We start from the raw sequence: 57,378 nt of genomic DNA on the forward strand, positions 1-57,378 counted from the left end.
CCCCGCACCGGCCCGGGCCCCCCCCCGCCCACGGGCGCACACCCGCTCCAGCGCCCCACCAACCCGCCGACCGTGCCCCACTGCCACAGCCGGACGGAGCGACGGCCGCGCGGCGTAGCGGCCGGAGCTGCTCAGGCCGCTGCCCCGAACCAGGTCCTCAGCGATTCGTACAGGCCGTCGTCCGTGGTGCCCTGCCAGGCGACATGGCAGTCGGGCCGGAGCAGCAGTGCCGTGTCGAGCTCCGGGACGGTCACGGTGTCGACGAGCGACGCCCAGTCGCCCGCGTCGAGCCGGCCCGTGGGGTCCAGGAGGAGCGGGCGGCCCGTGCGGGTCCAGGCACGCAGGCCCGGCAGGTCGGGCGCCCATCGGCCGACGAGCGGTCCGGTCGCCGGCCCCATGTCGTAGGCGATGTCCCCGCCGGACATCAGACTCGCGATGTGCTGCCGTGTCGCGGGCTGGAGGAGCAGCTCGCCGAAGAGTTCACGCAGGGCCGTCACATCGCTTCCCGGGCGGGTCAGCAGCGACTGCGCCTGGGTGTGCATGGCGACCCGCCGCGCCACCGGGGCGCGCTCCGACTCGTAGGTGTCCAGCAGACCTCGCGGCGCATGGCCGCGCAGCTCCGCGGCCAGCTTCCAGCCGAGGTTCACCGCGTCCTGCAGGCCGAGGTTGAGCCCCGGGCCGCCGATCGCCCCGTGCACGTGCGCGGCGTCACCGACCAGGAGGACGCGGCCCGCGCGGTATCGCGAGGCGATCCGGGTGTTGCCGCCGAGCAGCCGCCTCATCAGGTGTGGTCCCGGTCCGGTGGGCGGGCGGAGCGGGACGTCCGCGCCGAGGACCCGGGAGGCGCTGGCCCGAAGCTCCTCGAGGGAGGCTTCGCCCTCGGCCGGCCGGTCCCACTCCGTCGTCGTGATCAGCGGAGTGCCGTCCGGAAACGGCGCCCAGGCGATCAGGCCGTGTTCCGTGCGCAGGTGCCGGAACGGCGGTATGACGCCGAAACCGGGGACTTCCAGGCCGCCGTCGGCACCGACCAGCTCCGCGGGCACGCCCACGTGCCCGCTGAACGACACCGATGCGTCGTCGGTCACGCCGGGGAACTCGATGCCGGTGAGCTTGCGGACCGTACTGCGCCCGCCGTCGGCGCCGACCAGGAACGCCGCCTCCAGCGCCGCCCGCCCGCGCAGCTCGACCCTCACCGAGTCGTCGCCCTGCGTCAGACCGATGACCTCGTGGCCGCGGCGGACCTCGACGCCCAGTTCGGCCGCGCGCTCGGCGAGCACGTGCTCGACCCTGCGCTGCGGCACCATCAGGATGTACAGCGGGTTGTCCGGAAGGTCGGTCAGGTCGAGCGGGAACGCCCCGAACACGAAACGGGGCGCCGGCTCGGGTGTGGCGCCGGGCGCCGTCAGGCGCTCGTACAGTCCGCGCCGGTCGAGCATCCGGACCACCTGGCCGACCAGGCCGTTCGCGCGCTGCTCGCCGGACGGTTCGGTGAGGCGCTCCAGGACGAGGGGGCGCACGCCGGCCAGGGCGAGTTCGCAGGCGAGCATCAGGCCGTTGGGTCCGGCGCCCGCGATGATGACGTCGATCATGAGCAGACTCCTCTTCCGGGCAGGGGACATCGGCCCGACCGCCCGCCGGGCTGTGACGTCCGCGGTGGATCGCTAGGGAGTGGGCAGGCCCTGCGCGAGGAGGGCGAGGGCGTCGTTCAGCAGGCGGTCCGCCGGTACCGGCGGATCGGTGCGGAGGTGGTGTGCCATGGCGGCGTTGGTCGCGGCCATGACCGCGGACGCGACGAGGTGGGGGTACAGGTCCTGTTGCAGGTCGGTGCCGGTGCGGTCCGCGACGGCCGCGGCGATCTCGGCCTCGGCGACGGCTCCGGCCCGCAGCATCTCGCCCTGCAGGGCCGGTTCGGCGAGCATCATGCGCAGACTGGCGGTCCACTTCGGCGCGTCAGCGACAGGGTGCGCCGCGGCCGCGGCGTCCGGTCCGAACTGCGCCGGCACCGCGCGGGTGAGCGCGTCCCACAGCGGCTCCGCCGGGCGCTCGCGCAGCGCTTCGGCGATGCGCAGGCAGCGGTCGAGGTGGCGGGCGACGATCGCCTCGGCCTTGCTGGAGAAGTAGTTGTTGAACGTGCGCGGCGAGACACCGGCGGCTTCGGCGATGTCCTCGACTCTCACGTTGTCGAGCCCGCGCTCGACGGCCAGCCGCAGGGCCGCCCAGCTGAGCGCGGCGCGCGTCTCGGCCTTCTTCCGTTCTCGCAGCCCCATGGAACGACCGTACCTAATAGTGCGCGCCACGCAAAGATGCGGGGCGCGCAATATTTTCCGCTCAGCCCGTGACCTTCGCGCGGGCCGCCGCGATCCGGGCCGGGTCCCAGCCCCGGCGCGGGACGGAGTCGAGGAGGAGCCGGGTGTAGGCGTGTTCGGGTGCGCTGAGGACCTGGGCGGTCGGGCCCGACTCCACGATTCGGCCGTGTCGCAGCACCACGATCTCCTCCGTGATGTGCCGTACGACCCCGAGGTCGTGGGTCACGAAGAGGAAGCCGACGCCGGCCTCGCGCCGGATGCGGGCGAGGAGTTCGAGGATCTGGGCCTGGATGGAGACGTCGAGCGCGGCGACCGCCTCGTCCAGGACGAGGACCCGCGGCTGCGCGGCCAGGGCGCGGGCGATGGCGACGCGCTGGCGCTGGCCGCCGGAGAGGCGGCGGGGCAGTGCGGCGGCCTCGCGCGGGCCGAGGCCCACCTGGTCGAGGAGTTCGGCGACCCGGGCCCGGCGGGCGGCCGGGTCGAGGCGGAAGTGCAGCCGCAGGACCTCGTCGACGCACTCGCCGACGGTGATCCGGGGGTCGAGGGAGAGATACGGGTCCTGGAAGACCATCTGGATCTCGCGCGCCCTGGCGAGCCGTTCGGCCCGGCCGCGCGGGCGCGCGGAGCGGTCCCGGCCGTCGAGGGTGACCGTGCCGGCGTCGGCGCGTTCGAGGCCGACGAGCATCCGGACGGTGGTGGTCTTGCCGCTGCCGGACTCGCCCACGATGCCGAGGGAGGAGCCGGGCGCGAGGGAGAACGACACGTCGTCGACGGCGGCGTGGTCGCCGTACGTCTTGCGCAGTCCGCGCACGACGAGGCCGGTACGGGCGGTCACAGCGAGATCCCTTCGTCGGCGCGGTGACAGGCGGCGAGCCCGTCGCCGTGGGCCACCAGGGCGGGCACCTCGTCGGTGCAGCGCGCCACGGCGTGGGCGCAGCGGGCGGCGAAGGCGCAGCCGGGCGGGGCTTCGGCGACGGAGACCGGGCGGCCCTCGATGGGGCGGGGCGCGGGCGCGCCGGGGTCGATGCGCGGGGTGCAGGAGAGCAGTCCGGCCGTGTAGGGGTGGCGCGGCCGGTCGAACAGCTCGGTGGTGGTGCGGGTCTCGACGATGCGGCCGGCGTACATCACGTACACCCGGTCGCAGATGGCGGCGGCGAGTTCCAGGTCGTGGGTGACGAAGAGGAGGCCGGTGCCGCGTTCGGCCTGGAGGCGGGTGAGGATCGCGATGATCTCGGCCTGGGTGGTGACGTCGAGCGCGGTGGTGGGTTCGTCGGCGACGATCAGGTCCGGGTCGCCGGCGAGGGCGGCGGCGATGACGACGCGCTGGAGCATGCCGCCGGAGAACTCGTGCGGGTAGCGGCGCAGGGCGCCGCGCGGGTCGCGGATGCCGACGGCGTCGAGGAGTTCGGCGGCGCGGGCGGTGGCCCTGGCGGCGGGGGTGCCGGCGGCGCGCAGGCCCTCGGTGACGAAGTCGCCGACGCGGCGCAGCGGGTTGACGGAGGCACGCGGGTCCTGGAAGACCATGGCGGCCTTGCGGACGCGCAGATCGGCGAGGGCTGCGCGGTCCAGGGTGAGGACGTCCTGGCCGGCGACCCTGACCTGGCCGGTGGTGCGGGCCCTGGCGGGGAGGAGGCCGAGGACGGTGCGGCAGGCGACGGACTTGCCGGAGCCGGACTCGCCGACGAGGCCGACGGTCTCGCCGGGGGCGACGGTGAGGGTGACGCCGTCGAGGAGGGGCCGGGCGGCCTGTCCTTCGGGGAGCCGGAGGGTGAGCCGGTCGATCTCCAGGACGTTGGCGCGGTCGGCGGCGCCGGTGCTGTGGTGGGTCATGGTGCTTCCGGTCATGGTGGTCACCGCTCCCGCTTCGCGATCCGGTCGGCGATGCCCTCGCCGACGATGCCGAACGCGACGACCGCGAGGACGATGCAGAAGGAGGGCGCGAGCGCGGGCAGCAGGGCGCCCTGCTGGAGCGCCGACTGGCCGTCGTTGATCATGGCGCCCCAGTCGGCGGTGGGCGGCTGGACGCCGAAGCCGAGGAAGGAGAGCGCGGCCAGGTCCATCAGGGCGTAGCCGAAGTTCATCGCGGACTGCGCGAACACGGTGGGCGTGATGTTGGGCAGCAGGTGGCGCAGGCAGATGGTCCAGCCGGACCAGCCCTGCACGCGGTACGACTCGATGTACGGCCGGGCCTTCTCCTGCTGGGCGATGCCGCGGACCAGGCGTCCGACGTACGGGGTGTAGGCCACGGCCATGGCGATGACGGGCGCGGTCATGCCGGAGCCGAGCACCGCGACCAACAGGATCGCGAGGAGCAGCCCGGGGATGGCGAAGACGAGGTCCATGGAGCGGGAGAGCAGCGCGTCCGCCCAGCCGCCGCGCCAGCCGGCGAGCACGCCGAGCGCGGTGCCGAGCACGGTGGAGACGACCACGACGAGCAGCGGGCCGAGGAGTCCGGTGCGGGCGCCGTGCAGCAGCCGGGACAGGATGTCGCGGCCGGACTGGTCGGTGCCGAGCAGGTGGTCGCCGCTGGTGCCGACGAGGCTGGACGTCAGGTCCAGGGCCTCGGGGTCGTACGGGGCGAGCAGCGGGGCCAGCGCGGCGACGAGGACGAGGGCGACGAGGACGAGGACCGCGGCGGTGAACATGGGGCCCTGGCCGAGGGCTCGTAGCCGGCGCAGGCCGGGGCGGCGGCTCAGCGGGGCCGCGTCGGCGCCGCCGGGGCCTGCTGCCCCGGGGTGTGCGGTGAGGGTCATCAGGTGCCTTCCCCGTGGAGGGTGAGCCGGGGGTCGATGAGAGGGGCGAGCAGGTCGACGGCGAGGTTGACGAGGACGAAGGCCGCGACGCTGAGCAGGGTGACGGCCTGCACGACGGCGAAGTCCTGGGAGCTGACGGACTGGACGAGCAGCGAGCCCATCCCGGGCACGTCGAAGGCGGTCTCGACGACCGAGGTGGTGACGAGGAGGCCGGCGAGCATGGTGCCGCCGACGGTGACGACGGGGCCGAGGCTGTTGCGCAGCACGTGCCGGCGGATCACGGCGCGGCCGGCGACGCCGCGGGCGCGGGCCACGTCGACGTGTTCGCGGCCGAGTTCGTCGAGCATCGCGGAGCGGGTGACGCGGGCGAGGAGTCCGGCGAAGGTGGTGGCGAGGGCGAACGCGGGCAGCGTGAGGTGGTAGAGCCGGTCGCCGAACCCGTCGGGGGTGCCGCCGGGGCCGGGGAACCAGCCGAGCTGTACGGAGAAGAGCGAGACGAGCGCGATGGCGCTGACGAACGACGGGGTGGCGGTGGCGACTCCGGTGCCGATGAGCACGATCCGGTCGACGAGGCCGGGGCGCAGCGCGGCGAGCACGCCGGCGGCGACGCCGCCGGCCGCGACGAGCACCGCCGAGTAGCCGACGAGCAGGAACGTGCCGCCGAGCCGGGAGCCGAGCAGCGTGGAGACGTCCTGGTGGTACTGGGCGGAGCGGCCGAGGTCGCCGTGCAGGACGCCGCCGAGCCACTTCGCGTACTGCACGAGCAGCGGGTCGTCGAGGTGGTACTCGGCGCGCAGCGCGGCCACCGTCTGCGGGGTCGCGGGGCGGCCGTGCAGCAGGAAGGTGACGGGGTCGCCGGGCGCGAGGTGGACGGAGGCGAAGACGACGAAGGAGGTGACGAGCAGGACGCCGAGGAGTCCGGCGAACCGGCCGAGGCCGTAACGGAGCACGGGGTGGCGCAGTATCGGGCTGCGGGGCATCGGGTTGCGGAGTGGGTTGCGCTTCATCACGCGGCGCCGATCGTCGCGGCCCAGGGGTAGTAGAGCTGGGCGATGCCGGTGGGGGCGCCGGTGACGCGGCTGCCGAGGAAGACGGAGAACGGGGCCTCGTAGACGGGGATGACGGGCAGCTCGCGCATCGCGATCGCCTGGAGTTCGGCGGTGAGGTCGGTGCGGGCGCCCGGGTCGACGGCGGCGTTGGCGCGGTCGAAGGCGTCGTCGTAGACGGGGTCGGACCAGTTGCCGTAGTTCCCGAAGTCGCCGGTGCGCAGGTACTGGTAGAACTCCAGCGGGTCGGGCGTGTTGTCGTACCCGTTGGTGATGACCAGGTCGAGTCCCCTGCGGGCGTTCTTGTCGACGAAGATGCTGCTGTACGCGTCGGGGGCGACGGCCTTGAGCTGGACGTCGAGGCCGATCTGGCGGCCGGCCGCCTGGACGGCGTTGGCGACGACGCTGATCTCGGGGGCGAGGCTGCTGGTCACCAGGGTGACCTTCTTGCCGGTGGCGCCGGCGTCCTGGACGAGCTGCTTGGCCTTGGCCACGTCGTACACGGGCTCGGGCAGTTCCTTGAAGACCTCGTCGGTCTTCTCCGGGACGAGTGCCCAGGCGCCGCGCGCGGCGGGGGCCTTGGCCGGGATGCCGATGCCGCCGGCGGCGGCCTTGATGATGTTCTTGCGGTCGAGCGCCATGGACAGCGCCTGGCGGACCTTGAGGTCGCCGAGGGTGCCCTGGAAGTTCAGGACGGCGAGGTTGGCGGCGCCCGTGTTGGGGCCGAACCAGAGCTTGCCCTTGGGGGTGGCGCGCAGCCGGTCCAGGGAGGTCGAGGGGACCATGTAGCCGCCGTCGGCGGTGCCGGAGAGGAAGGTGTTGGTGCGGGCGGCGGAGTCCTCGACGAAGGCGAAGCGGACGGTGTCGGTCTTCGGCGTGAGCTTCTTGTCCCAGTAGCCGGGGAACTTCTTGAGGGTGATGGACTCGCCCTGCTGCCACTTGTCGAGGGCGTAGGGGCCGGAGCAGTTGACCTTGCCGCCCGGGACGCCGTACTCCTTGCCGGTCCTGGTGAGGAAGGCGGCGCTCTCGATGGTGCCGGGCGAGGCGGCCATGAGCTCGTTGAGCAGGACGTCCGGCTTGGTCAGCTTGAGGGTGACCCGGAGGGGGCCGGTCTTCTCGACGGTCTTGACGTTCTTGAAGGCGGAGCCCCAGGGGGAGCCGGTGGCCGGGTCCATCTGGCGCTTGAGGGAGGCGACGACGTCGTCGGCGGTCATGACCGTGCCGTCGTGGAACCTCACGCCCGAGCGCAGGTCGTACACCCAGGTCAGCGGGTCGGGGTTCGCCCACTTCACGGCCAGTCCGGGCTCGATCTTCAGGTCGGGGGTGACCCGGAGGAGCTGCTCGCAGACGTTGGCGAGGACGGTGTTGGGCGGGTAGTCGTACGCCTGGGCGTAGTCGAGGGTGTACGGCTCCGCGTAGAGCGACCAGGTGAGCGAGGGCAGCGGGCCCTTGGCCGCGGGCGAGAGCGGGGTGACGGTGTAGCCGCCGGCCGCGCCCGCCGGCTTGGTGGCGCCGGAGCAGGCGGTGGTGGTGACGGCGAGCGCGGCGAGGAGCAGACCGAGTCTGGGCATGCGCAAGGAGACCCACCCCTTTACGGGTGTCGTGACGGGCACTGGGGATGGTGGAGCCAGGTGGGGGAATGGAGCGAGTATTGATGCGGGAACGTTCCCGCACAAGACTCTGCGGCGACTTTGCGGGAACGGTTTTGCAGAGGTCAGGGAGGTGGCAGCATCACCGCATGACCACACGTGAAGGGCAGGCGGGACCGCCCGCTCCGCGGGTACGGCTCGTCGACGTGGCCCGGGAGGCGGGTCTGTCGAAGACCACCGTCTCGGCGGCGCTCAACGGCACCGGCCGGCTCTCCCCCGCCGTACGGGAGAAGGCCGTCGAGACCGCGCGCCGGATGGGCTACCGGCCCAACGCCACCGCGCGCCAGCTGCGCGCCGGACGGGCCCGGCTGATCGGCTACGTCGTCGGCGAGTTCGCCGGCGAGCCCTGGGCTTATCTGGACTCGCCGTACTTCGCGCGGCTCACCAGCGCGACGGCGTCGGCGGCGCTCCGGCACGGGTACGCCCTGGTGATGCTGCCGGCGGGAACGCTGCAGCGGGAGTGGGCGGACCTGCCCCTGGAGGCGGTGATCGTCGCCGATCCGGTCGAGGACGACCCTCTCGTGGAGGACTTCCTCGCCGCGCGCATCCCGGTCTTCAGTGACGCCTCGGTCGCGGACCGGCCGGGCGCCCACTGGGTCGACCTGGACGCCGACGCCGCCGTCCGGGAGTCACTGGACCATCTGCGCGAGCGCGGCGCCCGGCGGCCCGCGCTCGTCCTGCCGGACAGCACGACCCGCTTCCACCGCCAGATGCTCGCCGCCTACCGCGCGTGGTGCGCGCGGCACGGGGCCGAGGAGCTGGTGACCCTCGTCCCCGAGCCCGGCAACGGTCCGGTGGTCCGGGCCGTCGAGCGGGCGCTGGCAGGCGAGCCGCGGCCCGACGGCCTGTTCGTGGTCGCGGAGGCCAGCCCGCCGCTGGTCATGGACGCGGCCCGGCGGGCCGGCCTGGCCGTGCCCGGCGAGCTGCGGGTGGTGTGCGTCAGCGAGGACGAGTCGGCCGCGCACGCCGATCCGCCGGTGAGCACGCTGAGCCTGCGCCCGGCGGACGTCGCCGAGGAGGGGATAACGCTGCTCGTGGCGGCCCTGGAGGGCGGGGGCAGCACGCCCCCCGGCGTGCTGCTCACCGCCCGGCTCCAGGTGCGGGCCTCGTCCTGACCCGGCCATGAAGCCCTGACACGCGCACACCGGAGCTCAGGCCCCGTGGACCCGGGTGCCGCCGACGAAGGTCTGTTCCACGCGGGCCTCGGCGATCTCCTCCCGCGGCGCGGTCAGGATGTCGCGGTCGAGGACGACGAGGTCGGCGAGGTGGCCGGGGCGCAGGCTGCCCGCGTCGTCGTGGCCGTTCACGTGCGCGGAGCCGGCCGTGTAGGCGGCGAGGGCGGTGGGCAGGTCGAGGCGCTGCTCGGCGAGGAAGACCCGGCCGTCGGTGGCGCCGGGCTCGGCGCGGTTGACCGCGACGTGGATGCCGGCGAGCGGGTCGGGGCTGCTGACCGGCCAGTCGCTGCCGGCGACCAGGGTGGCGCCGGCGCGTACGAGGTCGCCGAACGGGTACTGCCAGGCGGCGCGTTCGGGGCCGAGGAAGGGGATGGTCAGCTCGTCCATCTGCGGTTCGTGCGCGGCCCACAGCGGCTGGATGTTGGCGAGCGCGCCGAGCCGGGCGAAGCGCGCGAGGTCGTCGGGGTGCACGACCTGGAGGTGCGCCAGGTGGTGGCGGTTTCCGCGGCGTCCGTTGGCGGCGATCGCCGCCTCGATCGCGTCCAGGGCCTCGCGCACGGCGCGGTCGCCGAGCGCGTGGAAGTGCACCTGGAAGTCGAGGGCGTCCAGCGCGGTGACATGGTCGCGCAGCGCCACCGGGTCGACGAAGCTGAGACCGGTGTTGGCGGTGGCGCAGCCGCAGCCGTCGAGGTAGGGGCTGGTCATGGCGGCGGTGAAGTTCTCGGCGATGCCGTCCTGCATGATCTTCACGGAGCCGGCCCGGAACCGTCCGAGGCTCAGCTCCTTGCGCAGGGCGACCAGTTCGGGGATCTGCTCGGCACCGCGCGCCCGGTCCCACCACAGCGCGCCGGTGACCCGGGCGGTGAGGGTGCCGTCCGCGGCGGCCGCCATGTAGGCGTCGGAGGGGTCGGGCTTGCCGCTGAACTCGCCGAGGAGGGCGTCCTGCCAGCCGGTGACGCCGAGCGAGTGCAGCAGGGCCTGGGCGCGCAGCAGTCCGGCGACGCGGTCGGCCCGGGTGCCGGCCGGGACGTGCCGGGAGACCAGGGCGGCCGCGCCCTCCTGGAGGACGCCCGTGGGGTTGCCGTCGGCGTCGCGCTCGATCCGGCCGTCGGCCGGGTCGGGGGTGTCGGCGGTGATCCCGGCGATCTCCAGGGCGCGGGAGTTGACCCAGGAGCCGTGGTGGTCGCGGTTGACGAGGCAGACGGGACGGTCGGCGACGAGCTCGTCGAGCAACTGCCGGGTGGGCAGGCCGCCTTCGAAGCTCTCCATGGACCAGCCGCCGCCGGTGATCCACTCGTGGTCGGGGTGGGCGGCGGCGAAGCCGGCGATGATCCGGCGGTAGTCGTCGACGCCGGTGGTGCCGCTGAGGTCGCACTCGGCCAGCTCCACGCCGCCGTACACGGCGTGGATGTGCGAGTCCTGGAAGCCGGGGATCAGCAACCTGCCGGCGAGGTCGACGACTTCGGTCGACGGGCCGATGAGTTCGCGCACCTCGTCGTGGCCGACGGCGGTGATCCGCTCGCCGGTGACGGCGAGGGAGGTGGCCCGGGTGCGGGCGGGGTCGCCGGTGAAGACGGGGCCACCGGTGAAGACCAGGTCGGCCGTGCTCATGTGCGTACTCCTGGAGGGTGAGGGGCTCGGCGCGGGGTCCGGGGCAGGGCCGGGCGGGGCCGAGGTGCGCCATGGAACAGCCGCCGCCGCAAACACGTCAAGGGTGTTGTCGTAAGGCGTCCCCGGGTAGGGTCCGGCCATGGCCGAACGAGTTGTTCCGGAGGACCGGCGGCGGCGCCGCCGCCCCACCAAGCAGGGCACCGTGCTCTCCGAGCGGGTGATCGTCGAGACGGCGCTGCGGCTGGTCGCCCAGCACGGCGCGGAGGCACTGTCCGTACGACGCCTGGGCGCCGCCCTGGGCGCCGACCCCAGCGCGCTCTACCGCTACTTCCGCAACACCGACGACCTGCTGCTCGCCCTCGCCGACGAGATGGTCGGGCTTGCGCAGGCGGGCTGGCGGGCGACCGGTGACTGGCGCGTCGACCTGCACGCGATCGCCTCGCGCATCCACGCCGCCTACCTGGCCCACCCGCAGGTCGCCGCGCTCGCCGCGCACCGCACGACCGGTCGCACCCACGAGGCCCGCGCCGTCGAGGCGATCCTCGGCGTGCTCCGCCGCGCCGGCTTCCCGGACGCGGAGGCGGTCCGGATCTACCACGCCTTCGTCGACCAGGCCCTCGCCTTCGCCGCCCTCGACGCCGCCGCCCAGGCCCTCCCGGAGCCGGCCCGCGAGGCCGACGAGCAGGTCTGGCACGCCGCGTACGGCAAGCTCTCCGCCGACACCCACCCCAACGTGGCGGCCACCTTCCCGCTGCTCGCGGCGGACATGCGGGACAGCGGCCACCCGTTCGCGCTCGAACTGATGCTGGAAGCGGTGGGAGCGAGGCTGGCGACGCTCGGGGAGGGGTAGGGCGGCCGGTTCCCGGGCGGGGGCGGGGTGGCGCCGCTTACGACAACACCATTGACGGTAATCCGTCCGGGCCGGTCTCATGGCGGCACTTCGGAGGCCCGTGGCCCGCTGGCCCGCCTCCGCGATCCGAAGGAGCACCGCACATGGACCCCGTACACGCGCTCCGGGACGCCTCGCCCACCCCCTTCTGGCTGGACGACGCCGACCACCGGCCGCCCGCCGCGCCCGCTCTCGTGGGCGCTGCCGACTGCGATCTGCTCGTGGTCGGCGGCGGCTACAGCGGGCTGTGGACCGCGCTGATCGCGAAGGAGCGGGACCCGTCCGCCGATGTGGTGCTGATCGAGGCGGGTGAGGTCGGCGCCGCCGCGTCCGGGCGCAACGGCGGCTTCTGCGAGTCGAGCCTCACGCACGGACTCGGCAACGGGATCGCCCGCTGGCCCGGTGAGATCGCCCGGCTGGAGCGGCTCGGCCGGGAGAACCTCCATGCCATCGAGGACACGCTGAAGCGGCACGGCATCGACTGCGACTGGGAGCGCTCCGGCTCGCTGGTCGTGGCGACCGAGCCGTACCAGCTCGCCGGCCTGAAGGAGGAGGCCGAGGCCGCCGCGCGGTACGGCGCCGAGGTCGCGCTGCTCGACGAGGCCGCCGTGCGCGCCGAGATCGACTCCCCGTCGTTCCTCGGCGGCGTGTGGAACAAGGACGGCGTCGCCATGGTCAACCCGGCCCGGCTCGCCTGGGGCCTCAAGCGGGCGTGCCAGGAACTGGACGTCCGGGTGTACGAGCACACGCCGGGCACCGGGCTGACCGAGGACGGCGCGCGGATCGCGGTGTCCACGCCGTACGGCCGGGTGCGCGCCCGGCGGGTGGCGCTGGCCACCAACGCCTATCCCTCGCTGCTCCGCCGGCACCGCCCGTACACCGTCCCGGTCTACGACTACGCCCTGATGACCGAGCCCCTGACGGACGATCAGCTCGCCGCCGTGGGCTGGCGGAACCGGCAGGGCTTCGCCGACTGCGCCAACCGCTTCCACTACGTCCGGCTGTCCGCCGACAACCGGATCCTGTGGGGCGGCTTCGACGCCGTGTACCGCTACGGCGGCGGCGTGCGCGCCGAACGCGACCAGCGCCACGAGACCTTCGCGACCCTGGCCCGGCACTTCGCCGAGACCTTCCCGCAGCTCGCCGGCGTCCGGTTCAGCCACGCGTGGGGCGGCGCCATCGACACCAGCACCCGCTTCTGCGTCTTCTTCGACACCAGCCACCGCGGCCGGGTGGCGTACGCGGCCGGCTACACCGGCCTCGGCGTGGGCGCCACCCGCTTCGGCGCCGAGGTCATGCTCGACCTGCTGGCCGGCGAGCGCACCGAGCGCACCTCCCTGGAGCTCGTGCGCCGCAAGCCGCTGCCGTTCCCGCCCGAGCCGGTGCGCGCCCTCGGCATCGGCATCACCCAGTGGTCCCTCGCCCGCGCCGACGCCCACGAGGGACGCCGCAATCTGTGGCTGCGCGCCCTGGACCGGGCGGGCCTCGGCTTCGACAGCTGAGCCCGCTCGATCCACTCCGTTCACCGCGCGTTCGTCCCCCGACTCGTCTCCGTAGAAGCGGTGTTGGGCTCCGCGACGGGTGCCCCGTGTGCGCTGTGCGCATGGCCGGCAAGCGGGTGACTCCATGGTGGTACGCGGCGGCGCTGGCCGCCCTGGCCGCCGGCGCTTGCGTCACCCGCGGGGACGCGGCCCGGGGCGGCTGCGCGTCCTCCGTCCCGTACGTCTCGGGGACCGCAGGACACGCCGCGTACCGCATACCGGCCGTGGTCCGCACCCCCGCCGGCACCCTGCTCGCCTTCGCCGAGGGCCGGGCGCGGGCCGCCGGGGACGCGGGCGCCGTGGACATCGTGGTGCGGCGCTCGACCGACGGCGGCTGTACGTGGGGGCCGCAGCGGGTGGTGACCGCGGGGCACGGCGACACCCGGGGCAATCCGGCGCCGGTGGTCGATCCGGGGAGCGGCGACGTGGTGCTGCTCTCGACGGGCAACGCCGGCGCGGTGACGGAGTCGATGATCCTGGCGGGCCGGGTGACGGCGGCGCAGGGACGGCGGGTGTACGTGCAACGCAGCGCGGACGACGGGCGCAGCTTCTCGGCGCCCCGCGAGATCACTTCCTCCGTGAAGAGGACCGGCTGGCGCTGGTACGCGACGGGGCCCGGCCACGCGATCGCCCTCACCCGCGGCCCGCACGCCGGCCGGCTCGTCGTGGCCGCCGACCACTCGGCCGCTCCCCCGCCGGGCTCGCCCGACACGGGCCGCGAGCCGCGCTGGTACGGGGCGCACGCGCTGCTCAGCGACGACGGCGGGCACAGCTGGCGGATCGGCTGGGCGGACGAGTCGTACGAGGGCACGGTCGACACCAACGAGTCGGCGGCGGCCGAACTCGCGGACGGACGGCTCTACTTCACGGCCCGCGACCAGCTCGGCAGCAGCCCCGGCAACCGGGCCGACAGCACGTCGAGCGACGGCGGCGAGAGCCTCGACCGCCCGTTCGCGCCACAGCCCGCGCTCGACGCCGTACCCGTCGTGGAGGGCGGTCTGCTGGCCGTGCACGACGGCGGGCTGCTCTTCTCCGCGCCCTCGGTGCCGACCGCCCGCCGCGACCTCGCCCTGTGGGCCGGCGCGGACGGCGGCCGCACCTTCGCCCCGGCGCTCACGCTCCCGCGCCGCCCGGCCGGCTACTCGGACCTGGTCCGGGTGGACGCGGGGACGGTGGGTGTGCTGTACGAGACGGGTGAGCGCGGCCCGTACGAGACGATCGCCTTCCGCCGCGTGCCGCTGTCGGCGCTCAGGCGGTAGCCGCGCCCGGGCCTGTCATCACGCGCCGCCCGCGCCGCCGTTGCCCGGCGGGGCGAGGAGATCGGGGACCGCGCCCGCGTGCGCCGCGTAGTCCGGCTCCCCTTCGTCGTAGTACGTGTTCCTCTGCATTCCGTCGACCCACAGGACGAGTGAACGGGCTTCCTGCAGCGCCGCGATGATGTTCGCGTACAGGGCGGCGTAGGCCGTCCGGCTCGCGGTGAGCCACTGCTCGAACGCCGCCGTCCTGTTCCCGACCCGCTCCGCCAGCACCCTGGCGCGCGCGTCGTCGTCGAAGATCTTCGACTCCAGGAAGGTCGACCAGGCTCCCGCACCCGCTATGTACTCTGCGGGGATCGCCCACGTTCCCGCGGTTTCCGCATACGGCGGCGCCACGTCTCCGACGGTTTCGGCCAGTTGGACGAGACGCCTGCTGAAATCGCCGTACGTCGTGGAGTTCGCGTCGTCCGCCTGCCCGCCCACGGTGGGAAGTGTCGCGATGAACGAATAGTGCGCCACGGTGGTGTCCGACGGGTGACCGCTCGCATCGGCGGCGGTTGCCGCGGCGCGGAGTCGGTTCACCCGGGTCACCACATTCTGCAACCTGTTCGACGAGTTCTGGAAAAGGGCTCCTGCCGGCCTGTAGTTCGCCGTTCCGGGCTCTCCCTTCGCCGGCCTCGTGATGGTCTTGACTCCGCCGTCCGCGTTCTTCAGAAAGTTCTTCATGGCGGCGTTGATCGCGTCCGCGACGGCTTCTCCCGTCGCACCGAGGGCGTTGAAGACGTGGTCGCCCTGACTGTGGCCGCCGCCGGGGGCTCGCTGGACCGGCGCGGACCGGTCCGCGCCGCCCGGCTCGCGCGCCGCCCGCGCGGTCGTCGCCCGCTGGACGTCGGGGGCCTGACCGCTCATGACGCGTATGGCGTTGGCCTCGGCCTCCCGCTCGAAGCGGTCGGAGGGGTCGGAGACCTTCAGCCCGGCGCCGTTGTCCGTCCCCGCCACCGGACCCTGGCGCTGCTGGAGCACGTGGGTGAGTTCGTGGGCGAGGGTGTGCCTGTCGTTCCCGCCGTCGCCGATGACGATGTGCGCGCCACTGGTGTAGGCGCGGGCGCCGACCTCGGTGGCGGAGGCGCGGGCGGCGCTGTCGTCGTGGATGCGCACGTCGGAGAAGTCGGCTCCGAGCCGGGCTTCCATCTCGTCACGCACCGGGGTGTCGAGAGGACGGCCGTTCCCCTTCAGGACGTCGTGGACGGCGGAACGCTGGACGGCGGGCGGGCCGGCCTGGGTGTGGCCGCAGCCGGCGCCGTGCCGGTGCTGTTCCCCGGTGGACGGCTGGGCGAAGGGGTATCCGCTGAGTTGCAGCAGGTGCAGCACCGCGGCGTTGCCCGCGCTGCGCTGAAGAGTGTGGAATCCGGTCTCGTCCAGGGAGGACTGGACGCGTGGTGCCGGTTGCCGGGTGCTGGTGGTCCGGTCGGGGTGATGTTCGCGCTGTGACAAGGGAACTGCCTTTCAGGATGCGGCAGCCCCACTCGACCCGATGCCCCGCGGCGGCTGTCAGCCGCCGCGGGGCAGACTTCGGGGCAGGGATCGCTGCCCCTTCGTCCTTCGGCCTCCGGTTCCGGCCCTCGGGCCCGGCCCTCGGCGTCCGGGCTAGACGCCCGGGATCTGGCGGGCGTGGAAGGCCGCGCGGACGGCGTCCGCCGCACCCTGGCCGTACATCTTCTGCGCGGTGGCGATCGTCTGCTTGGCCGCGTCCTCGAAGGAGGTGTCCGGCTTGAAGCCGAACTGGGCGTTCACGATGATCCGGTCGGCGGTCCGGGCGCCGAGCGCGCCGCGGATGTCCCACAGGGCGCGGGACCAGATCTCGCCGTCGGCGTGCACCTCGCCCACCCGGTCGGCGTAGACCTTGGTGCCGTCGACCCGGCGCAGGCAGTGCGGGGCGGTGCTGTACGTGACGGAGTCCCAGTCGGCGACGCAGGCGAGGTCCGTCTTCACGGGCCAGCCGTAGCGGGCGGCGGCGTTGCCGCCGACCTCGACGGCCAGGTAGTCGCCGAACGCCTCGCCGATCGCGCCGGCCTCCGGCGAGCTGCCGAAGCCGGGCACCTGGGCCTCGTGCACGGAGTGGCCGTACTCGTGCACGATGACCTCGGCGTCCTCGGCGTCGTCGACACCGCCCTTGCCGAAGCGGATCTCGTCCTTCTTGTCGGTGAAGAAGGAGTTGTCCGCGCCCCACTGGCTGATCCGCACCGGCATCGGCCGGTTGTTGGCGCCGGGCAGCTCGCTGCCGAAGCCGAGGCCCTGCAGGTACTCCTGGGCCTCGTTGACCCAGAAGTACGCCATGACCTGCTCGAACTGGTCGTCGTGCCGGTTGTACGAGGCGGCGTCGGCGACCTTCGCGGGCGCGCCCGTCTCGGAGCGGACGTAGGCCCAGCGGCCGGAGAGACCGCCGCTGCCGTCCAGGTTGCGCAGGGCGACGGTGGTGTACGCGGACGCGGGGACCGCGTCGGCGGCGTCCTTGTTGTCGGTGAGCGTCTGGTCGCCCGAGGACTGCACGGGGTTGACCATGAAGACGCGGGCCTGCGGACCGGCGGCGGCCGGGGCCGCGCCGGTGGCGGAGGCGAGACCGGCCGGGGCGATCAGCGCCACGGTGGCGGTGGCCGCGGCAATCAGGCCGCGGGATGTGCGGCGTGCCATCAACGTCCTCCCGTTTGTGGGATGTGAGGGTCGTGAGGGGGGGGTGGCGTGGTGCGGCCGTGATCATCGCGCAGGGACGGGCCCCGCGTCGAGGGTTCGATCGTTCAAGGTTTCGACATCCTCGGTTCAGGGCAGGGCGGGCCGCGCCTGTCCGGCGGATCAGGACAGCAGGGCCGGCTGGGCGTTGCGGGCCAGGGTGTGGGCGAGCTCCGGCCACCACGCGCCGGCGGGCGGGTCGACGATGCCGTACTCGGGGTCGATCGTGCCGCCGGTGCCACGGGTGCAGCTGCCGTCGGACTCGCCGACGACCTTCAGGTACAGATAGGCGTCGGCGAGCGGCACCCCGGTGTCGGCGGTCGGGCGCGGGCCGATGCCGCGGCCGGGCGGGTTGCACCAGGTCTCGGCGTCACCGGTGTACGCGCCCGGGGCCGGGGTCCAGGGGCCGAGGCCGTTGCGGCTGGTGTCGACGACGAAGTGGGGCAGCTCGGTGGTGGCCGGGTTTCCGACGGCCTGGTCGTACCAGGCGTCGGTCCAGTGCCAGGTGCTCGGGTCGTCGGCGTCGACCGCGTTGCCCGGCCCGCCGTCGTTGGGCGCGGCGGAGGAGTAGTACTGGCTCGCGCACCAGTCGGTGTGGCCGCGGGCCCAGTCCGGACCCCGGGTGGCGAACCAGACGCACTTCGCGACCCAGCTGCCGTAGCGGTCGAGGTGGTCGGTCGGCAGGAAGTTGGAGACGTTGAGGGAGAAGCCGTCGGCGTGCCCGACCCCGGCGTCGACGAGGCGCTGGGCCATGACGCCCACGGCCCGCCACTTGTTGTTGCCGCCGTCGAGATAGACGGCGGTGCCGGGGCCCGCCGCCTTGAGGGCGGTCACGGCGTAGTCGAGGTCGGCGAGGCGGGCGGCGGTGAGCGTGCCGGTGGGGTCGACGGATCCGGCGCAGTCCTTGGGCAGCAGGGCCAGCGCGTCGGGCTCCAGGACGACGAGGGCGGGGCCGGTGGCGATGCCCGCGGCGAGGCCGTCGATCCACTCCCGGTACGCGGCGGAGGACGCGGCCCCGCCGGCGGAGTAGCTGCCGCAGTCGCGGCCGGGGATGTCGTACGCGACGATCACCGGCACCTGGCCGGCGGCCCTTGCCCTGCCGAGGAGCGCAGCGGCTTCGTCACGGACCTGTCCGGCGCTGCCGCCGGTGAACCAGTGCGCCTGTGGCAGCTGCGCGAGCCGCGCCATGGCGGCCGCGTCGGCGGTGTCGCCCGCCTGCTCGTCGGTGGCGGCCTGCCGGGCGGCCCGGCTGTCGGGGTCCACGTAGAAGCGGGTCGGCGTGGTGAGCGGCCCCGTGGCGGCCGGGGCGGGGGCCGGTTCCTCGGCCCGGGCCGTGGGGCCCGTGGCCAGCCAGGCGGCGCAGACGGCGAGCGCCGCCGCCAGGGCGGCGGAGCGTCGCCCCCGAATCCGGTACGTCATCAAGACCCTCCTTGGCGTGATCATGAGCAGCCTAGGCGGCCTTGATCATCAAGGGGGCCGGAACCGGTGGATCCGCCGGAGCGGCGCGTCACGCGCCCGGGCACGGAGCAGGGGCAGGGGCACGGAGGCACGGAGCGGGCGCTCAGGTCTCGCGGCTGCTCTCGTCCCTGAGCCAGGTGTCGAAGTCCCGCGCACGGATCGCCTTGCGCGCCCCCCGGCGCGCCACGAGCGCCGCCGTGACGAAGACGATCAGGGCGGGCAGCAGGGTGGGATCGGCGCGCAGCAGGGAGCGCAGGTCGCCGAGGCCGGTACGGGCCGAGGGCGCCTCGCCCTGCCCCGGCGTGGCCGACTCGCGCCGCTGGTCCTCCAGTTGGGCGGTGGAGGTGGCGGCCCGGATCCGGCGGCGGATCAGGTCGGGCCAGGTGCGGGGCGGGCGGACCACCACCCGGGCGGCGGGGACGACGGCGCGCTCGGCCGGGGCGAAGGCGAGGGAGGCGGCCAGGTCGTCGGCCATCAGCGGCGGCAGGGCGGCGATCCGGGCGTGCCCCGCGCCGGACATGGCGATCACCCCGCGCCCGAACAGCCCCTCGCGGACGGCGGGAAGCCGCTGCCACACCTGGTAGTAGGCGCGCACGGGCCAGGAGCAGCCGGTCATCGGCAGCTGCCGCTCCGGCGCGACGGCCAGGACCTGGTCGGGGCCGGCGAGGGCGGCGGCGAGGGCCCGCACGTCGGCGGCGCCGAGCTCCACGTCGGCGTCCACGTAGATCCGGGGGAAGCCGCGGGCGTGTTCGTCGCCGAGCCGCAGGGCCTGGTGCTTGGAGGGGACGGGGGTCTCGACGACGCGCACGCGCGGGCCGTAGCCGGCGGCGACGGCCGCGGTGGCGTCCGTACAGCCGTTGCACACGACCAGGACGTCGAACTCGTCGTCACGGACGCCGTCCAGGAGGCCGTCCAGGAGCCGGGAGAGGGTGCGTTCCTCGTTGTGGGCGGGAATCACGATGCTGGGACCGTCGGGCATGCGGACAGTATGACCAACCCGTCCGACTCTTACAGTTCCTTCAAGTATCGGTAGGAGTTTCACACAACTCCTGGATGGCCTGCCCTAGTTGGTCTAGATTGAGCGCTGCCGGATCCGCTCGGTCGCGAACACATCGTGCCCCGGGCGGATTCTGCGTCCTGTGCGGACCCGGCCGTGGCTGGGGAGACTTGCGACTCGGTCCGCGCTGTTCAGTCAGGCGGAAGAGCCGCGTACCCTCGCCGACCGTCGCCGCCCTTCCCCTGTCCGCTGTCCGTGAGCCGTGCGCTCACGGGTGCGTCGGGGGGTAGGTGCGTCGGGGGCCCGTGCCGGGGTGCGTGGGAAGCGCCCTTGGGGGGAATGGATGACCGTCCTGCCGGTCACGCATGAGCGGCATCGTGTCGAATCCACACACATCGACCACTCAGATCACGCGGAGCACGCTGATCACTCGGAACTCTCCGGCCGTTCCGACGTCCACCGCCAGTGGTGGCGGAGGAGACATCAGCTCGTGCTGCTGGCCGCCGACCTCACCGTGGCCGTGGCCGCGGCGCTGCTCGTGCTGCGGGCGGGCGGTCACTGGCCGGTCGTGCTCGGGCTGCCGGCGGCCTGGGTCCTGGCGACGGCAGCGCACCGGGGCTACGCGACGGCGTCGTTCGGCTCCGGGAGCGAGCTCTATCTGCGGGTGCTGCGCGCCGCGCTGGTGCTCCCGGCGCTGGCCGCGGGGCTCGGCTGGGGGCTCGCGGGAGATCTGGACCTGCTGCACGAGATGATCCTGGCGGCACCGCTCGCCGCCGCACTGTCCCTGGCCGCCCGGTTCGCGCTGCGCCGCCGGCTGCGGACGCGCTGGGCGCGCGGCCAGGACCGCACGACCGCGGTGCTCGTCGGCCCGTCGGCCGGGGTCGCCGAACTGCTCACCGCGCTGCTCCGCGACAGCCGGCCGGGCGCGCCCGCGGCGGCCGTGCTCCAGGGCATGGAGCTGGCCGGGGTGTGCCTGACCGATCCGCGGAACGCGGACGGCCTGGACGACTTCGGCGTGCCGGTGCTCGGCGGCGTCGACGAAGTGCCGGGCGCGATACGGGCCTTCGGCGGCGGTACGGCCGTCGTGGTGCTGCCGGCGCCGGAGATCGACCCGGGTCTGCTGCGCCGGCTCGCCTGGAGCACGGCCGCCGCCGGCGGCGACTTCCTGATCGCGCCCTCGTTCGGCGACGTGGCGGCCGCCCGGCTCGACGTGCGGCCGGTCGGCGGCGTCCCGCTGATCCACGTCCGGGCGCCCCGTCTGTCCCGGCTCTCGCGGCTGCCCAAGGAGCTGGCGGAGCGGCTGATCGCGGCCGTGCTGCTTGTGTTGCTGGCTCCGCTGATGTGCGTGGTCGCGCTGACCGTGCGGCTCGGCAGCCGGGGGCCGGCGCTGTTCCGGCAGGTCCGGGTGGGGCTGCACGGCAAGCACTTCACCATGCTGAAGTTCCGCACGATGCGGCCGGACGCGGAGGCCCGCCGGGCGGAGCTCGCACACGCCAACCACAACAGCGACGGGCTGCTGTTCAAGGTCCGCGACGACCCGCGGGTCACCCGGGTCGGGGCCACCCTGCGCCGCTACTCGCTCGACGAACTGCCGCAGCTTATCAACGTGCTGACGGGCCGTATGTCGCTGATCGGGCCGCGGCCGCCGCTGCCCGAGGAGGTCGCCGGCTACAGCCACGAGGTGCGCCGCCGGCTGCTCGTGAAGCCGGGCCTGACCGGTCTGTGGCAGGTCAGCGGCCGCTCCGACCTGCCGTGGGAGGAGGCCGTGCGCCTCGACCTGGCGTACGTGGACAACTGGTCGCTGGGCCTGGACACGGTGATCCTGCTGCGCACCGGCCCGGCCGTGCTGCGCGGGACGGGCGCCTACTGACATGGCCGAAGGGACCGAGAACGCAAGGGCCCGAGCACAGGGCACATCCATATGAGGGGGAACACGTTGAACGACGCCGACCGACCCGACGAGCGGCTGGGAGTCGCCGTCATAGGCGCCGGCTACTGGGGTCCCAACCTCGTCCGCAACTTCCAGTCCAGCGACCGCTTCCGGCTTCGCTGGCTGTGCGACCTCGACGTCGGCCGCGCCCAGCGGGTCCTCGGCGACTACTCCACCGTCCGGGCCACCGACGACTACGCGGCCGTGCTCGCCGACCCCGAGGTGCACGCCGTGGCCGTCGCCACCCCGGCCGGCACCCACCTGGACGTGGCGCTGGCCGCGCTGCGCGCCGGCAAGCACGTGCTCGTCGAGAAGCCGCTCGCCACGACCTACGCCGACGGCGCGCGCCTGGTCGCCGAGGCGGAGGAGCGCGGACTGACCCTGATGTGCGACCACACCTACTGCTACACCCCGGCCGTGGCGAAGATCCGCGAGCTGGTGCACGAGGGCGCGCTCGGGGACGTCCACTACGTGGACTCCGTGCGGATCAACCTGGGTCTGGTGCAGAAGGACATCGACGTGCTGTGGGACCTCGCCCCGCACGACCTGTCGATCCTCGACTTCATCCTGCCGGAGCACGTCGAGCCGGTGGCGGTCGCCGCGCACGGCGCGGACCCGATCGGCGCGGGCCAGGACTGCATCACGTACCTCACGCTCCAGCTGAACACGGGTGCCATCGCGCACGTGCACGTCAACTGGCTGTCGCCGACCAAGGTCCGCACCACCATGGTCGGCGGCGCCAAGCGCACCCTGGTCTGGGACGACCTCAACCCGGCCCAGCGGATCGCGGTGTTCGACCGCGGGGTGGACCTGGCGACGCCGCAGGACCTGGGCGCGGACGAGCGCCGGGAGGCCCTCATCTCGTACCGCAGCGGCGACATGGTCGCGCCGGCGATCGGCGAGAAGGAGGCGCTGCGCAGCATGGTCGACGAGTTCGCGGCGGCGATCACCGAGGGGCGGGCGCCGCTGACCGACGGGCGGGCGGGCCTGCGGGTCCTGGACATTCTGGAGGCGGCCTCGCGGAGCCTCGAGTTCCGTGGCGCGGTCGTCGGCCTGCGGACCGGTGCGGACCGGACGGCCAAGCACGTGAACGTGAACGAAGCGGCGGGAGAACGGCGTTGAGCGACTTTCGGGGCAAGCGGATCCTGGTCACCGGCGGGGCCGGCACCATCGGGTCCCATGTGACGGACCTGCTGGTCGAGGGCGGTGCGGACGAGGTCGTCGTGCTCGACAACCTGGTGCGCGGCCGCCGGGCCAATCTGGCCCGGGCGACGGGGTCCGGGCGGGTCCGGCTCGTCGAGGGCGACATCCGGGACGCGGGGACCGTGCGCAGGGTGACCGAGGGCGCGGACCTGGTCTTCCATCTGGCGGCGATCCGCATCACCCAGTGCGCGGAGGAGCCGCGGCTCGCCAACGAGGTGATGGTCGACGGCACGTTCAACGTCCTGGAGGCCGCGGCGGCGGCCGGGGTGGGCAAGGTGATCGCCTCGTCCTCCGCCTCGGTGTACGGCCTGGCCGAGTCCTTCCCGACGGACGAGCGCCACCACCCGTACAACAACGACACCTTCTACGGCGCGGCCAAGGCGTTCAACGAGGGGATGCTGCGCAGCTTCCACGCCATGTACGGCCTGGACTACGTGGCGCTGCGCTACTTCAACGTGTACGGGCCGCGGATGGACATCCACGGGCTCTACACCGAGGTGCTGATCCGCTGGATGGAGCGGATCGAGGCGGGCGAGCCGCCGCTGATCCTCGGCGACGGCACGCAGACGATGGACTTCGTGGACGTCCGGGACATCGCCAGGGCCAACATCCTGGCGGCCCGCGCGGACGTGACCGACGAGGTGTTCAACGTGGCCAGCGCCACCGAGACCTCGCTGCGGGAGCTCGCCGACGCGCTGCTCGACGTCATGGGATCCGACCTGGAGCCGGTGCACGGCCCGGCCCGCGCGGTCAACGGCGTCACCCGGCGGCTCGCGGACACCACGCGGGCGGAGGAGCGGCTCGGCTTCAAGGCGGAGATCGATCTGCGGACGGGGCTGCGGGACCTGGTCGACTGGTGGCGGGCCGAGAAGGGCGCGACGGCGACGGACGCCGACAAGGCCGCCGCGCAGCCGGTGCGGATCCCGGTGATGGTGCCGTGGCTGGGCGAGGAGGAGGCGACGGCCGCCGCCGACGCCGTACGGTCCGGCTGGGTGGCCCAGGGGCCGCGGGTCGCGGCCTTCGAGGAGGCGTTCGCGGCGCGGGTCGGTGCCGCGCACGGCGTGGCCGTCAGCTCCTGCACCACCGCCCTGCACCTGGCGCTCGTCGCGCTCGGCCTGGGCCCGGGCGACGAGGTGATCGTCCCGTCGCTGTCGTTCATCGCCACCGCCAACGCCGTGCGGTACGTGGGCGCCGAGCCGGTCTTCGCGGACGTCGACCTCGCCACCGGCAACCTGACGGCGGCCACCGTGGACGCGGTCCGCACCGACCGCACCAAGGCGGTGCTCGTCGTCCACCAGGCCGGCGTGCCGGCGGACGTGACCGCGCTGCGGGCGGCCTGCGCGAGCTGGGACCTGCCGCTGGTGGAGGACGCGGCCTGCGCGATCGGCTCGACCGTGGACGGCGGGTCCGTCGGGCGGGGCGCGCTGCTCGCGGCCTGGTCGTTCCATCCGCGCAAGCTGCTCACCACCGGCGAGGGCGGCATGATCACCACCGACGACGCCGAGTGGGCGGCGCGGCTGCGCCGGCTGCGCGAGCACGGCATGAACGTGTCGGCGGCCGACCGGCACGCGAGCGGCAAGCCGGTCCTGGAGAGCTACCTGGAGACCGGGTTCAACTACCGGATGACCGACATCCAGGCCGCGGTCGGCCTCGCCCAGCTGGACCGGCTCGACGCGCTGGTCGCCCGGCGCCGGGAACTCGCTTTCCGCTACACGGAGTTGCTGGCGGACGTGCCCGGTCTCGAGCCGGTGCGCGACCCCGCGCACGGCGAGGGCAACTTCCAGTCGTACTGGGTGCTGCTCGACGGGGACTTCCCGGTGGGCCGCGACGAGCTGCTCGCGCTGCTCGCCGAGGCCGGGGTCTCGGCCCGCCGCGGCATCATGGCGAGCCATCTCGAACCGGCGTACGAGGGGCATCCGGCGGCTCCGCTGCCGGTGACCGAGCGGATCAGCCGCGACTCGCTGATCCTGCCGCTGTTCCACACGATGACCGAGGAGCAGCAGGACCGGGTGGTCGCCGTGCTGCGGGAAGCGGCGGCGGGTCGGTGACCGCACGGCTCGTGATCATCGGTGCGGGCGGCTTCGCGCGGGAGACCGCGCAGGCCGCCCTCGCCGCCGGCCTGCCGCTGGCGGGCCACCTGGACGACGACCCGGCGCTGCAGGGCTGCACGGTCGACGGCGTGCCCGTGCTCGGCGGCACCGAGCGGATCCGCAAGCTGAAGGACGCGTCGTTCGTGGTGTGCGTGGGCAGCCCGCGCGACTACGCCTCCCGGGCCCGGATCGTGCGGCGCCTCGGCCTGTCCGAGGACCGCTACGCCACCGTGGTGCACCCGACCGCCGCGGTCTCGGCGAGCTCGGTGATCGGCCCCGGCACGGTGCTGCTCGCCCACACCGTGCTCACCGCGGCGGTGCGGGTCGGCCGGCACGTCGCGGTGATGCCGCAGACCGTCCTGACCCACGACGACGAGGTCGGCGACTTCGCCACCCTCGCCTCGGGCGTACGGCTCGGCGGCACCGTCCGGATCGGCCGCGGCGCCTATCTCGGCGCCGGCGCGCTGGTCCGCGAGGGCACGGCGGTCGGCCCCTGGTCGCTCGTCGGCATGGGCTCCGTGGTCCTCGACGACGTCCCGCCCGGCGAGGTGTGGGCCGGTTCCCCGGCCCGCCGGCTGCGCGCCGCCGCACCCACCGCTCTCGAGCAGCTCGGACAGCTCGACCACGACACCACCCACCCGACCGTCCAGGGGGACCGGCTGGTCCCGGCACGAGGAGCGAACGGCTGATGAACCACATTCCCCTGGTCGACCTGAAGGCGGCCCACGCGGAGGTCGACGCGGAGATACGGGCCGGCTTCGACCGGGTCCTCGCGAACACCGCCTTCATCGGCGGCGAGGAGGTCGCCGCCTTCGAGCGCGAGTACGCGGAGTTCGGCGGCGTCGCCCACGTGGTCGGGGTCGCCAACGGCACCGACGCCCTGGAGCTGGCGCTGCGGGCGAGCGGCGTCGGCGCGGGCGACGAGGTGGTGCTGCCGGCGAACACGTTCATCGCGACCGCCGGAGCCGTGCACCGCACCGGTGCCCGCCCGGTCCTGGTCGACTGCGATCCCGACACCCTGCTGATCGATCCCTCGGCCGCCGTGGCCGCGGTCGGCGGGAACACCCGGGCCGTGGTGCCGGTCCACCTGTACGGGCAGTGCGCCGACGTCGCCGCGCTCGCGGCCGCGCTGCCCGGGCACGTACGGATCGTGGAGGACGCCGCCCAGAGCCAGGGCGCGAGCCGGCACGGCCGTACGCCCGGCAGCGGGGGCATCGCCGCCACCAGCTTCTACCCGGGCAAGAACCTGGGCGCCTACGGCGACGCCGGCGCGGTCCTCACCGACGACGCGGAGGCCGCCGCCCTGGTGCGGGCCGTCGCCAACCACGGCGGGGTGGCCAAGTACCGGCACGACGTGCCCGGGTTCAACAGCCGGCTCGACGGCCTCCAGGCCGTCGTGCTGCGGGCGAAGCTGCGCCGCCTCGGCGCCGGGAACGGGGCCCGGCGGCAGGCGGCGGCCCGCTACGACGAGCTGCTCGCGCCGCTCGCCGGGACCGGCCGCGTGGTCCGCCCCGCGACGGCCGACGGCAACACCCATGTGTGGCACCTGTACGTGGTGCGCGTCCCGGGCGCGGACCGCGACGCGGTGGTCGGCAAGCTGAACGCGAGCGGCATCGGGGCCGGGGTGCACTATCCGGACCCGGTCCACCTGACGCCCGCGTACCGCGAACTCGGTTACGCGCGCGGGGACTTCCCGCATGCCGAGCGCGCCGCCGACGAGATCCTGTCGCTGCCGCTGTTTCCCCAGATCACCCACGACCAGCAGCGCCAGGTCGTGGCCGCGTTGGTGAACGCCCTCGGCTGAGGGCTCCCCCACCCCGGCCCGCGCGTGAGCGCCCGGGCCGGGACCTCTGTACTGCCCGTGAAAGGTACAGCGATGCAAAAGCACTACCGTCGGGTCAGAGGCGCCGTGTTCGCCCTGGCCGCGGCGCTGACCGCGATCTTCCTGCCATCGGCCGGGGTGGCGAGCGCGCTCGCCGACCCCTGCGGCGCCGGAAGCAATCCGATCGTGTGCGAGAACTCCAAGCCGGGCACGCCCATGTCCGACTGGTTCTCCGGCAACAACTACGGTGACATCGCCGGGTTCGCGACGAAGACGAGCGTCCAGCCCGGCGAGACGATCCAGTTCAAGGTCCAGTCCCCCGCCGCGTACCACGTCCGGATCTTCCGGCTCGGCTGGTACGGCGGCGACGGCGCCCGGCAGGTCTCCACGGACGCGCAGGCCGCCCAGATCCACCCCGCCAACTACCTCACCAAGCGGCTCGACTGCCTCAAGGACTCCGGCACCGGCCTGCTCGACTGCGGCAACTGGCCGACCACGGCGACCTGGAGCGTGCCGAGCGACGCCGTCTCGGGCCTCTACATCGCCAACTTCGACCAGGACGACGGCAACGGCGTCATGCCGTACCCCTTCGTCGTGCGCAACGACTCCAGCACGTCCGACATCCTCGTGCAGACCTCGGACCAGACCTGGCAGGCGTACAACAAGTGGGGCGGCGCCAACCTCTACGACGGCGACGGACCGGCGCCCGACGGGCGGGCGTACAAGGTCAGTTACAACCGTCCGATGGACATCAGCGGCGACAACGGCGTCTACGGCTCCGAGTTCGAGATGATCGCCTGGCTGGAGCGCAACGGCTACGACCTGAGCTACGCCTCCGGCATCGACGTCGCCACCCGGGGCGCCACGATCCTGCCGAAGCACAAGATGTACATGTCGCAGGGGCACGACGAGTACTGGACGGGCGAGCAGTTCACCAACGTGCTCAACGCCCGCAAGGGCGGCCAGCACCAGACGTACTTCGCGGGCAACGAGATCTTCTGGAAGACCCGGCTCGAACCGAGCCTGGACCTCAGCCACACCGCCGACCGCACCCTGGTCTGCTACAAGGAGACGAAGCTGAAGTTCCCGACGCCGAACGGCGTCCCGGACCCAAGCGACCAGTGGACCGGCACCTGGATGGACCCGGACAGCACCAAGGGCGGCGCGCCCTACCGGCCGATGAACATCCTGACCGGATCGATGTTCCAGGTGAACGGCTACCGCAGTGACGCCATCACCGTGCCGGCCGCCTACGGGAAGATGCGGCTGTGGCGCAACACCTCGGTCGCGGGCCTGACCGGCAGCCAGGTCGCCACCTTCCCCAAGGGCACCCTCGGCTACGAGTGGGACTCCGACATCGAGAACGCCACCCGGCCGGCCGGCCAGATCCGGATGTCGTCGACGTCGGTCGACATCCAGGACGGCAAGTACCTGCAGGACTGGGGCAACAACTACGGCAACGGCACCGCCACGCACAGCCTGGTCGCCTTCCGCGACCCGACCTCCAAGGCCCTGGTCTTCGGCACCGGCACCGTGCAGTGGTCCTGGGGCCTCACCAACGTGCCGACGGCCGACCCCGGCGGCGCCGTGGTCACCGAGGACAAGCGGATGCAGCAGGCGACCGTGAACATCCTCGCCGACATGGGCCTCCAGCCGAAGACCCTGCAGACGGGCCTGGTCCCGGCCACCGCGTCGACCGACACCACGGGCCCCGCCGTCACCGTCACCAGCCCGGCGCCGAACAGCTCCGTCCCGGCGCTCCAGCAGGTCACCGTCTCCGGCACCGCCTCCGACACGGGCGGCGGCGTGGTCGCCCGGGTGGAGGTGTCCACGGACGGCGGCACCACCTGGCACGCCGCCGACGGCACCACCTCCTGGAGCTACACCTGGACCCCGATGGCCCAGGGCCCGGTCACGCTGAAGGTCCGCGCCGTCGACGACAGCGTGAACATCGGCGCGGAGACCTCCGTGCCGCTCACCATCGACGCGCAGAAGTGCCCGTGCACGGTGTGGCCGGCCTCGGCCACGCCCGGCCAGCCGAACGGCGGCGACGGCAGCTCCGTCGAGCTCGGCGTGAAGGTCCGCAGCTCGGTGCCCGGCACGATCACCGGCGTCCGCTTCTACAAGTCGAGCGTCAACACCGGCACCCACAAGGGCAGCCTGTGGTCGTCCTCCGGCCAGCTGCTCGCCACCGGCACCTTCACCGGCGAGACCGCGTCCGGCTGGCAGCAGCTGAAGTTCGCCAGCCCGGTGCCGGTCAAGGCCAACACCACCTACATCGCCTCGTACTTCGCGCCGAACGGCGGCTACGCCTACGACGCGGACTACTTCGCCGCCAAGGACGCGGGCCTGGCCCCGCTCACCGCGCTCAAGTCGGGTACGGACGGCGGCAACGGCGTCTACAAGTACGGGTCCTCCAGCGGCTTCCCGTCGCAGGCGTCGAGCGGCGCCAACTACTGGGTGGACGCCATCCTGGAGACGGGCTCGGCCAGCACCGCGCCGCCGACCGTGACCTCCCGGACGCCCGCCCCGGGCGCCACGGGCATCTCGCCCACCGCGCCGCTGTCGGCGACCTTCAGCGAGAGCCTGGACAGCGACAGCCTGGTGTTCACCGTGAAGGACCCGAACGGCACCGCCGTGCCGGGCCGGGCCACCCTGAGCGGCGACGGCAGAACCGCCGCGTTCACGCTCTCCTCGCAGCTCGCGCTCGGCACCGCGTACACGGCGTCCGTGCAGGCCGCCGACCTGTGGGGCAACGCGATGGCGGCGCCGGTGACCTGGACCTTCACCACCAGCGCCACCCCGCCTCCGGCGACCTGCCCGTGCACCCTGTGGAGCGCCGACGCGGTGCCCGCCCGGGCCTCGGAGACCAGTGACGCCAACTCCCTGGAGATCGGCACCCGCTTCGAGTCGGCCCTGGCCGGCAAGGTGACCGGCGTCACCTTCTACAAGGGCGCGGGCAACACCGGCACCCACACCGGCAGCCTGTGGACGGACAGCGGCACGCTGCTCGCCACCGGCACCTTCACCGGCGAGACGGCCTCCGGCTGGCAGAAGCTCACCTTCGCCACCCCGGTCAGCATCACCGCCGGCACCCGCTACGTGGTGTCGTACCACGCGCCCAACGGCAACTACGCCTCGGACGGCGGGTACTTCGGCAGCGCGCATCTCGACTACCCGCTGACGGCGCCCGCCGACGCCTCGGGCAGCGCCAACGGGGTCTACCGGTACGGCACCGCGAGTGCCTTCCCGACCAGTTCCTACAACTCGACCAACTACTGGGTCGGACCGGTCTTCACGACCGGCTGACTCTCTTCAGGAAACACGGGGAACGCACCACATGAGTTCAGTCAGCGTCGTCATCCCCTGCTACAAGTACGGCCACTTCCTGGCCGACTGCGTACGCAGCGTGCTCGACGAACAGCCCGGCCTCGACGTGCGGGTGCTGATCATCGATGACGCGTCCCCCGACGACTCGGCGGAGGTGGCCAGGAGACTGGCCGCCTCCGACCCGAGGATCGAGGTGCGGGTCCACGAGACCAACAAGGGCCACATCGCCACCTACAACGAGGGCCTGCTCGAATGGGCGGACGGCGACTACGTCGTCCTGCTCTCCGCCGACGACCGGCTGGTCCCCGGCGCGCTCGTGCGGGCCGCGGCCCTGCTCGACGCCCACCCGGACGCGGGCTTCTGCTACGGCCGGCCGCTGCGCTTCCAGCACGGCGGGCCGCTGCCGGCGGCCCGTACCAGCAGCACCGGATCCGTGGTGTATCCCGGCCACTGGTGGCTGGAGCGCCGCTTCCGCGAGGGCACCGGATGCATCACCTCGCCCGAGGTGGTGGTCCGCACCAGCCTGCAGCGGAAGGTCGGCGGCTACGACCCGGAGCTGCCGCACGCCGGCGACATCGAGATGTGGATGCGGCTCGCCGCCCACGCCGACGTCGGCTACGTCCAGGGCGCCGACCAGGCGTACTACCGGGTCCACGGCGACAACATGTCGACCACCGACTTCGGCGGCCAGCTCGACGACATCCGCCAGCGCAGGGCCGCCTTCACCGCCGTCCTCGACAAGTGCGCCGACCTGCTCCCGCAGGCCGACCGGCTCGCCGCCCTCGTCGACACCCGGCTCGCCCGCCAGGCCCTGCGGCGCGCCTACCGGGCGTACGACCGTGGGCGCACCGGCGTGGTGCCGGTGGACGAGCTGGTGGCCTTCGCCCGCGAGTGCCGCCCGGACGCCGAGACGCTGCCGGAGTACCGGGCGCTGCGGCTGCGCCGCCGGATCGGCGCGCGCACCATGCCGTACCTCCAGCCGCTGATCCTGTCGGCGGTGGTGGAGCGGGGCCGCGAGTGGCTGTGGTGGCGGTCGTGGAAGCGCCGCGGAATCTAGAACTCACCTCATCGACAGAAAGGCACGTCAGTGAACTACCGGGTCCAGCCCACCGCTCAGGTCGACGAGAAGGCCGTCGTCGGCGCCGGCAGCAGCGTGTGGGAGCTCGCCCAGATCCGCGAGGACGCCCGCCTCGGCGAGAACTGCGTGGTGGGGCGGGGCGCGTACGTCGGTCCCGGCGTGACCATCGGCGACAACTGCAAGCTGCAGAACTACGCCCTGGTGTACGAGCCCGCGGTCCTCGGCGACGGCGTCTTCGTCGGCCCGTCCGTGGTCCTCACCAACGACCACAACCCGCGGGCCGTGGACCCGGACGGGAAGCTGAAGCGGGGCGGCGACTGGGAGCCGGTCGCCGTGCGGATCGGCGACGGCGCCGCCGTCGGCGCCCGCTCGGTGTGCGTCGCGCCGGTCACCATCGGGCGCTGGGCGTTGGTCGCGGCCGGTTCCGTGGTGACCTCGGACGTGCCCGACTTCGCCCTGGTGATGGGCGTACCGGCCCGGCAGGCCGGCTGGGTCGGCAGGGCGGGCGTGCGGCTCACCGCGCACCCTGAGCGGCCGGGGGTGTGGGAGTGCCCGGAGACGGGCGCGCTGTACGAGGAGCGGGACGGCCGGCTCACCGAGCACGGTGCTGCACGCTGACCAGCCGCCCGCGATGTCAGTCCCGGTCCTGCCTCCGGCGCCGCCGCGCCGTCGCGTACCGCTCGGTCCACAGTGCCGTCATCACGCCCGCGAGGGTGCCGAGCGCGCCCACCCCGGCGACCGCCCGGGTCCGGTTGGGCGGCAGCGCGACGGTGCCGGGCCGGTTCACCAGGTCGACGGTGAGCAGGGTCGACTTGGGCACGTGCTGCTGCGTCTGGAGGGCGGTCAGATGCCGGCTGTAGACGCCGATGATCGCCTGGACGACCCGGTCGGCCTCCTCGGGCGCGGACTGCTCGGCCTCCACCTGCAGGGTGGGGATCGAGTAGTACGGGGTGGCGCTGGTGCCGCTGTTGCGGGGGGTGAGCCGGTAGGTGCCGTGCACCCCGGCCTCCCGCAACTCGTCCCGCCCGGCGGGCGACTGCAGCTGCTGGACCACCGCGAAGGACACCATGGCCAGCGAGGGCTGGAGGTTGGTCAGCTGGTTGGGCTGGCTGTCGGTGCGCGGCGGCTTCACCACGAGCACCGCGGAGCTCTGGTAGCGCGGCGCGGGCCGCAGCGCCGGGTAGCAGCCGGCCCCGGTGACGAGCGCGGCGAGCAGCAGGACGTACCAGCGGCGCAGCAGCACGCGGGCCAGTCCCTCGGGAGTGAGCACGTCTTGGTCCGTGTTTTCGGGCAGCGGTTCCATCAGGACCGATACTGGCACCACCGAGGGGAACCGGGGGAGGGTTCGTGAGCATCGCCGAGATCTTCCGCGTCCTGCGCGGGCGTTGGTACGTCATGGTGCCGCTGACCCTGCTCAGTCTGGTCGCGGGCGGCTACCTCTACACGACCGTCCCGGTGACGTACGAGTCGCAGAGCCAGCTGGCCCTGCTGAACTCGGCGAAGGTCGCCAAGCCGGCGCCGAGCTTCGGCAACCCCCTCGCCTATGTGAGCGGTTCGCTGATCAGCACGGCCGACGTGCTGATCCGGGCGCTGCAGTCGCCCGAGACGGCGCAGGTTTTAGTCACCAGGGGCATCACCGACGAGTACGCGGTCGACTTCGCCGCCCAGGCCGAGGGGCCGCTGCTCACGGTCACCGTCAAGGGCGAGGACCGGGCCAAGGTCCTGGACGAGACCCGGCAGATCACCGACTACGCGACCGAGCAGCTGCAGTTCCTGCAGCGGCAGGCGAAGGTGCCGGACGGGTACTACGTGCAGTCGGCGCGGATCGTGCCGCCGCAGCGGCCGGTCTCGGAGCCCAAGTCGCGCTACCAGAAGACGGCCGCCGTGGTGGTCTTCGGTCTCACCGGCGCGTTCCTGCTGTCGTTCTTGGTGGAGACGTGGGCGGCGGCCCGGCGGCGTACGAAGGGGCTGCCGGAGCCCGCTCCCCCGGCGCCGCGGCCGGACGCGGGCCGGATCCGCAGGCTGCTGACCCGGCCGCTCGACGCCACCGCCGTCCTCACCGGCTATCTGGCGCTCGCGCTCTTCCTGCCGTCGAACCTGGCGCTGCCCGCGCTGGGCGGGGCCGGCACCCCGGCGAACGTGTTCGCGCTGCTCGGCCTGTTCTGGTACCTGGCGACCTGGTGCAGCGGACGGCTCGCGCCGGCGCCCGGGACCCGCACCATGCGGACGGTGATGTTCGTGGTCGCCGTCACCGTGCTCCTCTCGTACGTCGCCAACCAGGACCGGATCAGCTCGCAGAAGGAGATCCTGGCGGCCGACCGGGGTCTGATCGTGCTCCTGGTGTGGGTGTCCCTGGTGGTGCTGACCACGGCCGGGATCCAGGACCGGGACCGGCTCGACGTGCTGCTGCGCCGCCTGGTCGTGATGGGATCGATCGTGGCCGCGCTCGGCCTGTACGACTTCTTCACCGGCACGAACATCGCCGACTCGCTGCGCATCCCGGGCCTCAGCTCCAGCACGGCGAGCGTCAACGTGATGGACCGCGGTTCCTTCACCCGGCCTCGGTCGCTGACCGCGCATCCGCTGGAGTTCAGCGGCATGCTGGCGATCCTGCTGCCGTTCGCGGTCTGGCACGCCTTCGATCCGGCGCGCCGGCACCTGGGGAACTTCAAGCGCTGGGCGCCGGTGGTGCTGCTGGGCGGCGGGCTGCCGCTGACGGTGTCGCGGACCTCGATCATCGGCATCGCGATCGTGGCCCTGGTGATGGTGCCGCGCTGGAAGCCGGAGCGGCGCTGGACGACGATCGGCATCCTCTTCGGCTCCGTGGCGGTGTTCAAGGTGCTGGTGCCGGGGCTGATCGGCACGATCACCGGCCTGTTCTCGGGCAGCCTGAACAACGCCGACAGCAGCACCCAGGCCCGCACCATCAAGTACCCGAAGATCTACGAGTACTTCCTGCAGGATCCGGTGCTCGGGCGGGGCTTCGGCACCTTCACGCCGGAGCGCTACTTCTTCACCGACAACCAGTACCTGCTCACGCTCGCCGAGCTGGGCGCGCTCGGGGTGGCGTGTCTGCTGCTGCTCGGGCTGACCGGCGTGCACCAGGGCGGGTCGATCCGGCGGCTCGCCCGGACCGAGTCGGACCGCGAGCTCGGCCAGGCGTTCTTCGCCTCGGCGATGGTGGCCCTGGTGATCAGCGCGACCTTCGACACGCTCAGCTTCCCCATGTTCGCGGGGGTGTTCTTCCTGCTGCTCGGCGCGGGCGGCAGCTGTCTCGGCTTCGTACGGCGGGAGGCGGCCGGCGAGCGCCCGGCGCTGCCCGTGCCGTCCGCCCGTACCCCCGACTCCTCTCGTCTCGTGGAGATCTGATGCACGATCAGCACAGCAGCGACGCCACCGGCGGCCCGGTCGCCGTCGTCGTCGTCACCTGGAACAGCGCGGAGGTGCTGCCCGGCTTCCTCGACTCGCTGCCCGCGGGCATGGCGGGCCTTGACTGGCGGCTCGTCGTCGCCGACAACGACTCCGCGGACGACACCGTCGCCGTGGTGCGCAAGCACGCGCCCGAGGCCACGGTCGTGGAGACCGGCCGCAACGGCGGATACGCCTTCGGGGTGAACGCGGCCCTGCGCGCCGCCGGTGCCTGGCCGGAGGGCTACCGGGCGGTGCTCATCTGCAACCCGGACATCCGGATGGCCGAGGGCTGCGCCGCGACCCTGGTGGCGGCGCTCGGCAGCCCGCTGCCCGGCGGCGCCCGGGTCGGGATCTCCGTGCCGCTCCTGTACGAGGAGGACGGCGGGCTCGTTCGTTCGCTGCGCCGGGAGTCCAGCCTGACGAGGGCGCTCGGCGAGGCCGTCGTCGGCAACACCCGGGCCGGCCGCTTCCCGCGCTGGAGCGAGCTGGTCACCACGCCTGCCGCGTACGAGGGACGGACGACGGCGGACTGGGCGACCGGGGCGCTGATGGCGCTGTCCCCGGAGTGCGTGGCGGAGTGCGGGCCGTGGGACGAGTCGTTCTTCCTGTACTCGGAGGAGACCGAATACTGCCTGCGGGCCCGGGACCTCGGCCATCGCACGCGCCTGGAGCCCGGGGCCCGCGCCACGCACCTGGGCGGCGACTCACGGGTCTCGCCGCGCCTGTGGTCGCTCCTGGTGACCAACCGGGTCCGGCTCTACCGGCGCCGCCACGGCCTGGCGGCGACGGCGGCCTTCCGCGGCGCGGTGCTGCTGCGGGAGGCGTCCCGGGCGGCCCTGGGACGGCCGCCCGCGCGGGCGGCCGTCGGCGCGCTCCTCGGCCGGCCTCAGTCGCCCCACGAGGTGTAGAAGCTGCCGGGGTTCACCAGATAGCGCACGGTGGGCCGGGCGAGGTGGGCGACCCGGTGGGTGCGGGCGTAGCGGCGGATCAGCTCCCAGTCCTCCCGGGGCAGCACCTCTGGGGTCCTGCGCAGCCGGCTGAAGTGCAGGGCCGGGGTGCGGCGGGCGACGAAGGCGTTGGTGTCGAGGAAGGCCTGGTGCGCGGCCCGGCGCCGGTCGAACGGCACTGACAGGACGTCCATGTCGGTGCCGTCGGGCCGGACCCTTCGCAGCGCCGTGTAGACGGCCTCGGGTCCGCCGGGCGCCTCCAGGGCGGCCAGGGCCTCCTCGAGGTGGTCGGGCTCCCACAGGTTGTCGTCGTCGAGGAAGGCGACGTACGCCGAGGAGGTGAGCCGGACGCCGACGTTGCGCACGACGCCCGCGACCGCGGTGTTGCGGGCCAGCGAGACCGCGAAGAGGCGGGGGTCGGCGGGGAGTTCGGGCAGTCCGGCGCCGTCGTCGACGACCAGGACGACCTGGTCGCGTACGGACTGCTCCAGGGCCGAGCGGACGGCCCGGAGGAGGGCCTCCGGGCGCCGGTGGGTGGCGATGACGGTGGCGACCTTCGCCGCGGGCGGGCGGCCGAGGACCTTCGCGAGCCGCGCGGTCTCGGCGTCCTCGAAGCGGCGCAGCCGCCAGGCCGTCGGCGCGAGCAGCACCTTGTTGCGCAGCTCGTAGAGGACCAGCCAGCCGAAGCGGAGCTTGAGGAGTTCCCAGGGGGCCCGGAGGAGCCGGCGCATCAGACGCGGTTGCGGACGGCTGTCAGGGACTTGGTGAGCCCGGCGACGCGCTCGCTGATGATCACGGACCGGGGGAAGAGGTAGCGCATCTCGGCGCGGGTCAGCAGCTCGATGTTGATGACCGCGTCCATGCCCTCCTCGGGCGTGCCGGGCTTGCTGTGGGTGAGCGGCCAGTGCCGGACGAGCTTGGCCTGGGCGGCGAGCGGCAGGAACTGGAAGCCGGGGGCGAGGAAGTGCGGCTCGACGGGGAAGTAGCGGTAGGGGGTCTGCACCCAGTGCAGCGGGGCCAGTTGCTCGATGGCGCCGACGAAGCGGCGGCGCTGGCTGGGCCCGCCGACGTGCTCGATCGTGGAGTTGGAGACGACCAGGTCGAACTCGCCGAGCTTGGCGGGGATCTCCGGGTCGGTGACGTCGGCGACCTCGGCGGTGATCCACTCGGGCAGCTCGGCCGGGTGCTCCTCCAGGTTCACCAGGTGCACGTGCCTGGGCCGGAGCGGCGAGCGCGTCCAGTTCGAGGCCGTGCCGCCGAGGTCCACCACCCGCATGTCCTCGATGCCGGGGAAGCAGGAGCGGAACCGCTCCCAGCGGGCCGCGCGGAATCGTTCGCCGAGCGAGTCGGGAGCGTCGACGAGACGATTGCGGAGGGCACGGAGGCCGGACATCGCATCAACCACCTGGTGTTCGAAAAAGCGTGAGGTGAGGTCGGCTCAACCGTAGTCGGCGCAGGTGGGTTTATCAGGTGATCTCAGGATTTGTCTCATGGTTGGGCGGGAACGACGGGCGTCCCGTCCGCCATCCGGTTGCCCCGCCACACGTTGCCCTTGCCGGCCGCGTTCCAGTAGGCGACGGCCCCGTACCTGCCGCCCGCCGGGTAGTACTGGGGCGAGAAGACGTTGTCGGTCACCTCGACGCCGGTCGAGTCCTTGCCGCCGGCGTAGAGGCTGTACGCCCCGCCCGCGAGCCAGTTGTCGTCGACGACCGTGTTGGTGACGGGCGCGCTGTCGGCGAAGAGGCCGACGGCGGCGGAGGCGCCCTTCTCCACCGGGACCGGGTTGAGCAGCGTGTTGTGCCGGATGATCAGTTTCCCCTGGCCGCCGCCGTTGCTGATGACGGCGTTGGTGTGCTGCCACTGGCCGTCCAGGTTGTGGTACGCGGCGATGTCGTGGACGTAGTTGTCGTGCAGGTCGCCCTGGCCCATGGACAGGGCGTCGCCGAAGCCGGAGACGTCGCAGAAGGCGACCTCGACCGAGCTGGTGCTCATGTTGGAGACGGCGTAGTCGGAGCCGCCGTTGTCGGGTCCCTTGCCGGGGACGGCGGTGATGGTGGTGTGCAGGACGCGCAGCCCGGAGAAGCCTGGCCGCAGGTTGATGCCCCACCAGTTGGTGGAGGTGATCCGGCTGTCGACGACGGTGACGTTGTTGGCGTAGATGTCGAGGGAGCCGGTGATGTCCCAGCCCTTGATGACGGTGCCGTCGGTGCGGATGGAGGCGTTGCCGGTGGACTGCGGGGTGAGGGCAGCGATCCGCGGTCCGGTGGTGGAGGCGTCCGGGTAGCCGCAGGCGCTCGGGCTCGCGCAGCCCTTCGGCGCGCGCGGCTTGCCGTCCGTCGTGCCGCCGCCGGGGCCGGTGGGCGTGGCGCCGGCGCCGGGCTTGGTGATCGCGCGCGAGTCGCAGAGCGCGGCGCCGCCGAGGCAGAGCGCCTGCTGGCCGAGGCCCGTGAAGGTGAACAGGGAGAACAGCAGTACGGCGGCGAGCAGCGCCGCTCCGAGCAGCTTGCGGCGGCGGCCGGGGGGCCGGCCGCCTCGGGCGCCGGATCGGTCGAGCGGGTCCAGGGGACTCACCTCATCGTTCGTGAGCCGGGGCGGCCGGCTGCTTCTGTGCCGGTAGGGAAGGGACCGCGCCGGTCCCTTCCGGCGCCTCGGGCCCCCGGCTCCGGCGGCGCCGGGCGAGTGCGCCGCGCACCAGTGTGCGGGCGGGGAGCGCGCAGAGCCCGTAAGCCACGAGTCCGACGACGCTCGTGGCGCACAGGGCGCCGAGCCCCTCCCCGAGCCGCTGCCGCAGCAGCACCAGGAGCGCGGCCATCAGCAGGCCGCCGAGCACGGGCCGTACGCACACCTTGGCCAGGGCTCGGGCCGCGATGCCGCCGCGCCGCAGGGTGACCAGGAAGGCGGGTGCGACGACCGCCACGGCGACCAGGACGTGCCCGGCGGCGACGGTCGCGATGCCGCCGGCGCGGGCGGCGAGGATCAGCACCGGGACCAGGGTGACCAGCCACAGGCCCTGGATGAGCAGCAGCGAGCGGCGCCGGCCGACGGCCACCAGGCAGTCGTACGTGAGCTCGGCGGCGATCCGGGCCAGGCCGAGGGCCATCAGCCAGGGCAGCGCCTCGGCGGCCGGCCGCCACCGCGCCCCGTACACCAGCTCGACCAGCGGCCCGGCGAGCGCGCCGAGCAGGACGCAGGCGGGGACGGTGGCGGTCATCAGGGCGCCCAGCGCGCGGGCGAAGCCGTCGGAGAGCGCCTTGGCGTCGTCGGCCAGGCGGGAGAAGCCCGCGAAGGAGACCCGGCGGGCGGTCTCGGAGATGACCCGGACGGGCCAGCCGGCCATGTTGAAGGCGAGCATGTAGTAACCGAGGGCGACATGGCCGAGGACCGCGCCGACGATCATGGCGTCAGCGTTGACCACGGCGAGGGCCAGCAGGCTGGCCCCGGCGAGCGGCAGGCCGAACCGGAGCAGCGCCCGGGCCTGACCCGCGTCCCAGCCGAAGCGGAGCATGCCGGGCGCGGCGATCGCGCAGCCGGCGAGGGCCACCACGTTTCCGGCGACGGCGCCGCAGGCGAAGCTCATGGCGCCCCAGCCCTGCAGGGCCAGACCCAGGGTCACGGAGGTGCTGACGACGAAGTTGAGCGCGTCGACGACCATCCGGCGGCCCTGCCGGAACTCCCGGGTGAGCACTCCGGCCGGCACCTGGGAGAGCCCGTCGAGGATCAGGCACAGGCACATCACGCGCAGCACGGCGGTGGCCTCGGGCGCGCCGAGGAGTCCGGCGACGCCCGGGGCGGCGGCGAACAGGGCCAGGTAGAGCAGGCCGCTGGAGAGGGCGCTGAGGCTGAGCACGGTGGGCGCGAAGCAGCGTACGTCGCCCTCCCAGCGGACCACGGCGAGCGTGACGCCGAGTTCGTTGGCGGAGAGCAGCACCATCAGGACGGTCTGGGCGACGCCGTACACGCCCCAGGCGGCCGGGTCGAGCACGTAGCGGACCAGGACGATGCCGGTGGCGAAGTTGCCGAGCCGCATCACCATCGTGTTGATGAGGCTCCAGCGGGTGGCGGAGCGGACCTTGGTCCCCAGGGACGCCTGGTCGGGGGCGTCGGATTCCACGTGGGAGACTCCTCGTTCTCGGGTCACTTCACCCAGGACGGGGGGCGCTTGGCCGGGCGCCGCTCGGCGACGGGCAGCACGGGCAGCTGGACGGTGGGCTGGTCTCGGGGCTGGTCGACGGACGGCTCGGGCCCGGCGCCGAACGACTCCTCGACGAGGTCGGGGGCGGGCCGGGCCTCCGGGAGCGGCCGGCCCTCGGGCTCCGTTCCGGCGGCTTCCCCGGCCTCGGGCTCCTGGCGGTGCCTGCGCGGCTTCGTGCCCCGGCGGCGGGCCTCCGCGAAGAAGGTCGCCACGAGGCTGAGGACGACGCCGAGGCCGGCGGCCATCACCAGGTACTGGACCTTGTTCTTGAGCTGGGGCTCGGGGGTCTGCGGCGGGACGATCGTGGTGATCCGGATCATGGAGTCCGAGGACACCTTCTGGTCGGCCTGGAGCTCCTTGAGCCGCTCGGCGGTGAACGCCATCAGCGTCTTGTTGCCCTTCAGGACGGCGGCCCGGTCCTCGCCGGTGACGGTGAGCCAGAGCAGCGGCCCCTGCGCGTTGTCGGCGATCTTGGCCTCGTACTTCAGGGTCAGCCCCTCGGCCTTCAGATCCGCCTTCGACGCGTCCGAGTTGACGTTGCGGGCGAGACTGTCGGCCATGCCGGTGAGCGACGGCTCCATGCTGAGGAACGGATTGCCGTCGGCGGCCGCGCCCTTGCGGGAGTTGAGCATGGCGACGGTGCTCTGCGACTGGTACGAGACCGGCACGAGCAGCCAGGCGCCCACGGTCAGGCCGGCCGTGAGCAGCAGCCCGGGCACCAGCACGTACCAGCGCCGGCGCATGACCCGGAAGATCTCTGCGAGGTCCATGGCTCCCCCTTGCGCGCCCCCGTGCGGAGCGGCTGCTCAACTGCCTTGCCGCAGATGAGGATAGGTGGGATCGCGAGCGGACGTGAGCCCTTCGCGATCACCACGTTCGGCGGTCTGCGGTGTTCTGCGGTGTCGGTGCGACCGGTGACTTCAGGGCGGCGACGGCCGGTGGGGCGGCCGTCGCCGAAGACGTCAGCGGTGGTCGGTGGGACGGGGGCGGTCGGCCGCCGTGCCGCCGTCCAGGAGCACCCGGGCGATCCGCTCGCCGGCCCGGCCGTCCCAGAGTTCGGGGCGGCGGGGCGGCGGCGGGGCGTCCAGGAGCGGGACGGCGGTGGCGACGATCCGGGCGGGGTCGCGGCCGGCCAGGACGTTGGTGCCCTGCTCGACCGTGATCGGGCGCTCGGTGTTGTCCCGCAGCGTCACGCAGGGCACGCCGAGGGCGGTGGTCTCCTCCTGGACGCCGCCGGAGTCGGTGAGCACGATCCGGGCGCCGGCCTGGAGGGCGATGAAGTCCAGGTAGCCGGCGGGTGGCACGAGCCGGATGCCGCCGGGCACGCCGAGCGCGTTCAGCTTCTCGGCGGCCCGGGGGTGCACGGGCAGCACGAGCGGGCAGTGCCCGGCGACCTCGCCGAGGCCCTTGAGCAGGCCGGCGAGGATCTCCGGGTCGTCGACGTTGGCGGGCCGGTGGAGGGTGACGAGGCCGTAGCCGCCGGCCTCGTACCCGAGTCTGCCGAGGACGTCCGACTCCTTCGCCCGCTCCAGGTTGGCGAAGAGGGTGTCGATCATGACGTTGCCGACGAGGTGGACCTGGTCGTCGTGGTAGCCCTCGGCGCGCAGGTTGGCGACGGCGTCGTCGGACGGCGCGAGCAGGTAGTCGCTGAGCCGGTCGGTGGCGACCCGGTTGACCTCCTCGGGCATCGACCAGTCGCGGCTGCGCAGCCCGGCCTCGACATGGGCGAGCAGCGGGCCTGCCTTGGCGGTGACCAGGGCGCAGGCCAGCGTGGAGTTGACGTCGCCGACCACCACGACGGCGTCCGGCGCGAGTTCGTCGACGAGCGGCTCGAAGGCCGTCATCACCCGCCCGGTCTGGGCGGCGTGGCTGCCGGAGCCCACGCCGAGGAAGCGGTCGGGCGGGCGCAGTCCGAGGTCCTGGAAGAAGACGTCGTTCATCGCCGGGTCGTAGTGCTGACCGGTGTGGACGAGGAAGACCTCGGCGCCCCGGGCCTCCAGGGCGTCCATCACCGGCTTGATCTTCATGTAGTTGGGCCGTGCGCCCGCGACGCAGATGATGCGCATACGGTTTAGAGCACCTCGATCCTGGGACCGCTCAGCCGGCGCCGGCAGTCGAGTACGTAGTCGGCGTGGGCCTCGACGAGCGCGTAGTCGAAGGCGTCGTGGTCGGTGACGAGCACCACCGCGTCGGCGGCGGCCAGTTCCTCCTCGGTGAGCTCGACGCGGACCAGCCGGGAGTCGACGTTGTGGCCTTCGACCACGTGCGGGTCGGCCGCTCGCACCTCCGCGCCCATGTCCAGGAGGAGTTGGGAGATGGGCAGGGCCGGCGACTCGCGGGCGTCGCCGGTGTTCTTCTTGTAGGCGAGGCCGAGGAGGAGGATGCGCGAGCCGTTGACGGCGCGCTTGCGGGTGTTGAAGGCGTTGACCAGGCGCCGGGTCACGTAGTCGGGCATGTGGTTGTTGATGTCGTTGGCGAGCTCGACGAAGCGGAAGGACTGGCCGAGTTCGCGCTGCACCCGCCAGGACAGGTAGGACGGGTCGATGGGCAGGCAGTGGCCGCCGACGCCGGGTCCGGGCGTGAAGCGCATGAAGCCGAAGGGCTTGCTGGAGGCGGCGTCGATGGCCTGCCACACGTCGATGTCGAGGTGGCGGGCGAACATCGCGATCTCGTTGACCAGCGCGATGTTGACGTGCCGGAAGGTGTTCTCCAGGAGCTTCGCCAGCTCGGCCTCCTTGGGCGAGCCGACGGGCACGGTGGTGTCGACGAGCCCGTCGTAGAAGCCCTGGACGGCCTTGAGGGAGGCCTCGTCCACGCCGGAGACGATCTTCGGGGTCTGCTCGAAGCCCCAGACCGGGTTGCCGGGGTCGATCCGCTCGGGGCTGTAGCCGAGCCGGAAGTCGGCTCCGGCGACGAGCCCGGAGCCTTCTTCGAGGAGCGGACCGAAGAGTTCCTGGGTGGTGCCCGGGTACGTGGTCGACTCCAGGATCACGGTCGCGCCGGGCCGCAGGTAGCGGGCCAGCGAGCGGGCCGACTCCTCGATGTAGCGCAGGTCCGGGGTGCCCTCGTGCAGCGGGGTGGGCACGGTGACGACGGCGACGTCGAAGCCGCCGCAGTCCCGTACCGAGTCGGTGGCCCGGTAGGTGCCGGCGTCCAGGGCGGCGCGGATCCGCTCGGCGGACACGTCCTCGACGTACGACTCGCCCGCGGCGAGGCTCTTGACCCGCTCGGTGTCCACGTCGTAGCCGACCACCTCGTGGCCGACCTCGGCGGCCCGGATGGCCAGCGGAAGCCCGACGTAACCCTGTCCCACGACGACGACGCGCATCACGATTCCCCCCTGCTTGCGGTGCTGATCGACGGTGAGGCGGTACGGCGGAGCAGCTCCCGTCCCGTCATGAGGGCGAAGGAGACGTTGGTGGTGAGGTAGCGGCGGCCGAGCCGGCGCGGTTCCTGCAGGGCCCGGTAGAGCCATTCGAGACCGAGCCGCTGCCAGCGCTCGGGGGCGCGGCGGGTGACGCCGGCGAGGATGTCGAAGGAGCCGCCGACGCCGTGCACGAGCGCCACCTTGCTGCGCTCGCCGTAACCGGCGGTGAAGATCTCCTTCTTGGGCGAGGTCATCCCGAGGAACAGCATGTCGGCGCCGCTGGCGGCGATGGCGTCGGCGACGGCGGGCTGCTCGCTGTCGTCGAAGTAGCCGTTGCGGCTGCCGGCGACGCGCAGGCCGGGGAAGCGGACGGCGATCCGCCGGAGCATCTTCTCCAGCACGTCCTGCTTGGCGCCGAGGAGGTAGACGGAGTGTCCGGCGGCCTCGGCCTCGGCGAGCAGCCGCGTGAACAGGTCGATGCCGGCGACGCGTTCGGGCAGCGGGCGGCGCAGCAGCCGGGCGGCCCACACCACGGCCTGGCCGTCGGCGAGGACCAGGTCGCAGCCGGAGACGGCCCGGGCGAGGGCCGGGTCGCGGCGCATGTTGACCAGCTTGGCGGCGTTGACGACGCCGATCTCCAGGCGCTCGGCGGCCCGGACGGCGGCGAGGCAGCGGTCGACGGTCTGGTCCATGGTGAGGGCGTCGAGGGTGACGCCGAAGAGGTTCTGACGGACCGTCATCTCTGCGCCGCCTCCGCCTCGCCGCGACCGAGGGTGCCCAGCCAGGCGTACAGCATCCAGCCGAACTCGTACGGGCGGCACTCGCGGTCCACGGCGACGGGCCGGAACACGGCGTCCAGCGGTCCGAGCCGCAGGCCCGGCACCAGGCGGGTGCTCACGCCTCGGGCGGCGCGCACGGCCTTCTTCGGGTCGCCGCGGTAGACCTTGCGCCAGGTGACGCCGAGGTCGTCGAGGATCATCGGCGCGTGGCGGCCGGCGGCGGCGAGTTCGGGGACCTCGGTCATCCAGCGCAGGCCGCGGCGGACGGGCTCGGCGAAGTCGGTGCCGCCGGCCTCGGCGAGGTCGAGCAGCGCGGTGGGCGCCATGGCGTGCTGGTGGACGCTGTAGACGGGGTAGCCCTCGACGACGGTGCCGCGGCGGGCGTCGTAGTGCCACCACCACTGGCCGCCGTCGCCCTGGAGCGCGCAGATCCGGGTGGCGCAGGCGTCGGCGGCGGCGAGCGCCTCCGGGTCGTCACCGCTCGCGTGGGCGCGGGCGAGGGCCTGGAGCGGGTACGTCTGGTCGGCGAAGCAGCCGATGTGCTCGCGGTACCAGGGGTTGAGGCCGGGCCCGGTGGCGTGCGGGAAGAGCGGGCTGTCGTCGATCCGGGCGCGCAGCAGCCGGTTCCGGGCCGCGGTCAGCCGGTCCTCCACGTCGACGGTGGCGCGGGCGGCGGCGAGCGCGGACAGCACCCAGGCGGCCTCCACCGTGTACTGGGACCTGCCGGGCAGGTCCAGGGCGGCGACCCGGTCGAGCGCGTCGGACAGCTTGGGGTGGCCGGTCTCGGCGGCGGCCCAGGCGATGAGCGCGGCGTCGCCGAGGTTGTCCACCCCGGGCAGCCGCTCGACGAGCAGTCCGGTGAACTCCTCGGCGGTGCGGCCGCCGAGGACGGCGCGCTGCCGCTCCTCGGGCAGGAGACGGACGCCGAGCGCGGTGATGGCGGAGTAGCGGATGCTGGTGCCGCGCTGCTCCAGCGTGGTGGTGCCGGGCCGGGCGGCGCGGGTGAAGACGAAGCCGGTCCCCTCCGGCGTCAGCATCCGCGGCAGGCCGCGCTCGGCCACGGTGAGCAGCCGGCCGGCGAGGTCGTGAAGCGGCCGGTCCGCTTCCGCGAGCTGCGTCAACCGTGAACTGCGTGGCATGTCGGGTGTGTTGGCAGGACGATCGGACACACCCACCCCCCTCGGGTCGGTCCCGGACCAGAGCGGCTGGCCCGGATCGGCTGGTTGATCGGCGTGCGCGCAGGACGACATCGCGGCACGGCACCGGTGGTGCCGGCCGCGCGAAGGTCGGCGCGCCTAGCTGTTGACGAGACTGATGAGCATGACGAGAAAGGCAGTCGGCGTCGAAGCGTCGACGCTTCGGCCTCCTGCCGGTGAAACCCCCACGAACACCCCCTGCGCACAGCGCGAACGCCGTGCTCAACTCGCAGCGTACAACGGGAAGATAGGCGCACAACACGGTGACGATGACGCCTTTCGCGGAATTGGTGGCAAGCAGTCGCGAAGCCGCACCGATCGCGCCCTTCCGCCGCGGCCGCCGGTTACAGTGGCCCCGCGCTCACCCGCTCGACGAGGCTGGAGTCCGAATCACGTGTATCTGGCCGACCGCTCCGCGCCACAGGAACCGCAGAGCCCACCGGAGACGGCATCCGTCGCGCCGGGCCGCGGCGCGCGCGGCGCGCTCCGGGCCGTCTCGCCCACCGTCCTCGCCCTCGGCACGGTCAGTCTCATCACGGACGTGTCCAGCGAGATGGTCAGCGCGGTGCTGCCGCTGTACCTGGTGATGGGGCTCGGGCTCAGCCCGCTGGGCTTCGGCATGCTCGACGGCGTGCAGAACGGGGTGTCCGCCCTGGTCCAGCTCACCGGCGGCCATCTCGCCGACCGGGTCCGCAACCACAAGCTGGTGGCCGGGATCGGTTACGGCCTGTCGGCCCTGGTGAAGCCGCTGCTCCTGGTCCACCACCTGGGCGCGCTCGGCACGGCCCTCGCCCTCGACCGTACGGGCAAGGGCCTGCGCACCGCCCCGCGCGACGCGCTCATCTCGCTGTCCGCCCCGCCGGAGCGGCAGGGCCGGGCGTTCGGCCTGCACCGGGCGATGGACACCACCGGCGCCCTGCTCGGCCCGATGGCCGCGTTCCTCATCCTGGGCGTGGCGGCCGGGGGTTACGACGCGGTGTTCGCGGTCAGCGGGTGCGTGGCGGCGCTCGGGGTGCTGGTGCTGCTGCTGTTCGTGCCGAGCGGCGGGAACGTGAAGGAAGGAGTGCCGTCGGGGCAGCCGAAGGTGGACCTGCGGGCGGCCTTCGGCCTCCTGCGGACCCGCCGCCTCCGGGTGCTGTTCGGCTGCGCGGTGCTGCTCGGGCTCACCACGGTCAGCGACGCCTTCCTGTACTTGCTGATGCAACGCCGTACCGGACTCGACGAACAGCTGTTCCCGCTGCTTCCGCTCGGCACCGCGACCGTGTTCCTGCTGCTGGCGCTGCCCGCCGGGCGGCTCGCGGACCGGGTCGGGCGGCGCGCGTTGTTCCTCGCCGGGCACGCCGGGCTGCTGTCGGCGTACGGGCTGCTGCTCTGGGCGCCGGCCACGCCCGCGCTGCCGTATCTGGTGCTCGCCCTGCACGGCGCCTTCTACGCCGCGACCGACGGCGTGCTGCCGGCGGCCGTCGCCGCCGTCGTGCCGGAGCGGCTGCGGGCCAGCGGGATCGCCCTGGTCGGCACCGGTCAGGCGCTGGCCCGGTTCTGCTGTTCCCTGGCCTTCGGCGCCGCGTGGTCCGCGTGGGGCGACGGCCCCGCGCTCGCCACGGCGGCGGCCGGCCTCGCCTGCTGCGCGGCGGTCGCCGGCGTGGCCCTGCGCCCTTCGGGAGATCCGCGATGACCCTCACCCCGCTGCGCCGTCTGCTCGTCCTCGCCGCCGGGGTGCTGCTCCTCGCGGGCCTCGGTGCCTGGTCCGTGCTCTCCGCGGCCGACCGGGCCGAGGAGGAGAACAAGCCCCGCCCGGGCGGACCGGCGTTCGCGGACGGGAAGGTGACCCTGGACGCGCCGGGCCGTCTGGTGTTCCGCAACACGGCCGCCGGCCCGCGGCGCGACCGGCTGGTCTCCGTCCCGGTGACCGGGCCCGCCGGCGCGGTCCGCACCGCCTCGGACATCAGCTGTCTGCGCTTCCACTCGGCGGCCGGCACCGGCGTCTGCCTCCAGTCCACCACCGTCCTGGGCCGCCCGGCCTACCGCGCGCAGATCCTCGACGCGAACCTGCGCACCGTGCGGTCGTACCCGCTCGCCGGGATCCCGAGCCGCGCCCGGGTCTCGCCCACCGGACACCTGGCCGCCTGGACGGTCTTCGTGAAGGGCGAGTCGTACGGCTCGGCGTTCTTCTCCACCCGGACCGCGATCCTCGACACCCGCGGCTGGAGGTTCGTCCCGAACCTGGAGGAGTTCCGGGTCGTCCTGGACGGCCGTCCGTACCGCAACTCCGACGTGAACTTCTGGGGCGTCACCTTCGCCGGCGACGACGACACCTTCTACGCGACGCTGAGCACCCGCGAGCAGACGTATCTGGTGCGCGGCTCGCTCGCCGGCCGTACCGTCACCACGCTCGCCGAGAACGTGGAGTGCCCGTCGCTGTCGCCCGACGGCACCCGCGTCGCGTACAAGAAGCGCGTGCTCGGCAAGACCGCGCTGTGGCGCGAACACGTCCTCGACCTGCGGACGTCGAAGTCCACGCCGCTCGCCGAGCGGCGCAGCGTGGACGACCAGGCGGTGTGGCTCGACGACCGCACGATCGGCTACGCGCTGCCCGCCGAGAACCGCGCCGACACCGACGACACCTGGACCGTCCCGGCGGACGGCACGGGCGCTCCGCGGGTCCTCTTCGAGGACGGCTCGGCCCCGCCGCGGCCGGCGGGCGGCACGAAGTGAAGGTCACCGTCGGCGAAGGGTGGACCGCGACGGTGACGGACGAGCCCCTGGCCGTCACCCCGCGCTTCACCGGCGACGCCCTGCAGCTCGCGCCGTACACGACCAGGGAGGAGCGCGAGCGCTTCCTCCTGGACACCTTCGGCAGCCAGGAGTGGCTCTGGGACGCTCCGGACACGCTCGGCTTCGAGCGGGCGGGCCGGAAGCTGGCCGGCGCCGAGTTCCGGCTGCCCCACGAGTCCGCCACCGCCGAGGAGTCGGCCCGCCTTCCGGTGGCGCCGGCGGCCCGCCCGGGCGGTCTGCGCGCGGACGAGGAGCGCGACTGCCGACTGGAGGTCACCTCGGTGCTGTGCCGGGCGCCCGGGGACACCGTGCTCACCGCTCTGCGTGACCTCGGCGTCCTCGACGAGCCGCTGGACGCCCGTGTCGGCATCGCCCCCGACGTGGCGCTCCTCCTCCAGCGGGGCACCGTCGTCGGCTGGAGCCTGACCGACCCGGCCCGGCACCTGTCCCCCTGGTTCACGGCGCCCGATCCCGCCCCGCCGGCCCCGGCCACCCGCCGACTGCTCGGCGCCTGCCTGGACCTGGTCACCGACCCGCTGCTCGAACAGGTCCAGGACGGCGAGCCGCCCGCCGTGGCCCGGCTCCTGGAGGTCCACCGGGCCCTGGTGGACCAGCGCGAGGACCGGCACCGCGCCGAGGCCCTGCTCACGCTGATCGGGAATCTGGTGGAGGACGCGGGGACCTGAGGCCGCCGCCCTCCTCCGCTCACAGGCTGCCGGAGACCGGTGCGCAGGGGAGCGAGGTCCACCGGGGTGCCGGTGGTCAGGTCGAGCGAGGCCAGGTGGGGGTGGCAGGCGAGCGGGGTGAGGTCGCCGCCGTCCAGGCGCATTAGCGCCGCAGCAGCGGAACGTTAGTGCGAAACGGAATCCTGTCGGAACACCGTGGCCGTCTCGTCGCCGCGGACCGACGGAACCGGTGCGGCCGTCCCGGCCCGGTGCCCCGACCAGGTGCCCGGCACGGCGCGGAGGGCCGCACGAGGGGGAAAGTGCAGGTAGCAGAGGTGCTCACCATGCGGGTGACGGTGACGGTGCACTCGTCCGATCCGCTCGCCAAGGCAGGGCTGATCAGCCACTTGAGGCATCAGCCGACCATCGACGTCCGATCCGGGCAGGAGGACCGGAAGCCCGACGGGTGCGGGCGCGCGGACCCCGACGAAACGCACATCGCCGTCGTGATCGCGGACCGCATCGACGAGCCCACCACGGCCGAACTGCGGCGCCTGGGGCGGGACATGGACCAGCGGCTCGTGCTCGTCGCCCGCGAGCTGCGCGAACCCGACCTGCTGACCGTGGTCGAGTACGGCGTGCGCGCGATCATCTGGCGCCACCAGGCCACCGAGCAGCGGCTGCTGAGCGCGATCCACAGCGCGGCGAAGGGCGACGGAGAGCTTCCGCCGGACCTGGTGCGCCGGCTGCTCGACCAGGTCGGGCGGCTGCAGCGGGCGACGACGACGGGGGCCGCCGCCAACGGGGCGGTGCCGCTGTTCGGGATGGCGCCGCGCGAGGTGCAGGTGCTGCGGCTGCTGGCCGAGGGGTTCGAGACCCGGCAGATCAGCGAGCAGCTCGCCTACTCCGAGCGCACCGTCAAGAACATCCTGCACGCACTGATGACGCGGCTCCAGCTCACCAACAGGGCGCATGCCGTCGCGTACGCGCTCCGCGAGGGATACATCTGATGTTCCACGAGATCGACGAGGCCCTGGGCCGGCTGCTCGGGACGGCGGCCGCGGGTGAGGTGGCGTTCGACGCGCCGACCCGCGACTGGGCGGCCCGGCGCAGCGCACCGACGCTCAACGCCTACCTCTACGACATCCGCGAGGACGTGGCACGGCGGGAGCGCGGCACGCTCGCCGAGCGGGACGCCCAGGGGATCGTGACGCGCAGGCTGCAACCGCCGCGCTGGTTCCGGCTCTCGTACCTGGTGACCGCCTGGACGACGCAGCCCAAGGACGAGCACCGGCTGCTCGCGGGCGCGCTGGCGGCGCTGCTGCCGCAGGACGTGCTCTCCGGGGAGGCGGTGCCGGCGTCGGTACGGCCGATCGCGCCGACGCTGCCGCTGTCGGTGGCGGCGCCGCCCGCCGAGTCGCGGTCGCTCGCGGACATCTGGTCGGCGCTCGGCGGCGAGCTCAAGCCGTCCCTCGACGTCGTGATCACCACGCCGTTCCCGGTCACTCCGGTGTACGGCGCGGCGCCGCCGGTCACCGAGGCGGAGTTCGTCGTGCGCGGCACCGATGGAACGGGCGGATCCGACGCCCGGCCGCGTACGCTGCGCCGCCGCTCCGGCGCCGCGGGCACGCAGGACGGGAGCCGGACATGAGTGACCTCCTTGAGCTGATCGCCGCGCTGCGGGCGCGGGTCGCCGCGCTCGTGGAGGCCCGCAGCGCGGGCGACCCGACCGCCGCCGATCCGATGCGCGGCCTGTACGTCACCGAGGCGACCGCCCGCCGGATCGCGGCCGGGCCGGTCCGCACGCCCGAGTACGAGGCCGGTGCACCGCCCCTGCCCGGCGACGGCGGCGGGGGCGGCACGGCCCGGCTGGCGGCCCTGACCCGGGCCTTCGGGCTGTCCGCGCTCGACGCGCACATCCTCGTCGCGGCCCTCGCGCCGGACGTGGACCGGGGTTTCGAGGCGCTGTACGGGTACCTCAACGACGACGTCGGACGGCGTCGCGCCACGGTGCAGCTGGCCCTCGACCTCGCGGGCACGGGCACCTTCGACGCGGCTGCCCGCGACCGCTTCCACCCGGCGGCGCCGCTGCGCGCCGGGGCCCTGCTCGAAGTCGAGGACGAGGAACGGCCGCTGCCCGGGCGGGCGTTGCGGGTGTCGGAACGGGTGATCGCGCACCTGCTCGGCGACGACGGCCGCATGGACGCGCAACTGCTCGACGCGGGCGTCGAGTTGCTGCCGCCGTCCGCGCCCACCGGGCTCGCCCACTCCGTGCTCGCCGCGCGCGTCGCCGCCGCCGGCCCCGTCACCGTCCATCTGCGGGAGCGGGTGCCCGGTGCCGCCGCCGACGCGGTGGTGGCCGCGCTGCGCGCCGACGGCCGGCCCGTGCTCCGCTGCCGGCCGGAGTCCGCGACCGCGGCGACGGCCCACGTGCTGCTCCGGGAGGCGCGGCTGCGCGGGGCGGCCGTGGTCGTCGAGCCGCTGCCGCCGGAGCCCGGGCCGCTGGTGCGGGCGCTGGCCGGACGGGGGGTGACGGTGGTCCTGGCCGGCGTCGACGCGCCCGAGCCGGGCTGGCTGCCGGACGGCGACCTGGTGGCCCTGGAGGCACCGGCCGGCGCGGCCGCCGCCTCCGGTGCGCTGTGGCGTCACGAACTCGACGGGCCGGCCGTCGACTTCGACCTGGACGAGGCCACCGCGCCGTACCGGCTGAGCGGCGACCAGATCCGCCGGGCCGCCCGTACGGCGCGGGCACTCGCCGCGTTCGAGGGCGCCGCGCTGACCCGCGCCCAGGTGCAGCACGCCGCCCGGCTGGTCTCGGCGCCGCTGCTCGACAGCCGCGCGCGCCGGATCCGGCCGGCCGTCGGCTTCGCCGACATCGTGCTCCCCGAGGAGCCGCTGGCGCTGCTGCGCGAGCTGACCGGACGGGCCCGCGACCGGGACCGGGTGCTCGGCGAGTGGCGGCTGCGCACCGGTGGCGGCCGCGGGCGCGGGGTCGTCGCGCTGTTCGCCGGGGAGTCGGGCACCGGAAAGACGCTCGGCGCCGAGGTCGTCGCGGGCGAACTGGGCCTGGACCTCTATGTGGTGGACCTGTCCTCGGTGGTCGACAAGTACGTCGGCGAGACCGAGAAGAACCTGGAGCGCATCTTCGTCGAGGTGGACCGCACCGACTGCGTGCTGCTCTTCGACGAGGCCGACGCCGTCTTCGGCAAGCGGTCGGAGGTGAAGAGCTCGCACGACCGGTACGCCAACCTGGAGAGCGCGTATCTGCTCCAGCGCCTGGAGGCGTTCGACGGCATCGCCGTCCTCACCACCAACCTGCGGGCCAACATCGACGAGGCGTTCACCCGCCGGCTCGACCTGGTCGTGGAGTTCCCGTTCCCGGACCCCGAGCAGCGGATCGTGCTGTGGCAGGCCTGCCTGGCGGGCACACCGCGGGAGGCTGGGCTCGACGAGGAGATCGCCCGCTGCGCCAAGGAGTTCGAGCTGGCCGGCGGCGCGATCCGGTCGGCGGCGACGACGGCCGGCTATCTGGCGGCGGCCCGGGGCTCGGCGGTCACCGCCGAGGACGTACGGGCCGGGGCGCGACGCGAGTACCGCAAGGCCGGGCGGCTGGTGCCGGACGCGGGAGTGCCCTGGGCGCCGTGACGCGCCCGTACGACGAAGGAGGGGGCCACCCACGCGGGTGGCCCCCTCTCTCGCTGCGCCGAGTCGCTACTTCACGCTGCCGCCGAGCATCTTGCGGAGCGTGGGCCAGTCGGCGGTGCCGCTCGCGGACAGGCCGACGGCCGTCTGGTAGTCGGCGATGTGCCCGGCGACATTGCTGCTGTAGCGGGTGGGCGTCTGCCGGCCCGTACGGAAGTAGTCGACGCCCTGGCGGGAGTAGGTACGCATCCGGTCGAGGTCGGCATCGCTGAAGTCGCGGTTCATCGCCCACCAGAAGGCGGCCATCACCTGGGTCGTCTGCATGCTGGTCGTGCCCGACGCGACCTGGTCGGGCCGCACGCCCTGCACCCAGAGGGAGGTGAGCGTGGCGCGGCCCAGAGTGCCTTCCTCGTCCGTGTCGAAGATCGCGGCCGAGTTCTTGCCGTCCTCGAGGCCGGACTTCACGACGGCGCGCTGGTAGCAGACGAGCGAGGCGCGGGTCGGCGCGTCGATCACTCCGCGCGTCCACCGCTGCCTGAGCGTGCACGGGTTGCCGTCACCCATGGTCGCGAGGCGCTCCTGCGCGAACTCGACGACCACGTCCGGCTGGTTGCCGTAGCGCCACGGCGGCACGGGCCGCGCGGCGGCGGGCGGCGCCGCGGGCTGCTGTCCGGTGCTGTCGCCCGGCGGGTTCCCGCCGCCCGCGCCGCCGTCCCCGCCGCCTCCTCCGGCGGGCGGGCGCGCTCCGCCGCCGGAGGGCGGGGTCGGGCCGCCGCCGGGGTCCCCGGGCCCCGAACCGGGACCGGCCCCGGTGTCGCCGGGCGAGGGCGGCGGCGCCGTGGGCAGCTCGTCCCCGTCGCCCTGCGGCGCCGGCACCGGCGCGCCCGAGGCCCGCAGGTCCTTGGCGGCGGTGACGATCTTCGGGGAGAAACCGAACCAGAGCACGGCGAAGGCGATCGCGGCGCTCATCAGGAGTCCGCCGGCGACCATCAGCCAGGCGCCGACGACGGGGCGCTGGTCGAAGGTGGCGTCGAGGTCGAGCGAGGTGTCGTCGCCCGACCGCCGCACGGCCACGGTGAAGCGGTGCGACTCCTCGCCACCGGTCCACCGCACCGCCTGCGGCCGCACCGCGAGTTCGGCGAACGCGGCCCGGCCCGGCTCGATCCGCACGGCGTTCGGCCGCACCTCGAAGGCGAGCCGGTTGGCGTCGTCCCGTGCCACGAGGGACGCGGTCAGCGGGGTGTTGCCGACGTTGTCCACGGCGATCCGGGCCCGGCCGCGGAAGCGGCCGAAGAGCGTCGGGGGCAGCAGCTCGGCGCGCGCCTCGGTGAACGGCGTGACGGTCAGCTGCCCTTCCACCACGTCACGGGCGGCCGGGTTCTCGCGCGGTTCGACGCGGATGCCGTACGGGACGGGGCCGGCCGCCACGTCCGGCGAGCGGGGCGGGGCGAAGGAGATCTCGGCGGTCCCCTCGCTGCCCGGGTAGAGACGGAGGACCTCCGGCTCCACCCGGGACCACCCGGAGGGTTTGCCGACCAGCGAGAGGCGGTACTCCTCGACGGTGTCCCCGGTGTTGCGCACCCGCAGCCGGGCGGAGGTCCGGGCGCCTGGCTCGACGGTCGTGTCGGCCGGATCCAGAGAGGTCCACATGGTCATGGGCGGAGGCTAGGTCGGCGACGGGGACCTCCGGTTGCCCGAGCGTCCCTGGTCAGGGGCAGGACGTCGTGACCGCGCGGGCCCCGGTGCGGAGGGGTTCCCCGTTCGACGGGGGCGCGGGGGTGGGCTGGTGCGGCGGGTGCTTCGGCGCGGAGGAGTGCGCGCGGTGCGGTTCGGATGCCGCTACGAGTAGGGGGTTGGGGACGGCGTCGGGCACGGCCCGGGTGCGAGGTCGGGAACGGGCCGGGTACGGCGTCAGGCAGGCCCGGGTACGGGCCGGGTACGGCGTCCGGTCGTGCCCGCGCGGCCACGCGTCGTTGCCCGCGCTTTGCCCTTGTCTTCCTGGCCGCGGCCTCGGCGCCCCGGCGAGAGTCGGAGACGTCCGAACGCCGACGACGACCGCGGATGCCGTACGGCCCGCGCAGGCGCCGCCACCACTGTCTGATCCAGCGCTCGAGTGATCCAGGAGAGCCACGCACCCATGCCCACCTACCTGTCCCCCGGCGTCTACATCGAGGAAGTCGCCCGCGGTTCCCGCCCCATCGAGGGCGTCGGCACGTCCGTCGCCGCGTTCGTCGGCCTCGCGCCCACCGGACCGCTGAACGAGCCGGTCCTCGTGACCAACTGGTCTCAGTACGTGGCCTCGTTCGGCGACTTCACGGACGGGTACTACCTCGCCCACTCCGTCTACGGCTTCTTCGACAACGGCGGCACCGCCGCGTACGTCGTGCGGGTCGGCGGCGACGACCGGGACGCCGCGCGGGCCGTGTCCGCGGGGGCCGCCGACCGGCCGCAGCAGCAGGCGCAGCCGGAGCTCGTACCCGGTGCCGCCGTCGCGCTCGGCACCTTCCGGGTCGCCGCCATCGCCGCGGGCACCGAGGCGGGCGGGGCGATCACCGTCGAGGTGCAGGACGTGGAGGGCGAGCCGGACCGCTTCAAGCTCGTCGTGAAGGACGGCGAGAAGACCGTCGAGAGCTTCGACGCCTCCGCCAAGAAGAGCGCCCGCAACTACGTGGTCACCCAGGTCAGGCAGCGTTCCACGACCATCGTCCTGGAGGAGGCGGCGGCCGGCGGCCAGCTCGCCCGGCCCGAGGCGCAGGTCGTGACCCTGGCCCCGCCGACGCAGGCACCCGCGTCCGCTCCCGCGCCGGCCGCGACGCCGGCCACCCCCGGAGCCGGCAACCCGCTGGAGTCCGCGCGGTTCATCGGCGACTCCGCCGACCGCACCGGCTTCGGCGGCCTGGAGGCGTACGACGAGATCAGCATGGTCGCCGTGCCCGACCTGATGGGCGCCTACCAGCAGGGCCTGATCGACGCGGAGCAGGTCAAGGCGGTCCAGCTCGGCCTCATCGCGCACTGCGAGCTCATGGGCGACCGGATGGCCATCCTGGACCCGCCGCCCGCCCTCAACGCGCGTGACGTGCGCAAGTGGCGCCAGGAGACGGCCGGTTACGACTCCCGGTACGCCGCCGTCTACTACCCGTGGATCAAGTCCTTCGACCCGGCCTCCGGCCAGACCCGTACGGTCCCGCCGTCCGGCCACCTGGCCGGCGTCTGGGCCCGCAACGACTCCGAGCGCGGCGTGCACAAGGCCCCCGCCAACGAGATCGTGCGCGGCGCCGTCGACCTCGAACTGCAGATCACCCGCGGCGAGCAGGACCTGCTCAACCCGATCGGCGTGAACTGCATCCGGGCCTTCCCCGGCCGCGGCATCCGCGTGTGGGGCGCCCGCACGCTCGCCTCCGACCCGGCCTGGCGGTACCTGAACGTCCGCCGCTACTTCAACTACCTCGAGGAGTCGATCCTCGTCGGCACCCAGTGGGTCGTCTTCGAGCCCAACGACGCCTCGCTGTGGGCCCGCATCCGCCGCAACGTCTCGTCCTTCCTGGTCAACGAGTGGCGCCAGGGCGCGCTGTTCGGCCAGCGGGCCGAGGACGCCTTCTACGTGAAGTGCGACGAGGAGACCAACCCGCCGGAGTCCGTCGACCTCGGTCGCGTGGTCTGCGAGATCGGCATCGCGCCGGTGAAGCCGGCGGAGTTCGTGGTGTTCCGGTTGGCGCAGTTCCAGGGCGGGGGCGGGGAGCTGGAGGAGTAGCCGGTCTTCGGTCCCTCGCTCACCAGACCTCCCGAACCTCCCGAACCTCCCGAACCTCCCGAACCTCCCGAATACGAAACAGGAGTGTGACCCTTCATGTCCCTCGACACCGGTGACGCCCTCACCAGTCACAATTTCGGCCTCCAGATCGACGGCGTCATGGTCGAGACCCTGCAGGAGGTCAGCAGCCTCTCGATGGAGCAGGACGTCATCGAGTTCCAGCAGGTCACGGCCGACGGCAAGCCGATCATCAAGAAGCTGCCCGGCGTGAAGAAGGCCGGCGAGTGCACGGTGACGCGCGGCGCCACGCAGTCCCCGGCCTTCACCGAGTGGATCTCGTCCTCGATCGCCGGCGACATGGGCTCGGCCCGCAAGGACGCCTCCATCATCTTCATGGACTACCAGCAGCGGGAGGTGAAGCGGTACAACCTGCGCAACGCCTGGTGCACGAAGGTCGAGCTGAGCGCGACCAAGGCCGGTGACGCCTCCGCCCTCACCGAGCAGGTCACCATCACCTTCGAAGAACTCACCCTCGGCTGATGCGACGCGACGGATCGACGGCGCTGGCGCCGCGGACGCAGGGGCCGGGACCGGGGCCGGTCCCGGGGGCGGGGCAGGGGCAGGGGCAGGCCGAGCGCCGACAGGAGCCGCTGCGCACCGAGTTCGAGTTCGAACTGCCCCGCGGCTTCGTCGACGAGACGGGCACCGTGCACCGCACCGGCGCGATGCGCCTGGCCACCGCCCGGGACGAGCTGGTGCCGCTTCGGGACCTCCGCGTCCGCGAGAACCCCGCGTACCTCTCCGTGGTCCTGCTCGGCCGGGTCATCACCCGCCTGGGCACGCTGCCGTCGGTCCACGACGGCACCGTGGAGAACATGTTCGCCTCCGACCTGGCCTTCCTCCAGGACTTCTACCGGCAGATCAACGCGGAGGGCCACACCCGGGCCGCGGTCGCCTGCCCGCACTGCCAGCAGTCCTTCGAGGTCGAACTCGCCGGGAGCCGCCTGGGGGAATCGTGACGTACGCGGCGGACCGGATCGAGGAGGAGACCGCGTACCTCGCCTTCCACTTCCACTGGGGAGTGGACGACATCCTCGACCTGGAACACGCGGACCGGCGCGGATACGTGGCACGGGCGGCGGCGCTGGTGGAGCGGACGGCGGCGGCGCAGGCGTAACGGCATTACCGAGAAAGGGGGTTGGAGACGATGGGAATGTTCGAGAGGTGGGGGCGTCGCCGTAAGCAGCGCGACGCGGCCGAAGCCCCCGCGACCGGGCCGGCGCCGTCCGGCAGTGCGTGGCAGGCGCTGCCCCCCGTGCAGCGCGTCCTCGGCTCCCCGCGCCCGGTCGCGGAGCCGGGCTTCGCCGGCTACCTCGCGACCCACTGGAACCCCTCCTTCCACAGCGACCTCGGCCACGGCGCGGTGCCGGACGCGCCCGGCGGCCTGCTCCTGGACGCGGTACGGCCCGTGGGCCCGGCGGAGCGGCCGGCCGGCGCCGAACTCCCGGGCCTGCGGCTCCCGGTGGTCGGCCCCGAGGCCAAGCCTTCCGACGCGCCGCGGCCGAAGACGGCCGCGGGGACGGGTGACCCCGCGTCCGGGACGCGGGACGCGGGCGGCGCCTCGACCCGTACGTCCCGGCCGCCGGCGGTCCAGCGTGCCGCCGGCCGCACGGAAGGCGCGGCCACGCCGGCGGCGGTCGCGAACGCGCCTGGAAGCGGCGTAGCGGCACCCCTTCCGGCACGAGGTGGTGCCACGACCCCGACGGTGCGGCCCCTTCAGCCACTCACGTCG

Annotated in this window: 47 protein-coding genes; 24 read left to right on the forward strand and 23 right to left on the reverse strand. The window is 73.6% G+C overall.

Annotated elements, in window-relative coordinates; genetic code table 11:
• Window positions 1-131: 131 nt before the first annotated feature.
• From ACWEV0_RS15830 to ACWEV0_RS15860, 7 genes are all read right to left on the reverse strand, one after another.
• Window positions 132-1,589: an FAD-dependent monooxygenase gene (locus tag ACWEV0_RS15830; RefSeq protein WP_453149858.1), complete on the reverse strand. Its 1,458-nt coding sequence runs from the start codon at window positions 1,587-1,589 to the stop codon at window positions 132-134.
• 72 nt (window positions 1,590-1,661) lie between these two features.
• Window positions 1,662-2,267 (reverse strand): TetR/AcrR family transcriptional regulator, encoded by a 606-nt coding sequence (locus ACWEV0_RS15835; RefSeq protein WP_453149859.1) that lies wholly within the window; start codon window positions 2,265-2,267, stop codon window positions 1,662-1,664.
• 61 nt (window positions 2,268-2,328) lie between these two features.
• Complete coding sequence (locus ACWEV0_RS15840; protein WP_453149860.1) at window positions 2,329-3,141, reverse strand: ABC transporter ATP-binding protein; 813 nt, start codon at window positions 3,139-3,141, stop codon at window positions 2,329-2,331.
• The gene (locus ACWEV0_RS15845; RefSeq protein ID WP_453149861.1) at window positions 3,138-4,151 is read right to left on the reverse strand and encodes an ABC transporter ATP-binding protein; all 1,014 of its coding nucleotides are present in this window, start codon (window positions 4,149-4,151) and stop codon (window positions 3,138-3,140) included. Before ACWEV0_RS15845 ends, ACWEV0_RS15840 begins: the two co-directional genes overlap by 4 nt.
• A gap of 5 nt (window positions 4,152-4,156) precedes the next feature.
• Window positions 4,157-5,059, reverse strand: coding sequence for an ABC transporter permease (locus tag ACWEV0_RS15850; protein ID WP_453149862.1), 903 nt, complete (start codon window positions 5,057-5,059; stop codon window positions 4,157-4,159).
• On the reverse strand, window positions 5,059-6,009 hold the full coding sequence (locus ACWEV0_RS15855; RefSeq protein WP_453149912.1) for an ABC transporter permease: 951 nt from the start codon (window positions 6,007-6,009) through the stop codon (window positions 5,059-5,061). Before ACWEV0_RS15855 ends, ACWEV0_RS15850 begins: the two co-directional genes overlap by 1 nt.
• Window positions 6,010-6,065: 56 nt before the next feature.
• Complete coding sequence (locus ACWEV0_RS15860) at window positions 6,066-7,676, reverse strand: ABC transporter substrate-binding protein (protein ID WP_453149913.1); 1,611 nt, start codon at window positions 7,674-7,676, stop codon at window positions 6,066-6,068.
• Window positions 7,677-7,843: 167 nt separating this feature from the next.
• Here ACWEV0_RS15860 and ACWEV0_RS15865 point away from each other — a divergent pair, with 167 nt between their 5' ends.
• On the forward strand, window positions 7,844-8,869 hold the full coding sequence (locus ACWEV0_RS15865; RefSeq protein ID WP_453149863.1) for a LacI family DNA-binding transcriptional regulator: 1,026 nt from the start codon (window positions 7,844-7,846) through the stop codon (window positions 8,867-8,869).
• A gap of 36 nt (window positions 8,870-8,905) precedes the next feature.
• Here the strand turns inward: ACWEV0_RS15865 and ACWEV0_RS15870 are convergent, their stop codons facing one another.
• Window positions 8,906-10,540: an amidohydrolase gene (locus tag ACWEV0_RS15870; protein ID WP_453149864.1), complete on the reverse strand. Its 1,635-nt coding sequence runs from the start codon at window positions 10,538-10,540 to the stop codon at window positions 8,906-8,908.
• Between the two features lie 139 nt (window positions 10,541-10,679).
• Between ACWEV0_RS15870 and ACWEV0_RS15875 the strand changes: the two genes are divergently transcribed.
• The 3 genes from ACWEV0_RS15875 to ACWEV0_RS15885 all read left to right on the forward strand — a co-directional run bounded on the left by ACWEV0_RS15875 (window position 10,680) and on the right by ACWEV0_RS15885 (window position 14,229).
• Window positions 10,680-11,390, forward strand: coding sequence for a TetR/AcrR family transcriptional regulator (locus ACWEV0_RS15875; protein ID WP_453149865.1), 711 nt, complete (start codon window positions 10,680-10,682; stop codon window positions 11,388-11,390).
• A gap of 143 nt (window positions 11,391-11,533) precedes the next feature.
• Complete coding sequence (locus ACWEV0_RS15880; protein WP_453149866.1) at window positions 11,534-12,931, forward strand: NAD(P)/FAD-dependent oxidoreductase; 1,398 nt, start codon at window positions 11,534-11,536, stop codon at window positions 12,929-12,931.
• A 101-nt stretch (window positions 12,932-13,032) separates the two neighbouring features.
• Window positions 13,033-14,229 carry a sialidase family protein gene (locus ACWEV0_RS15885; protein WP_453149867.1) on the forward strand — a complete coding sequence of 399 codons (1,197 nt, stop codon included), beginning with the start codon at window positions 13,033-13,035 and terminating at the stop codon, window positions 14,227-14,229.
• Window positions 14,230-14,247: 18 nt separating this feature from the next.
• On the opposite strand, the gene ACWEV0_RS15890 is transcribed toward ACWEV0_RS15885, so the two are convergent.
• The 4 genes from ACWEV0_RS15890 to ACWEV0_RS15905 form a co-directional block, all read right to left on the reverse strand.
• Complete coding sequence (locus tag ACWEV0_RS15890; RefSeq protein ID WP_453149868.1) at window positions 14,248-15,720, reverse strand: eCIS core domain-containing protein; 1,473 nt, start codon at window positions 15,718-15,720, stop codon at window positions 14,248-14,250.
• A 153-nt stretch (window positions 15,721-15,873) separates the two neighbouring features.
• Complete coding sequence (locus ACWEV0_RS15895) at window positions 15,874-16,917, reverse strand: M4 family metallopeptidase (RefSeq protein WP_453149869.1); 1,044 nt, start codon at window positions 16,915-16,917, stop codon at window positions 15,874-15,876.
• 159 nt (window positions 16,918-17,076) lie between these two features.
• Window positions 17,077-18,372: a glycoside hydrolase family 6 protein gene (locus ACWEV0_RS15900; RefSeq protein WP_453149870.1), complete on the reverse strand. Its 1,296-nt coding sequence runs from the start codon at window positions 18,370-18,372 to the stop codon at window positions 17,077-17,079.
• Window positions 18,373-18,514: 142 nt separating this feature from the next.
• Complete coding sequence (locus ACWEV0_RS15905; protein WP_453149871.1) at window positions 18,515-19,390, reverse strand: glycosyltransferase family 2 protein; 876 nt, start codon at window positions 19,388-19,390, stop codon at window positions 18,515-18,517.
• Between the two features lie 508 nt (window positions 19,391-19,898).
• Here ACWEV0_RS15905 and ACWEV0_RS15910 point away from each other — a divergent pair.
• The 8 genes from ACWEV0_RS15910 to ACWEV0_RS15945 all read left to right on the forward strand — a co-directional run bounded on the left by ACWEV0_RS15910 (window position 19,899) and on the right by ACWEV0_RS15945 (window position 31,479).
• Window positions 19,899-21,278: a sugar transferase gene (locus ACWEV0_RS15910; RefSeq protein WP_453149872.1), complete on the forward strand. Its 1,380-nt coding sequence runs from the start codon at window positions 19,899-19,901 to the stop codon at window positions 21,276-21,278.
• A 66-nt stretch (window positions 21,279-21,344) separates the two neighbouring features.
• Window positions 21,345-22,460: a Gfo/Idh/MocA family protein gene (locus tag ACWEV0_RS15915; RefSeq protein ID WP_453149873.1), complete on the forward strand. Its 1,116-nt coding sequence runs from the start codon at window positions 21,345-21,347 to the stop codon at window positions 22,458-22,460.
• A complete protein-coding gene (locus ACWEV0_RS15920) occupies window positions 22,457-24,589 on the forward strand; it encodes an aminotransferase class I/II-fold pyridoxal phosphate-dependent enzyme (RefSeq protein WP_453149874.1) in 2,133 nt (710 codons plus the stop codon). The genes ACWEV0_RS15915 and ACWEV0_RS15920 overlap by 4 nt, the downstream gene beginning before the upstream one ends.
• Window positions 24,586-25,320 carry an acetyltransferase gene (locus tag ACWEV0_RS15925; protein ID WP_453149875.1) on the forward strand — a complete coding sequence of 245 codons (735 nt, stop codon included), beginning with the start codon at window positions 24,586-24,588 and terminating at the stop codon, window positions 25,318-25,320. Before ACWEV0_RS15920 ends, ACWEV0_RS15925 begins: the two co-directional genes overlap by 4 nt.
• The gene (locus ACWEV0_RS15930) at window positions 25,320-26,435 is read left to right on the forward strand and encodes a DegT/DnrJ/EryC1/StrS family aminotransferase (RefSeq protein WP_453149876.1); all 1,116 of its coding nucleotides are present in this window, start codon (window positions 25,320-25,322) and stop codon (window positions 26,433-26,435) included. The genes ACWEV0_RS15925 and ACWEV0_RS15930 overlap by 1 nt, the downstream gene beginning before the upstream one ends.
• Before the next feature lie 72 nt (window positions 26,436-26,507).
• Window positions 26,508-29,762 carry a DUF4082 domain-containing protein gene (locus ACWEV0_RS15935; RefSeq protein ID WP_453149877.1) on the forward strand — a complete coding sequence of 1,085 codons (3,255 nt, stop codon included), beginning with the start codon at window positions 26,508-26,510 and terminating at the stop codon, window positions 29,760-29,762.
• A gap of 31 nt (window positions 29,763-29,793) precedes the next feature.
• Window positions 29,794-30,840 (forward strand): glycosyltransferase family 2 protein, encoded by a 1,047-nt coding sequence (locus tag ACWEV0_RS15940; protein WP_453149878.1) that lies wholly within the window; start codon window positions 29,794-29,796, stop codon window positions 30,838-30,840.
• A gap of 30 nt (window positions 30,841-30,870) precedes the next feature.
• Window positions 30,871-31,479: an acyltransferase gene (locus ACWEV0_RS15945; protein WP_453149879.1), complete on the forward strand. Its 609-nt coding sequence runs from the start codon at window positions 30,871-30,873 to the stop codon at window positions 31,477-31,479.
• A gap of 16 nt (window positions 31,480-31,495) precedes the next feature.
• Here ACWEV0_RS15945 and ACWEV0_RS15950 read toward each other — a convergent pair whose 3' ends face one another.
• Window positions 31,496-32,131 carry a hypothetical protein gene (locus tag ACWEV0_RS15950; protein ID WP_453149880.1) on the reverse strand — a complete coding sequence of 212 codons (636 nt, stop codon included), beginning with the start codon at window positions 32,129-32,131 and terminating at the stop codon, window positions 31,496-31,498.
• Window positions 32,132-32,208: 77 nt separating this feature from the next.
• On the opposite strand from ACWEV0_RS15950, the gene ACWEV0_RS15955 reads away from it, so the two are divergent.
• Both ACWEV0_RS15955 and ACWEV0_RS15960 read left to right on the forward strand, forming a co-directional pair.
• On the forward strand, window positions 32,209-34,230 hold the full coding sequence (locus ACWEV0_RS15955; RefSeq protein WP_453149881.1) for an O-antigen ligase family protein: 2,022 nt from the start codon (window positions 32,209-32,211) through the stop codon (window positions 34,228-34,230).
• Complete coding sequence (locus tag ACWEV0_RS15960; RefSeq protein WP_453149882.1) at window positions 34,230-35,180, forward strand: glycosyltransferase family 2 protein; 951 nt, start codon at window positions 34,230-34,232, stop codon at window positions 35,178-35,180. The genes ACWEV0_RS15955 and ACWEV0_RS15960 overlap by 1 nt, the downstream gene beginning before the upstream one ends.
• Here the strand turns inward: ACWEV0_RS15960 and ACWEV0_RS15965 are convergent.
• From ACWEV0_RS15965 to ACWEV0_RS16005, 9 genes are all read right to left on the reverse strand, one after another.
• A complete protein-coding gene (locus tag ACWEV0_RS15965) occupies window positions 35,159-35,950 on the reverse strand; it encodes a glycosyltransferase family 2 protein (protein ID WP_453149883.1) in 792 nt (263 codons plus the stop codon). The two genes, ACWEV0_RS15960 and ACWEV0_RS15965, sit on opposite strands and share 22 nt — an antisense overlap.
• Window positions 35,950-36,612, reverse strand: coding sequence for a class I SAM-dependent methyltransferase (locus ACWEV0_RS15970; protein WP_453149884.1), 663 nt, complete (start codon window positions 36,610-36,612; stop codon window positions 35,950-35,952). Before ACWEV0_RS15970 ends, ACWEV0_RS15965 begins: the two co-directional genes overlap by 1 nt.
• A gap of 95 nt (window positions 36,613-36,707) precedes the next feature.
• A complete protein-coding gene (locus ACWEV0_RS15975) occupies window positions 36,708-37,790 on the reverse strand; it encodes a hypothetical protein (protein WP_453149885.1) in 1,083 nt (360 codons plus the stop codon).
• Between the two features lies 1 nt (window position 37,791).
• Window positions 37,792-39,330 (reverse strand): oligosaccharide flippase family protein, encoded by a 1,539-nt coding sequence (locus ACWEV0_RS15980; protein ID WP_453149886.1) that lies wholly within the window; start codon window positions 39,328-39,330, stop codon window positions 37,792-37,794.
• 23 nt (window positions 39,331-39,353) lie between these two features.
• Window positions 39,354-40,181, reverse strand: a complete 828-nt coding sequence (locus ACWEV0_RS15985) for a chain length determinant protein (RefSeq protein WP_453149887.1) — start codon at window positions 40,179-40,181, stop codon at window positions 39,354-39,356.
• Between the two features lie 192 nt (window positions 40,182-40,373).
• Window positions 40,374-41,477: a non-hydrolyzing UDP-N-acetylglucosamine 2-epimerase gene (gene wecB / locus ACWEV0_RS15990; protein WP_453149888.1), complete on the reverse strand. Its 1,104-nt coding sequence runs from the start codon at window positions 41,475-41,477 to the stop codon at window positions 40,374-40,376.
• Window positions 41,478-41,482: 5 nt separating this feature from the next.
• On the reverse strand, window positions 41,483-42,739 hold the full coding sequence (locus ACWEV0_RS15995; RefSeq protein WP_453149889.1) for a nucleotide sugar dehydrogenase: 1,257 nt from the start codon (window positions 42,737-42,739) through the stop codon (window positions 41,483-41,485).
• Window positions 42,739-43,518: a WecB/TagA/CpsF family glycosyltransferase gene (locus tag ACWEV0_RS16000; protein WP_453149890.1), complete on the reverse strand. Its 780-nt coding sequence runs from the start codon at window positions 43,516-43,518 to the stop codon at window positions 42,739-42,741. The genes ACWEV0_RS15995 and ACWEV0_RS16000 overlap by 1 nt, the downstream gene beginning before the upstream one ends.
• The gene (locus ACWEV0_RS16005; protein ID WP_453149891.1) at window positions 43,515-44,696 is read right to left on the reverse strand and encodes a hypothetical protein; all 1,182 of its coding nucleotides are present in this window, start codon (window positions 44,694-44,696) and stop codon (window positions 43,515-43,517) included. Before ACWEV0_RS16005 ends, ACWEV0_RS16000 begins: the two co-directional genes overlap by 4 nt.
• Before the next feature lie 451 nt (window positions 44,697-45,147).
• Here ACWEV0_RS16005 and ACWEV0_RS16010 point away from each other — a divergent pair, with 451 nt between their 5' ends.
• The 6 genes from ACWEV0_RS16010 (at window position 45,148) to ACWEV0_RS16035 (ending at window position 51,838) form a co-directional block, all read left to right on the forward strand.
• Window positions 45,148-46,428, forward strand: coding sequence for an MFS transporter (locus tag ACWEV0_RS16010; RefSeq protein WP_453149892.1), 1,281 nt, complete (start codon window positions 45,148-45,150; stop codon window positions 46,426-46,428).
• Window positions 46,425-47,468 (forward strand): TolB-like translocation protein, encoded by a 1,044-nt coding sequence (locus tag ACWEV0_RS16015; protein WP_453149893.1) that lies wholly within the window; start codon window positions 46,425-46,427, stop codon window positions 47,466-47,468. Before ACWEV0_RS16010 ends, ACWEV0_RS16015 begins: the two co-directional genes overlap by 4 nt.
• A 32-nt stretch (window positions 47,469-47,500) precedes the next feature.
• Window positions 47,501-48,214 carry a hypothetical protein gene (locus ACWEV0_RS16020; protein WP_453149894.1) on the forward strand — a complete coding sequence of 238 codons (714 nt, stop codon included), beginning with the start codon at window positions 47,501-47,503 and terminating at the stop codon, window positions 48,212-48,214.
• 299 nt (window positions 48,215-48,513) lie between these two features.
• Window positions 48,514-49,203, forward strand: coding sequence for a response regulator transcription factor (locus tag ACWEV0_RS16025; protein ID WP_453149895.1), 690 nt, complete (start codon window positions 48,514-48,516; stop codon window positions 49,201-49,203).
• A complete protein-coding gene (locus tag ACWEV0_RS16030) occupies window positions 49,203-49,844 on the forward strand; it encodes a DUF4255 domain-containing protein (protein WP_453149896.1) in 642 nt (213 codons plus the stop codon). Before ACWEV0_RS16025 ends, ACWEV0_RS16030 begins: the two co-directional genes overlap by 1 nt.
• Complete coding sequence (locus ACWEV0_RS16035; protein WP_453149897.1) at window positions 49,841-51,838, forward strand: ATP-binding protein; 1,998 nt, start codon at window positions 49,841-49,843, stop codon at window positions 51,836-51,838. Before ACWEV0_RS16030 ends, ACWEV0_RS16035 begins: the two co-directional genes overlap by 4 nt.
• A gap of 66 nt (window positions 51,839-51,904) precedes the next feature.
• On the opposite strand, the gene ACWEV0_RS16040 is transcribed toward ACWEV0_RS16035, so the two are convergent.
• The gene (locus tag ACWEV0_RS16040; protein ID WP_453149898.1) at window positions 51,905-53,491 is read right to left on the reverse strand and encodes a COG1470 family protein; all 1,587 of its coding nucleotides are present in this window, start codon (window positions 53,489-53,491) and stop codon (window positions 51,905-51,907) included.
• A 481-nt stretch (window positions 53,492-53,972) separates the two neighbouring features.
• Here ACWEV0_RS16040 and ACWEV0_RS16045 point away from each other — a divergent pair, with 481 nt between their 5' ends.
• The 4 genes from ACWEV0_RS16045 to ACWEV0_RS16060 all read left to right on the forward strand — a co-directional run bounded on the left by ACWEV0_RS16045 (window position 53,973) and on the right by ACWEV0_RS16060 (window position 56,763).
• Window positions 53,973-55,586, forward strand: a complete 1,614-nt coding sequence (locus ACWEV0_RS16045; RefSeq protein WP_453149899.1) for a phage tail sheath family protein — start codon at window positions 53,973-53,975, stop codon at window positions 55,584-55,586.
• 96 nt (window positions 55,587-55,682) lie between these two features.
• On the forward strand, window positions 55,683-56,126 hold the full coding sequence (locus tag ACWEV0_RS16050) for a phage tail protein (protein ID WP_453149900.1): 444 nt from the start codon (window positions 55,683-55,685) through the stop codon (window positions 56,124-56,126).
• A complete protein-coding gene (locus ACWEV0_RS16055; protein ID WP_453149901.1) occupies window positions 56,126-56,605 on the forward strand; it encodes a hypothetical protein in 480 nt (159 codons plus the stop codon). Before ACWEV0_RS16050 ends, ACWEV0_RS16055 begins: the two co-directional genes overlap by 1 nt.
• The gene (locus ACWEV0_RS16060; protein ID WP_453149902.1) at window positions 56,602-56,763 is read left to right on the forward strand and encodes a DUF6760 family protein; all 162 of its coding nucleotides are present in this window, start codon (window positions 56,602-56,604) and stop codon (window positions 56,761-56,763) included. The genes ACWEV0_RS16055 and ACWEV0_RS16060 overlap by 4 nt, the downstream gene beginning before the upstream one ends.
• Window positions 56,764-57,378: the final 615 nt, after the last annotated feature.

This window comes from Streptomyces sp. NPDC003943 (genome assembly GCF_053605265.1).

Coding starts and splice junctions, on each gene's coding strand:
- ACWEV0_RS16030 (WP_453149896.1), top strand. CDS start 49,203: ATGTTCCACGAGATCGACGAGGCCCTGGGCCGGCTGCTCGGGACGGCG.
- ACWEV0_RS15870 (WP_453149864.1), bottom strand. CDS start 10,540: ATGAGCACGGCCGACCTGGTCTTCACCGGTGGCCCCGTCTTCACCGGC.
- ACWEV0_RS15965 (WP_453149883.1), bottom strand. CDS start 35,950: ATGCGCCGGCTCCTCCGGGCCCCCTGGGAACTCCTCAAGCTCCGCTTC.
- ACWEV0_RS16040 (WP_453149898.1), bottom strand. CDS start 53,491: ATGACCATGTGGACCTCTCTGGATCCGGCCGACACGACCGTCGAGCCA.
- ACWEV0_RS15930 (WP_453149876.1), top strand. CDS start 25,320: ATGAACCACATTCCCCTGGTCGACCTGAAGGCGGCCCACGCGGAGGTC.
- ACWEV0_RS16005 (WP_453149891.1), bottom strand. CDS start 44,696: ATGCCACGCAGTTCACGGTTGACGCAGCTCGCGGAAGCGGACCGGCCG.
- ACWEV0_RS16050 (WP_453149900.1), top strand. CDS start 55,683: ATGTCCCTCGACACCGGTGACGCCCTCACCAGTCACAATTTCGGCCTC.
- ACWEV0_RS16055 (WP_453149901.1), top strand. CDS start 56,126: ATGCGACGCGACGGATCGACGGCGCTGGCGCCGCGGACGCAGGGGCCG.
- ACWEV0_RS15885 (WP_453149867.1), top strand. CDS start 13,033: ATGGCCGGCAAGCGGGTGACTCCATGGTGGTACGCGGCGGCGCTGGCC.
- ACWEV0_RS15835 (WP_453149859.1), bottom strand. CDS start 2,267: ATGGGGCTGCGAGAACGGAAGAAGGCCGAGACGCGCGCCGCGCTCAGC.
- ACWEV0_RS15905 (WP_453149871.1), bottom strand. CDS start 19,390: ATGCCCGACGGTCCCAGCATCGTGATTCCCGCCCACAACGAGGAACGC.
- ACWEV0_RS15860 (WP_453149913.1), bottom strand. CDS start 7,676: ATGCCCAGACTCGGTCTGCTCCTCGCCGCGCTCGCCGTCACCACCACC.
- ACWEV0_RS15850 (WP_453149862.1), bottom strand. CDS start 5,059: ATGACCCTCACCGCACACCCCGGGGCAGCAGGCCCCGGCGGCGCCGAC.
- ACWEV0_RS15880 (WP_453149866.1), top strand. CDS start 11,534: ATGGACCCCGTACACGCGCTCCGGGACGCCTCGCCCACCCCCTTCTGG.
- ACWEV0_RS15935 (WP_453149877.1), top strand. CDS start 26,508: ATGCAAAAGCACTACCGTCGGGTCAGAGGCGCCGTGTTCGCCCTGGCC.
- ACWEV0_RS15900 (WP_453149870.1), bottom strand. CDS start 18,372: ATGACGTACCGGATTCGGGGGCGACGCTCCGCCGCCCTGGCGGCGGCG.
- ACWEV0_RS16045 (WP_453149899.1), top strand. CDS start 53,973: ATGCCCACCTACCTGTCCCCCGGCGTCTACATCGAGGAAGTCGCCCGC.
- ACWEV0_RS16000 (WP_453149890.1), bottom strand. CDS start 43,518: ATGACGGTCCGTCAGAACCTCTTCGGCGTCACCCTCGACGCCCTCACC.
- ACWEV0_RS15995 (WP_453149889.1), bottom strand. CDS start 42,739: ATGCGCGTCGTCGTCGTGGGACAGGGTTACGTCGGGCTTCCGCTGGCC.
- ACWEV0_RS15845 (WP_453149861.1), bottom strand. CDS start 4,151: ATGACCGGAAGCACCATGACCCACCACAGCACCGGCGCCGCCGACCGC.
- ACWEV0_RS15865 (WP_453149863.1), top strand. CDS start 7,844: ATGACCACACGTGAAGGGCAGGCGGGACCGCCCGCTCCGCGGGTACGG.
- ACWEV0_RS15970 (WP_453149884.1), bottom strand. CDS start 36,612: ATGTCCGGCCTCCGTGCCCTCCGCAATCGTCTCGTCGACGCTCCCGAC.
- ACWEV0_RS15875 (WP_453149865.1), top strand. CDS start 10,680: ATGGCCGAACGAGTTGTTCCGGAGGACCGGCGGCGGCGCCGCCGCCCC.
- ACWEV0_RS15985 (WP_453149887.1), bottom strand. CDS start 40,181: ATGGACCTCGCAGAGATCTTCCGGGTCATGCGCCGGCGCTGGTACGTG.
- ACWEV0_RS16035 (WP_453149897.1), top strand. CDS start 49,841: ATGAGTGACCTCCTTGAGCTGATCGCCGCGCTGCGGGCGCGGGTCGCC.
- ACWEV0_RS15940 (WP_453149878.1), top strand. CDS start 29,794: ATGAGTTCAGTCAGCGTCGTCATCCCCTGCTACAAGTACGGCCACTTC.
- ACWEV0_RS16015 (WP_453149893.1), top strand. CDS start 46,425: ATGACCCTCACCCCGCTGCGCCGTCTGCTCGTCCTCGCCGCCGGGGTG.
- ACWEV0_RS15895 (WP_453149869.1), bottom strand. CDS start 16,917: ATGGCACGCCGCACATCCCGCGGCCTGATTGCCGCGGCCACCGCCACC.
- ACWEV0_RS15830 (WP_453149858.1), bottom strand. CDS start 1,589: ATGATCGACGTCATCATCGCGGGCGCCGGACCCAACGGCCTGATGCTC.
- ACWEV0_RS15960 (WP_453149882.1), top strand. CDS start 34,230: ATGCACGATCAGCACAGCAGCGACGCCACCGGCGGCCCGGTCGCCGTC.
- wecB (WP_453149888.1), bottom strand. CDS start 41,477: ATGCGCATCATCTGCGTCGCGGGCGCACGGCCCAACTACATGAAGATC.